Genomic DNA, 57232 nt, shown 5'->3' with positions numbered 1-57232 from the left:
AGGCGCTGCTCGCGAAGGGCCTCACGCCCGCCGACATCGTCAACGCGGTCAACGCGCAGAACCTCGTGCTGCCGACCGGCACCGCGAAGATGGGCCAGACCGAATACCGGATCGACACGAACGCGTCGGCCGACACGGTCGCGGACATCAACGGCCTGCCGGTCCAGACCGTCAACGGCGCGACGACCTACCTGCGCGAGGTCGCGTCGGTGCGCGACGGCTTCGCGCCGCAAACGAACGTCGTGCGCCAGAACGGCCAGCGCGGCGTGCTGATGTCGATCCTGAAGACCGGCGACGCGTCGACGCTGAAGGTCGTGTCGGACCTGAAGGCACTGCTGCCGAAGGTGATCCCGACGCTGCCCGAAGGACTCACGATCACGCCGCTGTTCGACCAGTCGGTGTTCGTCAACGCCGCCGTGCAGGGCGTGATCCACGAGGCGCTGATCGCCGCCGTGCTGACCGCGATGATGATCCTGCTGTTCCTCGGCAACTGGCGCAGCACGCTGATCATCGCGATCTCGATTCCGCTGTCGATCTTCACGTCGCTGATCGCACTCTCCGCGCTCGGCGAGACGATCAACATCATGACGCTCGGCGGCCTCGCACTCGCGGTCGGGATCCTGGTCGACGACGCGACCGTCACGATCGAGAACATCGAGCGGCACCTGCATCTCGGTACGAATCTGCACGACGCGATCCTCGAAGGCGCGGGCGAGATCGCGGTGCCCGCGTTCGTGTCGACGCTGTGCATCTGCATCGTGTTCGTGCCGATGTTCTTCCTGACGGGCGTCGCGCGCTTCCTGTTCGTGCCGCTCGCCGAAGCCGTGGTGTTCGCGATGCTCGCGTCCTACGTGCTGTCGCGCACGCTCGTGCCGACGCTGGCGATGCTGCTGTTCCGCCCGCAGCAGGCCACGAGCGGCCCCGATCATGCGACGTCGCGGTTCGCGCGCCTCCATCACGCGTTCAACGCCGCGTTCGAGCGGCTACGCGCGTGGTACATCGTGCTGCTCAGCATGCTGCTGGTGCGCCGCCGCTTCTACGCGACGTGCTTCCTCGGCTTCTGCGTGCTGTCGACCGGCCTCGTGTTCGTGCTCGGCCGCGACTTCTTCCCGAACGCCGATTCCGGCAACCTGCGGCTGCACATGCGCGCGCCGACCGGCTACCGGATCGAGGAGACCGCGCGCCTTGCCGACCAGGTCGAGCGCGTGATCCGCGAAACCGTGCCGGCGGACGAGCTCGGCGCGATCGTCGACAACCTCGGGCTGCCGGTGAGCGGCATCAACCTGTCGTACAGCAATGCCGGCACGATCGGCACGCTCGACGGCGAACTGATGATCGCGCTGAAGCCTGGCCACCGCGCGACCGCGCACTACGTGCAGACGCTGCGCACGCTGCTGCCGCAGCGCTTCCCGGGCGTCGAGTTCTTCTTCCAGCCGTCGGACATCATCACGCAGATCCTCAACTTCGGTCAGCCCGCCGCGATCGACGTGCAGGTGCTCGGCAACGATCTCGCGAGTAACATGGCTATCGCGAGCAGCCTGATGAAGAAGATCAGGCAAATCCCCGGCACCGTCGACGTGCACGTACTGCAGCGCAACGACGAACCGACCCTGGTGGCCGACATGGACCGTACGCGCATGCAGCAGCTCAGCCTCTCCGCGCAGAACGTCGCGCAGAACATGCTGATCTCGCTGTCCGGCAGTTCCCAGACGACCCCGTCGTTCTGGATCAATCCGCGCTCGGGCGTCCAGTACCCGCTGCAGATCCAGACCCCGCAATACAGCATCGCGTCGATCGACGACCTGCTCGGCACGCCGATTTCCGCGAGCGGGCGCACCGGCATGCCGCTGCAATTGCTCGGCAACCTCGTGCAGATCCATCCCGTCGCGAACCCGGCGGTGATCACGCACTACAACATCCGCCCGGCGATCGACCTGTACGTGAGCGTCGAGGGCCGCGACCTCGGCTCGGTCGCGGGCGCGATCGACCGCATCGTGTCCGACGCGCGCGCGACGCTGCCGCGCGGCACCGACCTGTCGGTGCGCGGCCAGGTCGAGACGATGCGCACGTCGTACCTCGGCCTCGGCGCGGGCGTCGCGATGGCGATCGTGCTCGTCTACCTGCTGATCGTCGTGAATTTCCAGTCGTGGCTCGATCCGCTGATCATCATCAGCGCGATGCCGGCCGCGCTCGCCGGCATCGCGTGGATGCTGTTCATCACCGGCACGCACCTGAGCGTGCCCGCGCTGACGGGCGCGATCATGACGGTGGGCGTCGCGACCGCCAACAGCATCCTGGTCGTGTCGTTCGCGCGCCAGCGCCTCGCGACCGGCGCGCCGCCGCTCACGGCCGCACTGGAGGCCGGCGCGACGCGGATCCGCCCGGTGCTGATGACGGCGCTCGCGATGATCATCGGGATGGTGCCGATGGCGCTCGGTCTCGGCGAAGGCGCCGAGCAGAACGCGCCGCTCGGCCGCGCGGTGATCGGCGGCCTGCTGTTCGCCACCGTTTCGACGCTGCTGTTCGTGCCGCTCGTGTTCGGCGGCGTGCATGCGCGGCTGGCCCGCCGGCGCGCGCGCCCGGCCGGACACTGACTTTCTAGCCTATCGACCCGGTCAATTCATGGAAGAGAAACATCACAGCTCCGTCGGCATCCAGGTGGACGAACACGGCATGCACCTGCCGACGCGCACGTCGGTGTCGCGGCGCGGGCGGGTCGTCCTGATCGTGATCGGCGTGCTGCTGGCCGCGGGCGCCGCGCGCACGATCGTCGTCAACGTGCTGAACCGGAATCACCTCGACGCGGTGGCCGAGCAGAACACGCGCCAGTACGTGAGCGTCGTGCATCCGGTCGACGCGGCCACCGGCGGCAAGCTGGCGCTGCCCGGCACGCTGCGCGGCTTCGTCGAAGCGCCGATCTACGCGCGTGCGAGCGGCTACGTGCTGCGCTGGCAGGCCGACATCGGCGCGCACGTGAAGCAGGGGCAGCTGCTCGCCGAACTCGACACGCCCGAGCTGAACCAGGAACTCGCGCAGGCCACCGCGCAGCGCCAGCAGGCGCAGGCCGCGCTCGCGCTCGCGAAGACGTCGTTCGACCGCGCGCAGCAGCTGCGCCAGCGCGATGCGGTGTCGCAGCAGGAACTCGACGACCGGCAAGGCGCGTTCAACCAGGGCACCGCGAACCTCGCGGCGGCCGATGCGAACATGCGCCGGCTCACCGAGCTGAAAGGCTTCCAGCGCATCGTCGCGCCGATCGACGGGATCGTCACGCAGCGCAACGTCGACGTCGGCGACCTCGTCAATTCCGGCAACGCGGGCCGCGCACTGTTCACGGTCGTGCAGGCCGACCGGCTGCGCCTGTACGTGCAGGTGCCGCAGGCTTATGCGCAGCAGGTGAAGGTCGGCCAGCGCGTGAGCGTCGCGCAGGCAGAACTGCCCGGCCAGACCTTCGACGGCACCATCACGCGCACGTCCCAGGCGATCGACGTCGCGACGCGCTCGCTGCAGATCGAGATCACGCTGCCGAACCCGGACGGGCGGCTGCTGCCCGGCGCATACGTGCAGGCGACCCTGCCGATGACGCCGGTCGGCCGCCTGCAGATTCCGGCCAACACGCTGCTGTTCCGGGCCGAAGGGCCGACGGTCGCGACCGTCGACGCGAACGGCCAGGTGCGCCTGAAGGCGGTGACGGTCGCGCGCACGATCGGGCAGACGCTCGAAGTCGACGGCCCGCTGACGCCGCACGACCGCCTCGTCGCGAACCCGAGCGATGCGCTCGCGAACGGCGACACCGTGATCGTGCAGGCGCCGCCGGTCGTGAAGCCGGCCTCCGCGGCCGCGGGAGCGCAGTCGTGAGCGCGCTGCGCGCCTGCCTGCCCCCCGCAGCGGTCGTGGCCGTCGTCGCGGTCGCGACGCTCGCCGGCTGTACGGTCGGCCCCGACTACCGGCGCCCCGCCGTCGAGACGCCCGCCGCGTGGCGGCTCGACCCGGCCGACGCTTACTGGCACCCGGCCGCGCCGGCCCGTGCGCCGCTCGACCCGGCGTGGTGGACCGCGTTCGGCGACGCGCAGCTCGACGCGCTCGAAACCGACGCGCTGCGCGACAACCAGAACCTGAAGGCCGTCGCCGCGCGCTACGACCAGGCGAAGGCGACGCTCGCATCGGTCGCGTCCGCGCAGTATCCGGCCGTCGGCCTGAACGCGAGCGGCCAGCGCTTCAAGATCTCCGCCGACCGGCCGCAGACCAACTACGCGACGAAGAGCATGTCGACCGTGCAGAACGACATCCAGGTCGCCGCGAGCGTCAGCTACGAACTCGACCTGTTCGGCCGCGTGCGGCGCAGCGTCGAATCCGCGCAGGCCAGCTCCGAGCAGGCGCGCGACGATTTCGCGAACGCGCGCCTGGTGCTGAGCGCCGATCTCGCATCGAGCTACTTCGCGCTGCGCGAACTCGACACCGAGATCGACGTCGTCAGGCGTTCGATCGACCTGCAGCAAAAGGCGCTCGACTACGTGAGCGCGCGCCACGACCTCGGCGCGGTGTCCGGCCTCGACCTGCTGCAGCAGCGCGCGCAACTCGACGCGACGCGCACGCAGGCGCAGTTGCTGATCCAGCAGCGCGCTCAGGTCGAGACGGCGATCGCGACGCTGGTCGGCACGCCGGCCCCCGCGTTCTCGCTGCCGCTGCGCGTGGCGCCGATCAACGCGCCCGCGCTGCCGACCGGGATGCCGAGCGACCTGCTGCAGCGCCGGCCCGACGTCGCATCGGCCGAGCGCGCGATGGCCGCGGCGAACGCGCAGATCGGCGTCGCGCGCGCCGCGTATTTCCCGCGCATCGCGCTGTCGCCGGACCTCGGCTGGGACGCGACGCGCTTCTCCGGCCTGTTCACCGTGCCGGCGCTGCTGTGGTCGATCGGCGCGTCGGTCAGCCAGCCGCTGTTCGAAGGCGGCAAGCTGAAGGCCGGCGTCGATTTCGCGCAGGCGGGCTACGTCGCCGCGCAGGCCAATTACCGGCAGACCGTGCTCACCGCGTTCCAGGAGGTGCAGAATGCGGTGACGGGCCTGTCGGTGCTGGCCGAGGCCGCGCAGCAGGCGTCGGCGGCCGTCGACGACGCGCGCAAGCTCGTGTCGCTCGCGCAGGACCGCTATGCGGGCGGCCTGACGCCGTTCATCGACGTGCTGACGGCCCAGCAGCAGTTGCTGACGAGCGAGCGCCAGGCCGTGCAGATCCAGGGCCAGCGCGCGGCGCTCGTGGTGTTTCTTGCGAAGGCGCTCGGCGGCGGCTGGGACGGCGCCACGCCGACCGACGTCGCGGCGGCCGGCCCGCAACCCGCCACGAGCGTCACTCCCTAACCCGGTTACGCGGACCCACCCATGAAAGTCCTGATCGTCGAAGACGAACCGAAAGTCGTCGAATACCTGAAGAGCGGCCTGAGCGAGGAAGGCTGGGTCGTCGACACCGCGCTCGACGGCGAAGACGGCGCGTGGAAGGCCGTCGAATTCGACTACGACGTGGTCGTGCTCGACGTGATGCTGCCGAAGCTCGACGGCTTCGGCGTGCTGCGCGCGTTGCGCGCGCAGAAGCAGACGCCCGTGATCATGCTGACCGCGCGCGACCGCGTCGACGATCGCGTGCGGGGCTTGCGCGGCGGCGCCGACGACTACCTGACCAAGCCCTTCTCGTTCCTCGAGCTGATCGAGCGGCTGCGCGCGCTGACGCGCCGCGCGCGCGTGCAGGAATCGACGCTGATCTCGATCGGCGACCTGCGCGTCGACCTGATCGGCCGGCGCGCGACCCGCGACGGCACACGCCTCGACCTGACCGCGCAGGAATTCCAGCTGCTCGGCGTGCTCGCGCGGCGCAGCGGCGAGGTGCTGTCGAAAACGACGATTGCCGAACTCGTGTGGGACGTGAACTTCGACAGCAACGCGAACGTCGTCGAGACGGCGATCAAGCGCCTGCGCGCGAAACTCGACGGCCCGTTCGCGGAGAAGCTGCTGCATACGATCCGCGGCATGGGCTACGTGCTCGAGGCGCGCGAGGACGGCGACGCGGAGCGGCACGCATGAAACGCTCGATCACCCTGCGCCTGTCGGCGATGTTCGGCATCGTGTCGCTGCTCGTGTTCACGCTGGTCGGCTGCGGGCTGTTCGTGATGATGGAGCGCCAGCTGCTCGCCGAACTGCGTGCGACGATCGACACGCGCGCGAAGGTCGCGCAGATGATCGTGTCGCACGCGACCACGGCCGCGCGCGGCCGCCTGATGCAGGAAAAGCTCGCCGACCTCGAACCGCCCGACGGGTCGACGCGCTACCAGGTCGACAGCCCCGACGCCGACTTCCGCTTCGGCCGTCCGGTCGACGGCGTGCCCGTCGGCGAACCGTTCGGCGCGTTCCAGCAGTACGCGCTGAACCACAGCAGCTACGACGTGATGACGAAGACCGTCCCGATCGCAGGCAGCGGCGAGCGCCCCGACCTGAAGCTGATCGTCGCGTCGTCGTGCGAGCGCACGCAGCGCATGCTGCGTCGTTTCGCGTGGACACTCGCTGCGCTGATCGCGATCGCCACCGTCATCACGCTGCTGCTGAGCCGCGCGGTCGCACGCTTCGGGCTCGCGCCGCTCGAACGGATGTCGCAGGACGCCGCGGCCATCGGCGCCACCGACCGCCGCCAGCGGCTGCACACCGACGCGCTGCCGACCGAGCTGCGCGATCTCGCCGCGTCGTTCAACGGCGCGCTCGAACGCATCCAGCAGACCTACGCGCGGCTCGAGGCGTTCAATGCGGACGTCGCGCACGAGCTGCGCACGCCGATCAGCATCCTGATCGGACAGACCCAGGTCGCGCTGACGAGCCGCGACCGCTCGGTCGACCGGATGCGCCAGACGCTGCAGTCGAACCTCGAGGAATTCGAACGGTTGCGCGTGATCATCAACGACATGCTGTTCCTGTCGCGCAGCGATCGCGGCGAACGCGCGACCGACCTGAAGCACGTGTCGCTCGCCGACGAAGTGCGCCGCATGCTCGACTTCCTCGAGATTCCGCTCGACGAAGCGCAGTTGCGCGCCGAACTGCACGGCGATGCGCGCGCGGCCGTCGACCCGTCGCTGTTCCGCCGCGCGATGACCAACCTGCTGATCAACGCGATCCAGCATTCGGCGCCTGGCGCGACGCTGAACGTGACGATCACGCCGCGCGATACGCTCGTCGACGTGTCGGTCGCCAACCCCGGCGAGCCGATCGACCCGGTGCAGCGCGCGCACGTGTTCGAGCGCTTCTACCGGCTCGAGGAAGCGCGCGCGAACAGCAAGGAGAATCACGGGCTCGGGCTGTCGATCGTCAAGGCCGTCGCGGAGATGCACGGCGGCAGCGTGTTCGTCGCATGCGCGGGCGGCGTCAATACGTTCGGCTTCTCGGTGTCGACGCAACCGGGAAGCAGCGGCCCGCTGCGCGCGGCCGACGCCGGCGACCCGCACGCGCTGCGGCCTGCGCACGCGCCGCGCGCGATGCATTGACGGCGGCCGCGCCTGTCGAAGTCCAGCCGCTTCCGATCGCCGCGTGCCCGCCACGGACGCGCCCGGGACGCGTCACGCGCGTGGCTTGCTGCCCTGCTCGCGCCACGCCCGCGGCGACATCGCGAACCGCTCGCGAAACACGCGACTGAAATGCGACATGTCGTTGAATCCCCAGCGCAACGCGATGTCGGACACGCGCAGCACCGCGCATTGCGGATTCACGAGATCCTGCGCGCACCGTTCGAGCCGCAGGTTCCATACGTAACGCATCAGCGACGTGTTCTCGGCCTCGAACAGCTTGTTGATGTACCGCGACGAAATCCCGATCGACCGCTCGATCATCAGCGGGTTCAGCTCCGGGTCGTGCAGGTGCTCGAGCAGATGCCGCTTCACACGCGTCAGCGTCAACGCCTTCATCCTCGACTGCGCGAGGTCGTTGCGCTGCATGCCCCCGAGCGTCATCGCGATCAGCGAGATCGCGGTATCCGACAACTGCCGCATCTCGTCCTCGGTCACGCTACCGATCTGCGACGACATCTGCTCGAGAAACGCGCGCATGACGCTGCCGACGCCCTCGCCGGTTTGCGTCGGGCTGGCCGTGCGGTGTTCCATCCCGACGACGAGCTGGTTCAGCGTCGTGCGGGGAATGCTGACGACGATCTCGCGCCACGACTGGCCGAACTGCAGGTGGTGCGGCCGTGTCGCGTCGTAGATCGCGAAATCCCCGGGGTGCAGCGTGACGATCTTGCCGTCCTGCTCGACCGATTGGCTGCCCTCGAGCATCAACACGCCGAAATACTTGTCCTCATACTCGCTGCGCGCCTGCCGATACCGCCGGATCACGGCCTGCTCGCTCGCGTGGATTTCCGAGATTCGCATCTTTTCGCATTTGCGCTGTCGCACCTGGCCGAAGAAATCGTCCTTCTGCACGGCCGCGATCTGCACGTCCGCGAACAGGCGCAGAATCGTCTCGCGCCAGAATTCGATACGCTGGCTGAGCGAGCCTTCGGTCGCCACCTCGATGGCCGAATTCGTCCGCTCATCCGGCGGGCTGTCGGACGCCGGGCCGGGCGCGTCGCCGCTTGCGGCGCGCGCGATAGGACGCATCGTCATGGTCGTGCCCCACATGGGTTAGCAAACACGCAGCCGGTAGCGTGCCCGTTCAAAAGCGCATTGTCCAATCGATCGCCGTGTACGCCGCGTTGCCGGTCGGACCGGCACGCGGCGCGGCGGCGATGCGCTACCGCTCCGGACATGTCATGCGAATGTCGTCTGCCGCCAGTCGGAAGACTGCTCATACGCATAGGCGCAGCGGTAGAGCGTCGCCTCGTCGAAGCGGCGCCCGACCAGTTGCAGCCCGATCGGCAGTTCGTCGGCCATCCCGCACGGCAGCGACATGGCCGGATGCCCGGACACGTCGAACGGCGCGGTATTCGCGAGCATCTCGAACGCCCGCGTCAGCGACTCGGACATCGCGCAACCGGGCTCCGGCAGTTTCGACGCGCGCATCGGTACGGTCGGCATCACCAATACGTCGTACGACTGCAGCGCCGCGTCGTAAGCCGATCGCAAGCGCCGCGCGAGGTTCTGGCACTTCGCGTAGTAGCGCCCGCGATACCGGCTCGTGAAATATTCGCCGAGCAGCATCGTCACCTTCACGGTATCCGGCAACTCGTCGGCGCGCTCGCGCCAGCCCGCGTGATGATCGATCATGCCGGTCACGTACAGGCCGCCCCAGTTGAAACCGTGACTGTTGCCCTTCATCATCTGCTGCGTCGCCCCCTCGGCCGCGATCGGCAGCCAGATCGCGGTGCCGGCCGCATGCAGCGGCACCGACACCTCTTCGACGCTCGCGCCCAGCTTGCGCAACCGGTGCGCGGCGACCAGCACGGCCTCGTCGACCACTTTCTCCGAATTCGCGAGCCCGAACGCCTCGCGCAGAATGCCGATCCGCAGGCCTGCGATGCCGTCGCGGATCCCTCCGAGATAGTCGGTGCGCGGCGGCAACGCCCGCTGGCGCGGATCAAGCCCGTCGTCGCCCGCGATGACATCAAGCAGCAGCGCGTTGTCGAGCACGGTGCTCGTCATCGGCCCCAGATGATCGACGGTCGCCTCGATCGGCATCGCGCCGGTGTAGGGCACGAGCCCGTGCGTCGGCTTCATCCCGTAGACGCCGCAATAGGCGGACGGGATCCTGACCGAACCGCCCTGGTCGCCGCCGAGCGCCATGTCGACCTCGCCGCTCGCGACCAGCGCGCCGCTGCCGGACGACGAGCCGCCGGACGAGTGCCCGGCCTTGCGCGGATTGTGCACCGGCCCCGACGCGCTCGTGTGCGAGCCGCCGGAAAAACAGTAGTACTCGCAGGTCGCCTTGCCGGCGATCGTGCCGCCGGCGTCGAGTACGCGCGTGACGACGGTCGCATCGATATCGGGCACGTAGCCCTCGAACGTGCTCGAGCCATTGCGCATCGGCACGCCGGCGACGCAGATGTTGTCTTTCACGGCCACCGTCTTGCCGCGCAGCTTGCCGTCGGCGGCGCCGTGGATCGTGCTCTTGCGCGCCCAGGCGCCGTACCGGTTCTCGTCGCCTTCCGGGCGGTAGCCGGGCGTGCGCGGATACGCGACGACGGGCAGATAGTCGGGCAGCGCGTCGATCGCGTCGTACGCGTCGAAGTTCGCCTGCAGCGCCTCGTCGTATTCGGCGAGTTGGCGGGAATCGACATGAAAGCCGAAACCGGCTGCAATGTCGGACAGTTGTTCGCGGGTCGGGCGTTTGATGGCCATCGACGTTCTCCAGTTCGGTAAGCGGCACCGCCGGCCCCCGGCGGTGCCGGCGGGATTCAGCGGGCGATGGCGACGGCGTCGCGCATGAGCCCCGTGCGCGGATGGCAGTTCACGTATTCGTAGACCTGATGCCTGGCGTCGAAGACGGAAACCTCGTGATACAGCCGCAGTTTCGACAGCCCGGTGACGACGCGGAAGAACGTGACGAAGATCCGCAGGTGCGTCGGATGGGATTCGGCCCAGCGCTCGAGGCGGTCGAGCGAGCGCCAGTGGCCGATGTTGTAGCTCTCGTCTAGCACGTTGCCGTCGAGATCGATCGAGCGCACGTAGCGATTGCTGTAGCAGCCGACGTCCGTGCCGTTGTCGCGCAGGAATTCCATTCCGCTGCGCAGCGTCGGCTCGATCTCCTCGAGATACAGTCGGCGCTCGTCGTGCTCGGCCGCACGCCAGTCCTGACCGGATCGAATCAGCGCGATGTTGTCGTGGGCCAGTACGACCACGCGGCCACCTCGGGCCGGATCGCCCTCGACGATGCGCAGCTCGCCGTCCGCGCGCATCCAGTCCGTCTGCGAGATCGGGAACCGGTCGCGCATCGATCCCCAGTAGCCGTGCTCCTCGATCTCGCCGCTGACGCCGTCCATGATCGCGCCGACGCCCGGGAAATCGCTCGTGAATGCGTAAAGCGTCTCGAACTGCTCGGCGCGCGGCGCGACGATTTCCCGGAAGTAGCCGATCCCGTCCGCGAGGCGCGCGTCGGAGGCCCACCATTCGACGAGTGCCGGCGACGCGATCCAGCGCGCATACGCGGCCGGATCGCGCCAGTAGCCGACGGCAATCAGGTTCTCGTAGCCCTGGTCGTCGGTGTGTTGCGTCAGATCGAAGTTGTTCGGCCCGTCCTGCGCACCGAAATCGGCGACGATCCGGCGCAACGCGGCCAGTGCCGTGGCGCGCTTGTCGGCGCCGCGATACTGCACGCCGAAATAGCCCATCACGACCTGGCTCAAGTCTTCGGCGGCCCGGGCGACGTACATCGGGAACGGCGGCTGGTAATCGTCGGCGACGCGGCGCGACAGCGTCCGCGGGCAGATCAGGTGTTTGTCGATGGCGGATTCCATGCGTGACCTCTCTGGAAAGGGAATCGGATGTCGAGGTTTCGACGTGGGGGACAAGGAGCGGCCTGCGCCGGGCGTATCCCGGCGCAGGCGGGTCGTCAGAAGATGTGCGCGTAACGCAGGCCGGCGAGCAGGCTGTTCTTCGGGCCGTTGCGCACGCTCAGGTCGGTGCCGAGCTGGATTTGCACCTGATCGGCCTTCGTCACGAATTTCGCCGCGGTGATCCGCATGCGCGTCGTGCGAAGCGCGTCGTTGTTGTCCGCGCCGCCGACGCTCGTTTCACCGCCCCAGAGCTGGGTGACGCCGATCCCGAGCGACGTGCCCGGATCGGGCATGTAACGCACCATCGCCTGTGCGCTGTAGCTCATCCGCTGATGCAGCGTCGTGCCGCTCGCGCCGTATGACGTGTTGTTGCCGTACCAGATCGCGTCGCCGACGAGATCGAGCGCCCACTGCGGCGAAAAGTGCTTGATGTAGGCCGCCTGGAAATCGAGCGACCAGCGGTTGGCGCCGAGATTGAGACCGCGGTTCTGGTCGTAACTCCCCGTGGGCGCGTAAACGTAGACCGTCGCGGCGACGACGTCCTTCGCGTCGTTCAGGCGGAATTTCAACGGCGCGGTCAGGATCACGTCGCCGACACCGTTCGTACTGCCAAGCGTGCCGGCGTTGCCGAAGCTGCTGACGTGACCGAACGGCAGCAACACCTGCGGATCGATCGTGAGCCTGTCGGTGAGCTGGAACACATGCAGCAGACGGGCGATGCCGACATTGGACTGCAGGTCGAAATCCGACGTCCGGTGGCCGTTCGCATAGTACGCGTTCGTCGCCGAATAGTTGTAGTACAGCACGCCGATCGTCGCGCCGACCGGATACTGCTCGTAGTCGCCGGGATCGACCTCGACCGCGCCCGCGTAATGCGATGCGACGACCATCAGCGACAAGCCGATCCAGCGCGCGATTCGCTTCAGTTTCATTCTGTTGCCGTTGTCCATCATGCTCCTCACCTGGATGCTCAGACACCGCCACGCTCGACGTACGACGAACGGGAACCGTTTCCGGACGATCAAATCGCGGGGTGCTGGCTGACTGTTGTTCCGCCGGTACTCGCGGGAGTGCCGGCGATTCGCGACATCGAACGGCCGTCGCTTGAGGGTGAGAATAGAAAGGCAAAATCCGCATTTCTGTTTTCCGGCGGAACAAGAAATTGGCTGTGGCGGACCTGTGCTGCCAGTGCCATACGGCGGTCGCAAAACGTGCGCGGGCGACCGCCGTCGCGAGCCGGGCGCCCCGTCGATGCCGCGAATCGCCGTGCATCCGATGCGCGCCGGCCCCTGCCGCGCGCGCGGGGCCGTCTCAGCATAGTTTCCGATCCGTGCCGGCAAAGAACCGCGCTTTTTCTCTTCTTACCCTGCTCGTCGAGCGTGGCCGACACCACGCCTTTGCACCCCGCCACGGCAGCCGCAACGCCACGGCGGCGGTCAACCCGAACCACCATAAGGAGCCCCACGATGAGCGCGACCCCTTCCGCGGAAACAGCCTCGACGCCCGGCGAACGTGCCTGGGCGCTGTTTCGCGTGATGAAAGAAAAGAACCTGATCCCCGACGGCTATATCGAAGGCCTGACCGAGCTGATGTCCACGACGTGGGATCCGGCCAACGGCGCGCGCATCGTCGCGCGTGCGTGGGTCGACCCGGCATTTCGCGAACTGCTGCTGAAGGACGGCACGGCCGCGTGTGCGCAGTTCGGCTACACCGGCCCGCAGGGCGAATACATCGTCGCGATCGAGGACACACCGACGCTGAAGAACGTGATCGTCTGCAGCCTGTGCTCATGCACGAACTGGCCGGTGCTCGGGTTGCCGCCCGAGTGGTACAAGGGCTTCGAATATCGTGCGCGGCTCGTCCGCGAAGGGCGCACGGTGCTGCGGGAACTCGGCACCGACCTGCCCGACGACGTCGTCGTGAAGGTCTGGGATACGACCGCCGAAAGCCGCTATCTCGTGCTGCCCGTACGGCCGGCAGGCAGCGAGCACATGACCGAGGAACAACTGCGCACGCTCGTCACGAAGGACGTGCTGATCGGCGTTGCGCTGCCGCGCGCGCACTGACGCGCCCCCCGTTTCGCTCTCGACCTTCATCTCGGAGATCACCTCATATGGACGGCTTTCACGACCTCGGCGGATTCCAGGGTTTCGGCCCGGTGCCGCACACGATCAACAGTTTCGGCTACAAGCCGGTCTTCAAGGAAGACTGGGAGCATCTCGCGTACAGCCTGATGTTCGTCGGCGTGGACCAACTGAAAAAATTCAGCGTCGACGAGGTACGTCACGCAGTCGAACGCATCGACGTGCGCCAGCACGTCGGCACGCGCTACTACGAGCGCTACGTGATCGCGACCGCAACCTTGCTCGTCGAAACCGGCGTGCTCACGCAGGACGAACTCGACCGCGCGCTCGGTTCGCATTTCCGGCTCGCGAACCCGCCGCGATCCGGCGGCCGGGCGGCGCCGCCCGACTCGACGCGGTTCGAGGTCGGCGATCGCGTCGTCGTGCGCGACGAATACGTCAGCGGCCACATCCGCGCGCCGGGCTACGTTCGCGGCAAGAAAGGCATCGTGCTGCACCGGACGACCGAATCGTGGCCATTCCCGGACGCGATCGGGCACGGCGACACCGGCGCCGCGCATCAGCCGACCTATCATGTCGAGTTCCGCGTGAAGGATCTGTGGGGCGACGCCGCCGACGACGGCTACGTCGTGGTCGACCTGTTCGAAGGCTACCTGGATCGCGCGTCCGGGCAGAACGCATGACGACGCCGGAACACCGGCGAGCGCCGGCCGCCGCGCCGCCGAGGATTCCGGTCACCGTGCTGTCCGGCTTCCTCGGCGCCGGGAAAACGACGTTGCTGAACCACATCCTGCGCAACCGCGCCGGCCTGAAGGTCGCCGTGATCGTCAACGACATGAGCGAAGTAAACGTCGACGCCGACGATGTGCGGCGCAACGTCGAGCTGCATCGCGGCGAGGACGAACTGGTCGAAATGAGCAACGGCTGCATCTGCTGCACGCTGCGTGCCGATCTGCTCGAGCAGATCAGCACGCTGGCGCGGCAGCGTCGCTTCGACTATCTGCTGATCGAGTCGACCGGCATCTCGGAGCCGATGCCGGTCGCGGAGACGTTCGCGTTTCTCGACCGCGACGGTTTCAGCCTCAGCGAGCTCGCGCGGCTGGACACGCTCGTCACGGTGGTCAACGGCGAGACGTTCGAGGACATGATCGCGTCGGCCGAACCGGTCACGCGCGACGCCACGCTTGCGGACGGCAGCGATTCCGGTCCGCCGCGCAAGCTGTCGGACCTGCTGATCGAACAAGTCGAATACGCGAACGTGATTCTCGTGAGCCGACTCGACCGGATCGGCCATGCGGGTTTCGACCGGCTGCGCGCCATTCTGGCGTCGCTGAATCCCTCTGCGCGAATCCTGCCGATGCAGCACGGCAAGGTCGATCCGTCAGACGTCCTGGATACGCGGCGCTTCGATCTCCCGGCGCTCGTCGAATCGCCGGGATGGATGCAACGCATGCAGGTCGACGAGCGCCCCTCGGAATCGGATGCGTACGGGATCGCATCGTGGACCTATCGCGAACGTGCGCCGTTTCATCCGGCGCGCCTGCTCGCGTTGCTGCGTCGCCCCTGGACCAACGGCCGACTGCTTCGCTGCAAGGGATATGTCTGGGTTGCGCACCGATATGCGGACATCGCCATGCTCGTGCAGACGGGCGGAGCGTTCCAGTGGGGTTACGTGGGGCGATGGTGGCGATTCGTTTCTCGGGCGGACTGGCCGCACGACGACTATCGTCGCGATGGCGTGCTGCAAAAATGGCAAGAGCCGACCGGTGATTGCCGGCAGGAAATCGTGTTCATCGGGCAGTCGATCGATCACGTCCGGTTGCGTCGCGAACTCGATGCGTGTCTGCTGACGGTCGAAGAAATCGACGCAGGCCCGGAGTCGTGGCTCCAGCTTCCGGAAGCCGACGCGTTCGACGCGCTCGCGACCACCGCCCGTCCGTGACGCGAGACTCGATGACTTCGGCCGCAACGCCAGCGTCCAGTGGCTTTCGGTCGCCGGTGAGCGCTGCGCCCGGTTCAGCGTGACGTGAATCCCGACAGCGCCGCCGAGGGCAGTTTTCTTCAATACGGACCTGCACGGCTTCTTTAGTCTCGATGCGACTTTGACATTCGCATGGAGGCAATCAATGAGCATGCTGGTTTCGATGGCCGCGTTCGCGCTGGCGTCGTCGATCACGCCCGGTCCCGTCAACATCGTCGCGCTCAGCGCGGGCGCACGCCACGGCCTCGGCGCGAGCCTGCGCTATGCGGCCGGCGCGACGCTCGGCTTCGTCGCGCTGTTCCTGCTGATCGGCCTCGGGCTGCACGCGGTGATCGCGCGCTGGCCGATGCTGACCACCGCCGCCCAGTGGTCGGGGATCGCGTTCCTGCTTTACCTCGCGCTGCGGCTCGCGCTCGACGACGGCCGGCTGTCGGCCGATCCGGACGATCCGGCTGCGCCGAACGTCGCCGGCCCGTCGGCGGCGGCCGGCGCGGCGATGCAATGGCTGAATCCGAAGGCGTGGCTCGCGTGCGTGGCTGCGATGGGCGCATATGCGGCCGACGGCGAGCCCGCGCAAGTGTGGCAATTCGCGGCGTTGTATCTGGTGATCTGCTTTGCGTCGATCGCGTGCTGGGCGTATGCGGGTGCGTCGCTGCGGCACCGGCTCGCGAATGCGCGGCGGATGCGGCTGTTCAACCGCGCGATGGCGCTGCTGCTCGCGGGCAGCGCGCTTTATCTGCTCGACGTTTAGTGCCGTTGTTTCGGTGTGTGGTCGCGGCGCCGGCACCGCCGCACGGTTCGCCGGTCAGCTCGCGGCGCTTCGATACTGCCCCGGCGTGGCGGCCGCGATGCGCCGGAATGCGCGCTGGAAATGCGCCTGGTCCGCGAAGCCCGCATCGAGCGCGACGTCGGCGATCGGCCGGCCGCGGCGCAACTCGGCCCGCCCGTACTGCACGCGGCGGTCGATCAGGAACGCATGCGGCGTCATCCCGTAGCGGGCGTTGAACGCGCGGATCAGGTAGGACGGCGACAAGTCGGCGGCCGCGCAGATCGCATCGAGCGAGACGGCCTGACGGCAATGCGCGGCGATGTAGTCGGCCGCGCGCGCGAGCTTCGCGTTGTCGGCCCCGCGCCGGGCTGCGTCGGGCAGCTCGCGATCGAGCGCGCCGTGCAGCCGTGTGAAGAACTCGACCGCCGCGCTCTCCTTGCCGAGCGGATCGACACCGGGCGCCACGAGCGTGCGGTAAAAGCCGCCGAACCGTGCGAACAGGTCGCGCCGTTCCGTCAATTTCGGCGAAAAGCCGTGAAAATCGCGGTTCGGGTCGCGCCCGAGCGAATGCTGCAGGCGGGTGAGCCACGGCACGTCCACGTAAACCATCCGGTACGCCCATGCGTCGGGGCCGTACGGATTGCACGCATGCACCTGCTCCGGATCGATGATCACGAGCACGCCGCGCCCGACGTGCTCCTTCGTCGCGCCGTTCAGGTAGGTGCTCGTGCCGCCGACGATCGCGCCGAGCGAAAACGTGTCGTGCGTGTGCTTCGCGTAGCAGATCGTCCGACCGTCGTCGACGGTGCGCGCCTCGATGAACGGCAGCGCGGCGTCGCGCCAGAACGGCGACGGCATGGCGAGGGGGTTGGCGGAACGGCTCACGCGACAGGCTCCCGGATTGGACGGCGAACGCACACCGTACAAGACTGCGCGGCGCGATGCAACCGCGACCCGACGCTTCGCGGCCGGATCGCCTAAGCTTTGAATTCGGCCGCCGCGGCACGCCCGGCGGGTTCCGTTCCCTCTTCCAACCGATACACTCATGCACATCGATCTGACAGGCAAGACCGCGGTCGTCACCGCTTCCACCGCCGGCATCGGGCTGGCGATCGCCGAAGGGCTTGCGCAGGCGGGCGCGCGCGTCGTCGTCAACGGACGCAGCGACAAGTCGGTCGACGCCGCGCTCGCGCAGCTGCGCAGCGCCGTACCCGGCGCGGACCTCGACGGCGTCGCGGCCGACCTGTCCGACGCCGCCGGCGTCGCGCGCATCACGCAGCACACGCCGGAGGCCGACATCCTCGTCAACAACGCGGGCATTTACGGGCTGAAGGCGTTCTTCGACATCGACGACGACGAATGGGCCCACTACTTCCAGATGAACGTGATGTCGGGCGTGCGTCTCGCGCGGCACTACCTGAAGGGGATGCTCGCGCGGAACACGGGCCGCATCGTGTTCATTTCGTCGGAGTCGGGGCTGAACATCCCGGTCGACATGATTCACTACGGGTTCACGAAAACCGCGCAGCTCGCGATCGCGCGCGGCCTCGCGAAACTCGCGGCCGGGACGCGCGTGACGGTCAATTCGGTGCTGCCGGGGCCGACGATGTCGGAAGGCGTGCGGGCGCTGCTGAAGGAAACGGCCGACGCCACGGGCCGCAGCATCGACGACGTCGCGGTGGATTTCGTGCGCAGCGAGCGCGCGAGCTCGATCATCCAGCGGCCGGCGACGACGGAGGAAGTCGCGAATCTCGTTGTGTACGTGTGCTCGCCGCAGGCCTCGGCGACGACGGGCGCGGCGTTGCGCGTCGATGGCGGCGTGGTCGACACGATAGCGTGACGACTGCGTGACACGCTCGCGCGGCGCATGGCGGCCGCGCGACGCGCTAGCGCGAGGCGGCCTTGTCCGATTGAAGCGTGCCCTTGCGATCGGCGTCCATGCAGGTATCGAAGCCGTGTTGCGTGACCGCACCGGCCTTGTCGAACACGACGAAGAAAGCCCGGTGATCGTTGTCGTGCTCGATGAAGTAGTTGTAGCAGACGCCGCTGCCGTTGCGGACCATCCACACGCTGCGCGGGTTGCCGCCGGCGCGGACGACGTCGGCGCGCGTCGCGCCGTGCCGCGACGCGGCCCTCGCCAGCGGCGTGCGCGAATACGAGAACGGCAGCCACGAGTCGAACCACGCGCAACCGTGCAGCATCAGGCAGCTGGCGGCCAGGGACAGCGTCGCTGCGGGGCGGGACATCGGAATCAATCGCATGCTTGGTGAAATCTGCTGCGCCATGCCGGCGTGATCGAAAGCCCCATGCTACTCGACCTTTGGGTCCGGATCGAAAAGAAATGTAGAGACTTGTGTCCGATGCGCTGCCCGACGCAGTCCGGCGCGTGCCCGATCGTCACGAATCGTGGCCGTGCCGGGCGCGTTCGCGCGCCCGCCTTCTGACGTCGATGCGTCGGAGCGGCGCGACGGGCGGCGTCGTCAAGCAATCCATTCCGCCCACAGCATCGTCAGCACCGTCATCAGCGCGGGGCCGACGAACAGCCCGATCAGCCCGAACGTCTCGGCCCCGCCGAGGATGCCGAACAACACGAGCAGGAACGGCAGGCGGGTCGAGCTGCCGATCAGCACCGGCCGCACGAAATGCTCGGCGACGAACACGACCACGAAGCCGAGCACCAGCACCACGACGGCCCACGCGGTCGCGCCCTGCACGAACAGCCAGAGCGCCGCGCCGCAGAACACGATCGGCGCGCAGAACGGCAGCATCGCGGCGACGGCCGTGACGAGGCCGAGCAGCGCGGCGTGCGGAACCCCGGCGAGCGCATACGCGACGCCGAGAATGGCGCCCTCGCCCAGCCCGACGACGACCAGCCCGGTCACCGTGCCGTACACGGCCGAGACCATCCGTTCGATCAGGTCCGCGCCGCCGCGGCCGAACGCGCGCCGCGCGCCCTGCAGCAACGCGCCGGACAGCTTGTGGCCGGCCCGCATGATCACGAACAGCGTGACCAGCATGAAGCCGAACTCGAACAGCGCATGCGCGAGCTTCGTGCCGAACTGCCGGCCGAACGCGATGAACTTCTCGCCGCTCGCGCCATGCATCGCGCTGCCCGCGTGCAGCGGATGACCGAGATTGGCCTGCCACCACTCGGTGACCTGCGCGGCACCGTACGGCAACCGGCCGACGACGTCCGGAAGCGGAATGCCGTTGTCCTGGATCGAATGCAGCCAGAGGCGCAGGTCGTGCGCCTGCGAGATCGCCTGCGCGAGCGCGATCGCGACCGGCAGCACGACCAGCAGCGACACGCCGGCGGTAATCACGGTCGCGATCAGGGTCGGCCTGTCGCGAAACCAGCGGTGGGATTCGAAGCGTTTCAGCAGCGGCCACAACGCGATCGCGATCACGCAGGCCCACGCGATGGCGGGCAGGAAATCGCGGATCACCCACAGCGCGAGCACCAGCAGCGCCGCATACAGCACGGCGCGGGCGATCTGCTGGGCACGCGGCCGCGTGGCGGAATCCTGGGAAGGCGAGACATGTGCGCGCATGGCACCTCGGTCGAAATGAAAAAATGGCGGTCGTGCAGGCCGCGAGCCTGTACGAACCGCCATTCTATCCATCGACGCCGCAACGGCATGCGCACGCACTGCCAAGCATCGTCAAATGCGTGCCGCGAACGCCGCACCGCCGCGCGGTGCAACGCGTGCTCAGGCCGCCTTGTCGGCGACGCGGTAGCGTTCGAGCCAGTGCGCGTACGGCGCGGGCAGCGTCCACGACGGCCGCTCGACCCCGAGCTGCCTGGCCGCGTAGTACGGCCAGTGCGGATCGGCAAGATGCGCGCGGCCGACCATCACGAGATCGAGCTGCTGCTCGGCGACGACGCGCTCGGCCAGTTGCGGCGTATCGATCCCCCAGGCGGACGACACCGGCAAGCCGGCCTCGCGGCGCACGCGTTCCGCGATCGGCGCGAGGAACGCCGGGCCCCACGGAATGCGCGCGTCGGGCGTCGAGAAGCCGACCGACACGCTCAGCATGTCGAGGCCTTCCTGCTTCATCCGCTGCGTGAGCGCGATCGATTCGGCGAGCGTTGCTTCATCGCGCCCGTCGTATTCGATCACGCCGAGACGCGCGGTCAGCGGCAGGTGCTCCGGCCAGACCTGGCGGACGGCCTTGAGCGTGTCGACGAGGAAACGGCCGCGGTTTTCCGCCGAACCGCCGTACTCGTCGTCGCGCTGGTTCGAATGCACGGAGAAGAAGCTCTGGCCGAGGTAGCCGTGCGCGAAGTGCAGTTCGAGCCATTCGAAGCCGAGGTCGCGGGCGCGCTTCGCCGACGCGACGAAGTCGGCCTGCACGCGGGCGATGTCGTCGTGCGTCATCGCGCGCGGCGTCTTCGGCAGGTGCGCGCCGAACGGCACCGCCGACGGTGCGATGGTCTGCCAGCCGCGCGGATCGCCGTCGGCGATGTGGTCGTCGCCTTCCCACGGACGGTTCGCGCTCGCCTTGCGGCCCGCATGCGCGATCTGGATGCCGGGCACCGCGCCGGCCGCCTTGATCGCCGCGACCGACGGCGCAAACGCCGCGGCCTGCGCATCGGTCCACAGCCCGGCACAGCCCGGCGTGATGCGGCCTTCCGGCGACACGGCCGTCGCCTCCGCGATCACGAGGCCCGCGCCGCCGCGCGCGATACCGGCCAGATGCACGTGATGCCAGTCGTTGACGACGCCGTCTTCGGCGACGTACTGGCACATCGGCGGCACCGCGATGCGGTTGCGCAGCGTGACATCCTTGAGTTTGAACGGTTCGAACAGGGCAGACATCCACCACTCCTTTGCTTGGTTCTGCGAAACGACTGGATGAGCCGCCGCGCGGTGCGCACGGCGGAAAGATGCGAGCCGTCGCCGGGACGGTCGCGCCCGACGACGGAAACCATCCGGCGCCGGTCATGCCGGCGCCAGGCTCGGCTTACTGACGGCCGAGCTTCGCGAGCAGCGCCTCGGCTGCCGGCTCCGACGACGCGGGGTTCTGCCCCGTGATCAGCAGCCCGTCGGTGACGACATGCGGCGCCCAGTCGGCGCTGCGCTCGAACTGCGCACCGTTGGTCTTCAGCATGTCCTCGACGAGGAACGGCACCACTTCCGTCAGCTCGACGGCCGCTTCCTCGCTGTTGGTGAAGCCCGTCACACGCTTGCCGCGCACGACCGACTCGCCGGTCTTCGGGTCCTTCACGTGGCGCAGCACGCCCGGCGCGTGGCACACGGCCGCGACCGGCTTGCCGGCCGCCAGCGCGCGCTCGATCAGGCCGATCGAATGCAGGTCCTCGGCGAGATCCCACAGCGGGCCATGCCCGCCCGGATAGAACACCGCGTCGTAATCGTCGACCGACACCTCGGCCAGCTTGCGCGTGGCAGCGAGTTCGGCCTTGGCCGCCGGATCCGCGTCGAAGCGGCGCGTCGCGTCGGTCTGCGCGGACGGATCGCTGCTTTTCGGATCGAGCGGCGGCTGGCCGCCCTGCGGCGACGCGAGCGTCAACTCGACGCCCGCATCCTTGAACGTGTAATACGGCGCGGCCAGTTCCTCGAGCCAGAAGCCGGTTTTCTTGCCGGTGTCGCCGAGCGTGTCGTGCGAGGTCAGGACAACCAGAATCTTCATGATCGGACACTCCTTAGAAATGGGGGAACGGGGCCGCGTCGCGGCGGCGGCGACGGCGCGCCTGCGGGTTAGGCCGCTGGCGCGCGTCAACGTGCCGGCTCCGTACCAAAAATATTGCCAGGCCTAATAGACCAGTCGTCTAGAAATGGCTCGAAAAAAAGCGACGGCATCACCTGCGCGCCCAGCCAGCATCGCAGCGCGATATGGCATTTTCGCGACGTCGCATTCATGAGCCTGGATGATAGCGTCGAATTAGACCGGTCGTCTAGAAACCCGCCATTCGGCCCTGCCGCCGTCATGGCTTTTGCGACGGAGCGCGTGCCGCAACGTCCGTTGCGGAGCGCGCCCCGCTCCCCGGTTCGCGCCGCGTCGGCTACCCGTGCAGCGGCCCGTCCGTATCGCCGGCGTCGATCACCGGCGTCTCGAGCCGATGGCCGCGAACGCCGTCCGTGAGCAACGCCAGCATCAGGTCCGCGAGCGCACGCCCGGTCGCATGTCCGGTCGGCTGCACCACCGCCGTCACGCGATGCGGATGCGCGACGTCCGGCGGCACGCCGTCGTAGACGATCAGCGACATGTCCCGCCCAAGCTGCAAGCCGCCGTCGATCAGCGCCCGGAACGCGCCGCCGCCCACGATGTTGTTGTCGACCAGCAGCGCGGTCGGCCGTTCGGCCCGGGTGAGCAGCGCCTGCACGCCCTGCTGCCCGCCCTCGCGCGTAAACGGACACTCGACGAGCAGTGCCGGATCGGGCGCGATACCGGCCTCGCGCAGCGCCGCAAGATACCCGGCGCGACGCTGCATCGCGAAATTGAGCGACAGCGGCGCACTGATCATCGCGATACGGCGATGACCGAAGCCGATCAGGCGCCGCACCGCATCGCGCGCGCCGGCCTCGTTGTCGAAATCGAACCACGCGTAGGGCTCGGCGGCTTGCGTGCGGCCGTACGCGACGTACGGAAACGCTTGCGAACGCAGGTACGCGAGGCGCGGATCGTCGACCAGCGTGCGCGCGACGATCAGCCCGTCGACGAGCTTGCCGTCGACGAGCCGGCGATACGTGTCCAGTTCGGCGTTCGGCCGCGCGGCCGCGATGATGAAGTCGAGATTGCGCTCTGCGAGCCGTTCGGTGATGCCCGCGACGACCTCGCCGAAGCGCGGATCGCCGAGATCTCCCGCGCCGAACGGGTACACGATGCCGATCGCATCCGAGCGCCCCGTCGCCAGCCGGCGCGCGGTCGGATCCGCGACATAGCCAAGGTCGCGCGCGGCCTTCATCACGCGCTCGCGGGTCGCCTCGCTCACGTCGTCATAGCCGTTCAGCGCCCGACTGACCGTCGTGCGCGACAGCCCGAGCGCATCCGACAGTGCCTTCAGATTCACCTTCACGTCGCTCCTCGCGTTGTGCATGCCATTCGGCCGCGCCGCTCGCGCAGCAATTATTGCCGAATGGTAGTTATTACCGTCAAATATTTATCTTTTGACGTCCAAACCGGTTTGAATTAGCATCCAAACCGGTTTGGATATCGATATCCCGTCAGCAGTTCCTTCTCACCGTCAACGGAAACTACGCCTACATGACTTACTTTCCTTTTTGCCGCGCGACCGCGGCCAAACGTTTGCTGTTCGCTGGCGCGGCACTGGCCGCCTTCGCGTCCGCGTCGTGCGTCGCCCATGCGCAGAGCACCGGCGCCCCCGCGCCCACGCCGCATACGCAGCAGGCCTATGACCCCGAAGGCAACTTCACGATGCGCTGGACCCGCGCGGACATCCGCCAGATCGTCGCGCAGTCGCACACGGCCGGCGCCGACAAGAACTCGCTGCCGCAGGCGCTGACGATGCCGGACATCCCGCAGGATTTCCCGCTGATCAACTCGAACGTGTGGGTCTGGGATACCTGGCCGCTCGCCGACCTGCGCGCGAACCAGCTCAGCTACAAGGGCTGGGAGGTGATCTTCTCGCTCACGGCCGACCCGCATGCCGGCTACACGTTCGACGATCGTCACGTCCACGCGCGCATCGGCTTCTTCTACCGCCGCGCCGGCATTCCCGCGTCGCAGCGGCCCGCGAACGGCGGCTGGACCTGGGGCGGCCACCTGTTCCCGGACGGGGCGAGCGTCAAGGTGTTCGGCACGTCGCCGATGACCAACAACGCCGAATGGTCGGGCTCCGCGCGCCTCACGCAGGGCGACAACGTCAGCCTCTACTACACCGCGACGTCGTTCAACCGCTCGGCGCCCGGCGGCGCCGACATCACGCCGCCGCAGGCGATCATCACGCGCGCCGACGGTCATATCCATGCCGACGACAAGCACGTGTGGTTCAGCGGCTTCGACGATCACAAGGCGCTGCTGCAGCCGGACGGCAACTACTACCAGACCGGCCAGCAGAACACCTACTTCTCGTTCCGCGATCCGTTCGTGTTCACCGACCCCGCGCATCCGGGCAAGACCTACATGGTGTTCGAAGGCAACACGGGCGGCCAGCGCGGCGCCCGGACCTGCACCGAGGCCGACCTCGGCTACGCGCCGAACGATCCGTACCGCGAAGACCTCAACGCCGTGATGAACTCGGGCGCAGTGTATCAAAAGGCCAACGTCGGCCTGGCGGTCGCGACGAACCCGCAACTGACCGAATGGAAGTTCCTGCCGCCGATCCTGTCGGCGAACTGCGTCGACGACCAGACCGAGCGCCCGCAGATCTATCTGAAGGACGGCAAGTACTACCTGTTCACGATCAGCCACCGCACGACGATGGCCGCGGGCGTCGACGGGCCGGACGGCGTCTACGGCTTCGTCGGCAACGGCATCCGCAGCGACTTCCTGCCGCTGAACGGCGGCAGCGGCCTCGTGCTCGGCAACCCGACCGACTTCTCCGCACCGGCCGGCGCGCCGTATTCGCAGGACCCGAACCAGAACCCGCGCGAATTCCAGTCGTATTCGCACTTCGTGATGCCGGGCGGGCTCGTCGAGTCGTTCATCGATGCGATCGGCCCGCGTCGCGGCGGCACGCTCGCGCCGACGGTGAAGGTCAACATCAACGGCACGTCGACGGCGGTCGACCGCACGTACGGACGTGGCGGCCTCGGCGGTTACGGCGACATCCCGGCGAACCTGCCGGCGACGGGCGCCGGTCACTGACGGCGACGCGGGCACCCGTCCGTAACGAGTCCGTAAAGGGCTCGCTACGAACGCGGCGGGCACCGCCCGCGTCGAGGCGGCGCACGTCATGCGTGTCGCGTGCGCGCCGCCTCCCTCCTTCGCAGAATCGCGCATGGCGCCGTCGCAAGCGGCATGCGCGTTCCTTTCCCGCTTCGCGCGCCGAAGCACGGAACCCCGCATGAAATCGACGTTTTTTCGCTTTTCCCGCCGGATCGCCCGGCTGCTGTTCGCGTGTGCGGCAAGCGCGGCCTGCACGCACGCCACCGCCGCGCCCTGCGGCACGCCGCCCGGGGACGGCACGCCGCAATGGCGACCGGCCGTGCATTACACGCCGCAACGCAACTGGATGAACGATCCGAACGGCCTCGTGTACGAGAACGGCCGCTATCACCTGTTCTACCAATACAACCCGCTCGGCCACGACTGGGGCAACATGTCGTGGGGCCATGCGACCAGCACCGACCTTGTCCACTGGCGCGAGCACCCGGTCGCGATGCGCGCGAACGCGACGGAGGAAATCTTCTCCGGCTCGATCGTCGCCGACACGCACAATACGTCCGGCCTCGGCGCGGCGGGCGAGACGCCGCTGGTTGCGCTTTACACGAGCGTCTACAAGGACGGCTCGGGTCACGCAGCCGGCACGCAGGCGCAGTCGCTCGCGTACAGCCTCGACCACGGCGCGACCTGGCGGCCCTACGCGCGCAATCCGGTGCTCACGCTCGATCCGGAATCGAAGCAGTTCCGCGACCCGAAGGTGTCGTGGTACGCGCCGGGACGCTACTGGCTGATGACGACCGTCGTCGCCGATGCGCAGGTCGTGAAGCTCTACCGTTCCGACGACCTGATTCACTGGTCGTTCCTGAGCGATTTCACGCTGCCGGACGTGCCGCATGCGGGCGCGTTGTGGGAAATGCCCGACCTCGTGCCGCTGCCCGTCGACGACGATCCGCGGCACATCAAGTGGGTCATGATCGTCAACGTCAACCCGTGGTCGATCGCCGGCGGTTCCGGCGCGATGTATTTCGTCGGCGACTTCGACGGCCGCACGTTCGTCCCCGACCGGGTCGCACCGGCCGGCTCCGATCCAGCACGATTCCGCTGGGTCGATCACGGCGCCGACTTCTATGCGGCCGGCACGTTCTCCGGCGCGCCGGGCGCGCGCCCTGTCGCGATTGCATGGATGAGCAACTGGGACTACGCGGCGAAAGCGCCGACGGCGCCCTGGCGCGGCGCGACGACGGTGCCGCGCGAACTCGCGTTGAAGACGATCGGCGGTGAACCGACGCTCATCGTGACGCCGGCAGCCGCGTTCGACGCGTGGGCCGACGGGCGGCCCGCCGTGCATGAAGGCAACCTGAGCGTCGAGTCCGCCACGCGCGCGCTGTCGGACACCACGCGCGGCACCGTCCAGCGCATCACGGTGACGATCGCGCCGCGGCGCGCGGCCCGCGCGGGTTTGATCGTGCGGGGCTCCGCGGATGGCTCGATCGGCACCCGGATCGTGTACGACACGGCGAAGCGCACGCTGACGCTCGATCGCTCGCGCTCGGGCGACACGGATTTCGCGGGCACGTTCAGCCGCGAGCACATCGTCGATCTGCCGCTCGAGCACGGGCAACTGCGGCTCGAAATCGTCGTCGATCGCGGTTCGGTCGAGGTGTTCGCGAACGGCGGCCGCGTCGCGCTGACGGACCTGATCTTCCCGCCGCCCGATGCGGACCGCGTCGCCGTGTTCGCCGAGCACGGGAGCGCGACGTTCTCGGGGTTGACGGTCACACAGCTCCACGGACGCGATCAGGCCGGCGACGTCCGTGACGCCTGTGCATCACGCTAGCGATGCGGTTGCACGGCGGGGCTGCACAGCCCGACCTCGCGTCAGGCCGTGCAGCCCCGCCGGTTCCACGCTCAAAGCAAGCCCATCCCGCCCGACGCGATGATTTCCGCGCCGACGATGAACGCCGACTCGGGCGCGCTCAGGTGCAGCACTGTCGACGCGATTTCATCCGGCGTGCCGAACCGGCCGATCGGGACGAGCCCCCTGATCTTGTCGGCCGTCTCGTCGAGCGTCGCCGCATCGAGGCCGAGCTTGCCGTACAGCGGCGTCTGGACCGGCCCGGGGCTCACCACGTTCACCCGCACGCCGTGCGGCAGCAGTTCCGTCGACAGCGTCTTCGCGAACGAATTGACGGCCGCCTTGCTCGCCGCATACACGGACGACCCCGGCATCCCGATGTGCGCGTTGATCGAGCCGTTGATCACGATCGACGCGCCGCGGTTCAGCAGCGGGACGAGCGCCTGGATCTGGAAATACGCGCCCTTCACGTTCGTGTCGAACACGAGGTCCCACAACGCCTCGTCGATATCCGCGAACGGTGCGAGTTTGGCGACGCCCGCGTTGATGAACACGGCGTCGAGGCGCGCACCGGCGGCCGCGATCGCGTCCGCCAGCGCCCGCGCCGACGCGACGCTGCCGGCCTCGTTGCGGATCGCGAGCGCGCCGTCGTCGAGCGACTCGCGCGCGGCGGCAAGCGTCTGCTCGTCGCGGCCGGTGATGACGACCCGCGCGCCTTCGGCCGCGAATGCCCGTGCGGCCGCCAGGCCGATGCCGCTGTTGCCGCCCGTGACGAGGACCGTTTTTCCTTCGAAGCGTTGCATGATGTTCTCCTTGAACCGGTGAGTTGACCGTGAACACAGGATGCGCGCGGCGCCCGGCCTTGCCGTACGACCGGCGCGGCAGACACGTGCGAAATCTTCGAACGTGTTTGCCCCGGCCGTCAGGCGCGTGCCGGCCCGGCGCGCTCAGCCCGACACGTCGATCCCGTCGAGCAGGCGCTGCGCGAGCCGCGGTTCGCGCAGTTGCTCCAGCCACCATTGCAGCGCGCGGCCGTCGCGGTCGCCGCGCCACGCGACGTACAGCACGTTCGGCTCGCGCGGATCAGCCGTTTCCTTCTCGACCAGCTCGCCGCGCGCCAGCAGCGACGTGACCCGCCGGCGCGGCACCCAGCCGACGCCGAGCCCGTCGCGCTGCGCGAGGATCTTCGCGCGCATCGACGGCACCGCGAGCACCGCCTGTCCGCCGAGCAGCCCGTACACGCGGCCGACGGCCTGCCGCGACGAGTCGGCGACGACGACCGCGCGATGCGCGCCGATCGCGTCCCGGGTCAGCCGCACGCCCGCCGACGCCAGCGGATGGCGCGGCGCGACGGCGAACACCCACTCCATCGCGCCGAGTTCGAACCATTTGAAGCCCGGAATCGCCGGCGGCTCGTTGGTCGCGCCGACGACCAGATCCGCGCGACCATCGCGCAGCGCTTCCCAGGTGCCGCCGAGCACTTCGTGCGTGAAACGCAGCGACACGCCCGAATCGAGCGCATCGAATGCGCGGACGACCGGCAGCAGCGTATCGAATTCCAGCACCTCGTCGCTGACGATCCACAGCCGGTCCTCCCAGCCGCTCGCGACCTGCCGCACGCGCTGCGTGAGCCGCGCGACGTCCAGCGCGAGGCGCGATGCCTCGTCGGTCAGCAGCTGGCCGGCCGGCGTGAGCTGCAGCCGGTAGCCGCGGCGGTCGAACAGCAGCGCGTCGAAGCGTGTTTCGAGCTGCCGCGCGGCGTGCGACACGGTCGACGGCGCCTTGCCGAGCCGTGCGGCCGCCCGCGACAGGCTGCCGGTGGCGCGGATCGCATCGAGCAGCGCGAGTTCGTCTTCGGACAGCATGAGCGCACTCCGGTCGGGGGGTCTGGTGGATCGTAAGGCAGCGGCGGGCGCCAACGCAATCGAATGGCACTGCCGGCAGCGGGCGGATGCCGTGCCGGCCGGGGCACCGCAGCGCGCCGTGCCATTTGCCGCATCCGGCGCGCGTTGCGTGCCAGGTGCCGCCTTTCCCTGCCCCCTCGACGCCACGCGCGTGCCCTGGCCGAGCGATGCCGCCCGCGCATGCGCGAACGCCGATCCGGCCATGAACTTCCGGTATGCTGATCGACGTCATATTTCCGCATTCGAGGTAACCACTACGATGGACATCGCGATCCGCATCGAAGGCCGTCACGACCTGACCGGGCAGATCTTCCGGCAGTTGCGCACCGCGATCGTCGACGGGCGGCTCGAAGGCGGCGCCCGGCTGCCGTCGACGCGCGATCTCGCGAAGCAGCTCGGCGTGTCGCGCAAGACGACGCTCGACGCGTTCGAACGTCTCGTCGCCGAGGGTTACCTGAACACGCGCGCGGGCGACGGCACGTTCGTCGCCGGCGGCCTGGCGCGGGTTCCGCACGCGGCGGCGGCCGCGACGCCGTCGCTCGTCGAGGACGCGCCGCCCGTCCATGCCGTCGACGCACGCGCGCTGTGGGACGAGTTGCCCGACGCGCTCGCGATGCCCACCCCGCCGGACACGCCCGCGTTCGACTTCCGCGGCGGCGTGACCGACAAGGCACTGTTTCCGTTCGACGCATGGCGCCGCTGCCTGCATCACGCGCTGCGCCAGCAGGCGCGCGGCCCCGGCCAGTACCATGCGCCGGCCGGCGATCCACAGCTGCGCGGCGCGATCGCGCGCTACGTCGCGTTCAGCCGCGCGGTCGCGTGCGGCTGGGACGACGTGCTCGTCACGCAAGGCGCGCAACAGGCGCTCGACCTGATCGCACGCGTGGTCGTGCGGCCCGGCGACGTCGTCGCGGTCGAGAATCCCGGTTATCCGCCGGCGCGCGCGGCGTTCGCGTCGCTCGGCGCGACGGTGATCGGCGTGCCGGTCGATGCGCACGGCCTCGTCACCGGGCGGCTGCCCGACGACGCGCGCCTCGTCTACGTGACACCGTCGCACCAGTTCCCGCTCGGGATGCCGATGACGCTGGAGCGGCGCGTCGCGCTGCTCGAATGGGCGCAGCGCCGCCGCGCGGTGATCATCGAGGACGACTACGACGGCGAGTTCCGCTTCGAAGGCCGGCCGGTGGAATCGCTGAAGAGCCTCGACCGCACGGGTCTGGTCGCGTACGTCGGCACCTTCTCGAAGACGATCTTTCCTGAACTGCGGATCGGCTACGCGATTCCGCCGCGCGCGCTGCGCGGCGCGCTCGCCAAGGCGAAGCAGATCGTCGACTGGCACACCTGCACGCTGACGCAGGCGGCGCTCGCGCGCTTCATGCTCGAAGGCGATTTCGCGCGGCACCTGCGGCGCGTGCAGAAACACTACGACGCGCGCCGCAAGATGCTGCTCGCGCATCTGCGCGGCGGCCTCGCGCCGTGGTTCGACACGATCGTGCCGACCGCCGGCATCCACCTCGCCGCGCACCTGAAACCGGGGCTCGACGAAGCCGCGCTGGTCCGCGCGGCGCGTGAGCACGACATCGGCCTGTACGGGATCACCGCGTTCCACGTCGGCTCGGCGGCCCGCGCGGGGCTGCTGTTCGGCTATGGCGGGATCGACGCGCTGCGCATCGACACCGCGCTCGCGAAGCTGGCCGCGCTGCTGGATTCAGGCCGGGTCGGCGGACCGCCACTGGTTACCTGAATTTTCCAGGAATTGGCCATTCAAGCAGGCCAGTGGCACGCTTAAAGTGGGTCCTGTCGCGCCACCGGGCGCATCCAACCGAACAGGACCTGCCATGCAACCGCGTCTGAACTTCTATACCGCCAGCCCGAACGCCATCAAGGTGATGCGCAACGCCGAGGAATTCCTCGCGAAAAGCTCGATCGAGAAGCCGCTCGCCGAACTCGTCCGGCTGCGCGCGTCGCAGATCAACGGCTGTGCGTTCTGCGTCGACATGCACACCACCGACGCACGCAACGGCGGCGAAACCGATCGCCGCCTGGCGACGGTCGTCGTCTGGCGCGAAACGCCGTTCTTCACCGAGCGCGAACGTGCGGCGCTCGAATGGACCGAAGCGCTGACGCTGGTCGCCGACAACCACGTGCCCGATGCCGTGTGGGAAGCCGTGAAGCCCCATTTCAGCGACACGGAGTTGTTCGAGCTGTCGATGCTGATCGCGACGATCAACACGTGGAACCGCTTCGCGATCGCGTTCCGCAAGATGCCCGAGTAAGGGGAGACGACGATGATGCGCTCCAGCCCCACGCTCCGCCGCGCGATGCTGTGCACGTCGCTCGCGCTCGGCGCCGCGTTGCCGGCCGCCGCCCGCGCGCACGATACCGGCGACAGCGTGCACGCGATCATGCAACAGGCCGTGCCCGAAGCGCCCGGCAAGCTCGCCGTCGTCGCGACCGTCGACTATGCGCCCGGTCAGGCATCCGAAGCGCACAAGCACCTCGGCTCGGTGTTCGCGGTCGTGTCGAAAGGCGAAGTGCTGTCGCAGGTGAACGACGGCCCGGTGCGCCGCTATCGCACCGGCGAAGGCTGGTACGAGCCGCCCGGTTCGCGCCACCAGATGTCGCGCAACGCGAGCGCGACCGAGCCCGCGCAAATTGTCGTGTTCGGGCTGACGGGCGAGCATGTGCCGCTGAAGTCGCCGATCGATCAGTGATTTAGGAGGCCGTGCCGCGTCGGGCGCGCCGCCGTGCTGCACGGCCGGCGTCCCGCCCCGTGCCGCGCGACTTCCTCGCAGGTATCGGGCTCGGCCGTTTCGCTTGCCGTTTCGCTTGCCGTTTCGCTTGCCGTTTCGCCAGCCGTTTCACCCACGGTTCGACCAACATTTCACCCGTCGATCACCCGCCAGTTCCCGCGTCTTCCCCATTAGCCGCTCCCTACACTTCACCGCCGGCGCACGCCCGTTCCCTACCCTCAGCCCCGCCCGTCCGCCCCGCCATTCGCCACTCGCCTGATCGCGATCAACGCGGGCGAAAACCCTGCCTTGAAATTAACTAACTCATCAATTAGCGTCGATTTCATGAACGCGAAATCCACCGTTGCCAGGCCGCGCGGGCGCCGCCCGTCGGTGGACGACTTCGACCTGCGCGACCACATGCTCGACGTCGCGATGCAGCTGTTCGCCGAGCGCGGCATCGCCGCGACGACGGTCGCGCAGATCGCTGCGGCCGCCGGCGTCACGTCGGCGATGGTTCACTACTACTTCACGAATCGCGAGCAGTTGCTCGACGCGATCGTCGAGGAGCGGCTCGCGCAGGTCATCGCGTTCGTGTGGCGGCCGACCGCGCCGCACATCGAAAACGATCCGTTCGCGCTCGTCGCCGAGCTCGTCGACCGCTTCTTCGACGTCACGCATCGCATGCCCTGGCTGCCGTCGATCTGGCTGCGCGAGATCGTCCACGAGGGCGGGCTGCTGCGCGAGCGGATGATCCGGCGCATTCCGCTCGAGCATGTCGGGCGGTTTGCCGAGCGCATCCGCGTCGCGCAGCAGGCCGGCACGCTGAACCCCGCGCTCGAACCCGCGTTCCTGTTCCATTCGATCATCGCGCTGGTGATGCTGCCGCTCGCCACCGCGAAGCTGTGGCAGAGCGCGCGCGGCCTGCCGCCGATCGATCGCGACGTGCTGCAGCGCCACGTCCGCGCGCTGCTCGGTTCCGGCATGCAACCGCCCGCCGCGGCGCCGGATCCCGACGCGCATTCGCGACGGAGGCCGTCGTGAACGCGGCCCGCCCGCTGCAGTTCGCGCTGGCCGCCGCCGTCGCGTTGCTCGCCGGTTGCGGACGGCCGGCGAACGACGTCGCGACCTTTCAGGGCTATGTCGAAGGCGAGTTCGTATACCTGTCGTCGTCGCAGGCGGGCACGCTGACGCAGCTGTCGGTCGAACGCGGCCAGGCCGTCGCGGCCGGCGCGCCGGTGTTCTCGCTCGAAGCCGTCAACGAAACGGCCGCGCTGCGGCAGGCGCAACACCAGCTCGAGGCCGCGCGCGCGCAGCTTGCCGACCTGCAGACCGGCAAGCGCCCGCAGGAAGTCGCGGTCACGCGGGCCCAGCTCGCGCAGGCCGCGGCACAGGCCGCGCGGGCCGCCGCGCAATTCGCGCGCGACGAACGCCAGTACGCGGCCGGCGGCCTGTCGAAGCAGCAGCTCGACGATTCGCGCACGTCCGCGCAAACCACCGCCGCACAGGTGCGCGAGTTGCAGAACCAGGTCGACGTCGCGCGCCTGCCGGGCCGCGCGCAGCAGGTGGCGGCCCAGGCCGCGCAGGTCGATGCCGCGCAGGCGGCCGTCACCGAAGCGCAATGGAAACTCGACCAGAAGCGCGTCGCCGCGCCCGCCGCCGGGCGCGTGTACGACACGCTGTACCGCGTCGGCGAATGGGTGCAGGCCGGCAATCCGGTCGTGCAGATGCTGCCGCCGCAGAACCTGAAAGTGCGGTTCTTCGTGCCGGAGGCCGCCGTCGCATCGATCGCGCCGGGGCGCACGGTCGCGATCCGCTGCGACGGCTGCCCGGCCGACGTCCCCGCGCGCGTCACCTACGTGTCGCGCGCGGCCGAGTACACGCCGCCCGTGATCTACAGCAACGAGAGCCGGACCAAACTCGTGTTCATGGTCGAGGCGCGCCCCGCCGTCGCCGACGCGCCGAAGCTGCACCCGGGCCAGCCCGTCGCCGTGAGGATGCGATGAACGCACCGCCCGCCCCGTATGCGATCGACGTCGACCGCCTGAACAAGCGCTTCGGCGACAAGCACGTCGTGAAGGACGTCTCGCTGCGCGTCGCGCGCGGGGAGATCTTCGGCTTTCTCGGGCCGAACGGCAGCGGCAAGACGACGTCGATCCGCATGATGTGCGGCCTGCTCACGCCCGACTCGGGCAGCGGCACCTGTCTCGGCTACGACATCGTGCGCGACAGCGCGCAGATCAAGCGCCGCGTCGGCTACATGACGCAGCGCTTCTCGTACTGGGAAGACCTGTCGATCCGCGAGAACCTCGATTTCGTCGCACGCGTGTACGGGATGCCCGATCGTCAGGCGGCTGTCGCGCGCGCGCTCGACGGGCTCGGTCTCGCGAGCCGCGCGGACCAGCTCACGGGCGCGTTGTCGGGCGGCTGGAAACAGCGCCTCGCGCTCGCCGCTTGCATGCTGCACGAGCCGGAGCTGCTGCTGCTCGACGAACCGACCGCCGGCGTCGATCCGGCCGCGCGCCGCGACTTCTGGGAAGAGCTGCACCGGCTGGCCGCGCAAGGCATCTCGGTACTCGTCAGCACGCACTACATGGACGAGGCCGAGCGCTGTCACAAGCTCGCGTACATCGCGTCCGGCGAACTGCTCGCGCAGGGCACGGCCGCGGAAATCGTCGCGTCGCAGCACCTGTCGACGCGCACGGTCACCGGCGGGCACCTGGCGGAACTGTCCGCGCGCCTGCGCACGATGCCGGGCGTCGACCAGACGGTCGTGTTCGGCTCGACGCTGCACGTGAGCGGCCGCGATCGAGCGCTGCTCGACGCGACGCTCGCGCAGGTCGCGGCGCAGCCCGGCGCGCAGGAGAACGGTCACGCGCAGCTGCAGGTCTCGCCGATCGACACCGGGCTCGAAGACGTCTTCATCTACATGATGGGCCGCGCATCCGGGCCGCCCGGCGGAGCGGCGACATGAGCACGTGGACGGGCCTGCGCGACGCGTTCTCGGTCGCGCGCTGGTGGAGCATCGTGCTGAAGGAATTCCTGCAGCTGCGCCGCGACCGCGTGACGTTCGCGATGATCGTCGGCGTGCCGATCATCCAGCTCGCGCTGTTCGGCTTCGCGATCAACACCGATCCGAAGCACCTGCCGACCGCGGTGATCGTCGCCGACTCGAGCCCGTTCGCGCGCAGCTTCATCGCCGCGATGCGCAATTCCGCGTATTTCGACATCGTCGCGACGCTGCCCGACGAAGCGGCCGGCCGGCATGCGCTCGCACGCGGCGACGTGCAGTTCGTGCTGAGCGTGCCGGCCGACTTCTCGAAGCGGCTGCTGCGCGGCGAGCGCCCGTCGCTGCTCGTCGAGGCGGACGCGACCGACCCCGTCGCGACCGCATCGGCGCTCGGCGCGCTGCCGGGCCTCGTGCAACCCGTCGCCGACAAGGACCTGACGGGCCCGCTCGCGCACCTGAACGGCCGCCCGGCCGCGTTCGACATCGTGCTGCACCGCCTGTACAACCCGGAAGGCATCACGCAGTACAACGTCGTGCCGGGCCTGATGGGCGTGATCCTGACGATGACGATGGTGATGATGACGGGCCTCGCGATCACGCGCGAACGCGAGCGCGGCACGATGGAGAACCTGCTGGCGACGCCCGTGCGGCCGCTGGAGGTGATGACGGGCAAGATCGTCCCGTACGTGTTCATCGGGCTGATCCAGGTGTCGATCATCCTCGTGGCCGCGCGCTTCGTGTTCCACGTGCCGTTCGTCGGCGGCATGGTCGCGATCTACCTGTCCGCGCTGCTCTTCATCGCCGCGAACCTGACGGTCGGCATCACGCTGTCGTCGCTCGCGCAGAACCAGTTGCAGGCGATGCAGCTCGCGGTGTTCTACTTCCTGCCGAACATCCTGCTGTCGGGCTTCATGTTTCCGTTCGCCGGGATGCCGAAGTGGGCGCAGTTCATCGGCAACCTGCTGCCGCTCACCTACTTCAACCGCCTGGTGCGCGGCATCCTGCTGAAAGGCAACGGCTGGGCCGACCTGTGGCCGTCCGTGTGGCCCGTCGCGCTGTTTACGCTGGTCGTGATGGGCGTCGCGCTGCGCTTCTACCGGCGCACGCTCGACTAGGAGCCGCACGATGAAACCGGCTTCGCGTCGCGCCCGTCCCGCCGCCCGCCGCAGCGCATGGGCAGCCGTTGCGCTGCTCGTCGCCGGTTGCACGGTCGGGCCGGATTTCCGCACGCCCGACGCGCCGGCCACACGGCAATACACGCGCGATGACCCGCCGGTCACGACGGCCGCCGCCGGCGGCCCGGCCGGCGACGCGCAGACGTTCGCATCGGCCGCGCACACGCCGCAACAGTGGTGGACCGCGTTCGGCTCGGCACCGCTGAACCGGCTCGTCGATACCGCGTGGCACAACAGCCCGACGCTCGCCGAGGCCCGCGCGCGGCTCGACGAAGCGCGACAGAACCACGCGGCCGAAGCCGGCGCGACGATGCTGCCGCGCGTCGATGCGAACCTGTCCGCCACGCGCGAGAAGGTCGACATCACTGCATTCGGGCTGCCCGCCAACGTGCCGAATCCCGGGCCGTTCACGCTGTACGACGCGTCGGTGAGCGTGTCGTACGCGCTCGACGTGTTCGGCGGCAACCGGCGCGCGCTCGAGGCGTTGCGCGCCCAGGTCGACTATCAGGCGTACCTGCTCGACGCCGCACGCCTGACGCTCGCGGGCAACGTCGTCGCGACTGCGATCCTGCGCGCGTCGCTCGCGCAGCAGATCGCGCTCACGCGGCAGCTCGTCGACGCGCAAGCCCGGCAGTTGCGGATCGTCGACGCACGCTTCGCGGCGGGCGGCGTATCGCAGGCCGACGTGCATGCGCAGCGCACGCTGCTCGCGCAGACGCAGGCTTCGCTGCCGCCGCTCGCGGCCCGCTACGCGCAGGCCGGCCACCGGCTCGCGATCCTGCTGGGCGCGCCGCCGTCCGGTGCCGGGCTGCCCGACCTCGCGCTCGACGCGCTCACGCTGCCGCGCACGCTGCCGGTCGCACTGCCGTCGACGCTCGCGCGCGAACGCCCCGATATCCGCGCGGCGGAGGCCGTGTTGCACCAGGCGAGCGCGAACGTCGGCGTGGCGACCGCGAACCTGTATCCGCGTTTTTCGATTTCGGCGGGGATCGGTTCGGAACGCACGCGCATCGCGGATATCGTGAGCGGGCTGAATGTGTGGAATGTCGGCCTCGGCCTGACGCAGCCGCTCTTTCATGGCGGCGAGCTGCACGCGAGGAAGCGCGCGGCCGAAGCCGCGTACGACGCCGCGTTCGCGAGCTATCGGGAAACCGTGCTGCTGGCGCTCCAGCAGGTCGCCGACGCGATGCGCGCGGTCGAACACGATGCGACGGCGCTGCAAGCGCGGGACACGGCCGCACGGGAAGCGGCGGCAGGCAACGCGATCGCCGGCGACCGTTACGCGGCGGGCGGGATCAGCGCGTTCGCGCTGCTCGACGCCCAGCGGCAGGCATTGCAGACCGCGCTCGACCGCACGCGCGCGCAGGCCGACCGGCTGGCCGACACGGCGGCGCTGTTCCAGGCGCTGGCGGGGAACTGGATGGATGATGCGGCGCGGTGATCGACACGACGGCGTCGGCGCCGACCGGGCATTGCCGGCCTGCACGTCATGCACCGCATGAGCGGCACACTTGTCGGGCTCGACAGCCGTCGCCGCGCGCTTCCATTCGACGACCATCCATGACCGAACCCGCATACGCGCAACGCGTGCCGCAAATGGAAAAACCGGCCCGAAGGCCGGTTTTCGTACCGCAAGCCGTAAGCGGCGCTCGCGCGCCGCGCGGCATCAGAAGCGGTGGATCAGGCCGACGCCGGCCGCGATCTGGTTCTGCTTCGAACCTGCGCCCACGCCGTCGCCGATCGACGTCGTTGCATTGACGATGCCGCCGGTCAGGCCGCTGATCGTGTTGCCGGTAGCGTGCTGATACGCTTCAACCGCGTACAGGCCCGTGCGCTTCGACAGGCTGTAGTACTGCGACAGCGTGACCTGATGGTACTTGGCCGAGCTCGAGATGCCGTTCGACTGGGTCGCACGCGTGTACGAGTAGCCTGCCGCGAAGTCCCACTGCGGCGCTGCCTTCCAGTGCAGCACTGCGCCCGCCGTGTTGAAGATCGCCGTATTGTGGAATGCCGACAGGTTGCCCGGGATGTACTGGACGTTCGAGTACGACACCGAGATGTCCCACGCCGGCGTGAACTGGTAACCGGCCGTCACGGCGACACGTTGCTGCGACTGTGCCGTCTTGTAGCCGCCGTTGATCGACGACACGGCCTGCTCCGCACCGTTGCCGCTCGAATCCAGACCGTTTTGCGCGGTCGAGTTCGCGCCCCACACGCCGCCGCCGAGCGTCGCGTTGTTGATGCGCTGATAGCCAACCGCGATGCCTGCCGGGCCGTTCAGGTACTGGACCGCCGCGCTCCAGGTCGAGCCGCGGTTGAAGCTGCCTGCCACGCCGCCGAGCGAGTACGAACCGCCGACCGTGAAGCCGTAGAACTTCGGCGACATGTAGACGAGCGAGTTGTTCGCGCGGTAGCTGGTGTCGAGCGAGTCGATATCGCCCGGGTGCGCGCCGTAGTAACCGGTCAGCCAGGTCGTCGGGCTATACGGCGACAGCAGCGTGTAGTACGCGGTGTACTGGCGGCCGGCCGTCAGCGTACCGTACGTCGCGTTGGTCAGACCAACCCACGCCTGACGCGTGAAGATGCCGTTCGTCCATTGCGACGAGCCGTTGTTCGCGTTGAAGCCGGCTTCCAACTGGAAAATCGCCTTCGTGCCGCCGCCGAGGTCTTCGCTGCCCTTCAGGCCGAAGCGGCTGCCTGCCCAAATGCCGGTGGCCATCTGCACCTTCGAGTGACCGCCCGAAACCGCGCTGGTGGCCGACGAGTTGTTCTGCCAGGCGATAGCGTTATCGACGATACCGTACAGGGTCACGCTGCTCTGGGCGTGGGCTGCGGTAGCGGCTGCGAGACCCGCTGCCGTCATGGCGAAAGCGACGCGCTTTTTCATTGATTCTCCGTCCTCAAAGAATGATTTCTTTTCTGGTGTGGTTTTATGACTGACACATGTGCGAGTACATGCCGGTGCGATTCTGACGGATTACCAATCGTTTCCCAACATGTGCGGTCGGTCATCGTATGATCGACGCAACGCGGGGGTTCACCAAACGGTTACATAACACCTGAAAACGCTTACGCAGCGGGCCTTTCCGACATTTCCCGGTGAAAACCCTAGCTTTACATTTTTACTGGTGCATCGCGACCGTCCAATGTCGTCAGACGCCCTCGGCAACAACCTTCTTACGAATGCGCGAGCGCGGCTGACGCCGCGATTCACGCCGCCGCGCAGGATCGCTGACATTCATGACACCCACGTTTCGGGAAGCGAAATCGTGAAAACGTTTCAGTCCGCGTGCGGACCATCGGACGGGAGACGTGAGCGGCCCGGCGAACGCGGGCCGAGGGGCGATGCCGATGCAGGTCGCGCCACGCGCCGGCATCGTTCAGCGCGATTCAGCGCGCGGACGGCTGCGCGATCCGCGCGTTCACCGCGTCGACGAGCGCGGTGATCCGCGCACGGATCGCGGCGTTCGAACCGACGAGCGCGAGCGACGACGCCATGATCCGGTAGATCCGCTTGCGCGGCACCTTCGCCGGCGTCGCCGGATCGAGCCACGCATCGTGGCCGGCCAGCAGTTCGAGCGTTTCGAGGCCGATCATGATCGGCCACAGGCACGCGAGCCGCAGCCGCACGAAGCGGCGCGGAATCGCGAGCGTGTAGCGGCACGCGTCGCGATACTGGTCGAGCGTCACGCGCAGCAGGTCGACCAGCACGCCGCGCGCGCGCGCCGACGCATCGGGTGTCATCAGGTCGGCGACGCCGACGCCGTATGCGGCCAGCACGTCCTCCGGCAGATAGCAGCGGCCGATCCGCAGATCCTTCGCGCAGTCGCGCAGGATGTTGGTCATCTGCAGCGCCTTGCCGAAACGGATGCCCTTCTCGCGCATGTCCGGCACGTCCCAGCCGCGCGCGGCGCGCGTGTGCGCGCCGGTCATGTCGGTCCAGAATTCGCCGACGCAGCCGGCGACCAGGTACGTGTAGCGATCGAGCTCGGCACGGTTCGGCAGCGACGCGACGCGGCCCGACTGTTCGTCGGGGAACGTGCGCAGGTCGAATTCCATCCCCGACGTCAGCGTCGCGACGACCTTGCGGATCGATGCGCAGTCCGCATCCGGCTGCGCGCGCAGCAGCGCGAGCATCGGCTGCATCGAGCCGAGCAGCACGTGTTCGTGCGAATCCGTCTGCATCCGCGTCACGTCCTCGAGCGAGCGCGACAGCGCCGCGCCGTCGCCGAGCCGCTCGACTTCGTTCCGCAGGTCGGTCAGCAGCGCCGCGCGGCGATCCGGCGCGACCAGCGCCGTGTCGGCGATCGTGTCGGCCGCGCGCGCGAGCAGGTAGGCCAGGCCGACCGGGTCGCGCATGCCGTCGGGCAGCACGCGCAGCGTCAGGTAGAAGGAGCGGGAAACGTTCTTCAGCAGGTCGCCGAGCAGGTAGGCGGGATCGGTATGCGTCGTCATGGGTCGGTAAAAATCGGCCGGCGCGGGCCCCGGACGCACGCGGGCGCCGGGCGCCCGCGCCGGCCCGCGAGTCGCCGCATCGCCGTGCGCGGGCGGGTGTCGGCCCGGCGCGGCGATGCAAAAGTCCCGCAAGTTTAGTGCATCCGGCGACCACGCTCGCGATCCGTCCGACGAAGTGGGCGCGTGACCGCCGAACCGCGTCGGCGCGACGATCGCGGCGCCGGCTGGCGGCGACGGGCGGATCGCACCGTCTCGACCGCGACGTGTTCCCGCAATTCTCGCGCCTGACGCGACAACAAAACAGAAAGGCGCAAGTAATACATATGTAATGATCCGGTGCGACGATCGCGTCCCGTTCGCTCACGCGGCCCCGCATCGCCGGACCGCTTGCCCTTTCACCGACTTCCGTTCCGAAGGTTCATCGACATGCTCTTCCCGCGCCCGACCGCCCTGCGCTGCATCCCGTTCGCCTGTGCCGCCGCCGTCCTGCTTGCCGCCTGCGGCGGCGACGACGTCTCGGCGTCCGATTCCGCCCGGCCGATCTCCGCGAAGGTCCAGGTGGTCGGCCATCGCGGCGCGAGCGCGCTGCGCCCCGAGCACACGCTCGCGTCGTACCGCAAGGCGATCGAGGACGGCGCGGACGTGATCGAGCCCGACCTCGTCGCGACCCGCGACGGCGTGCTCGTCGCGCGCCACGAGAACGAGATCTCCGGCACGACGAACGTGTCGACGCTGCCGCAGTTCGCGAGCCGCAAGGCGACCAGGACGATCGACGGCACGCAGCTGACCGGCTGGTTCACCGAGGACTTCACGCTCGCCGAGCTCAAGACGCTGCGTGCCCGCGAGCGCATTCCGCAGGTGCGCCCGGCGAACACCGCGTACAACGACCAGTTCGAGATTCCGACCTTCGACGAGATCGTCGCGCTCGCGAAACAGATGTCCGCGCAGACCGGCCGCACGATCCACCTGTATCCGGAAACCAAGCACCCGACCTACTTCCAGTCGATCGGCCTGCCGCTCGAGGACCGTCTCGTCGACGCGCTGCAGAAGGATCCGTACACGGCGCGCACGGCGACCGTCTACATCCAGTCGTTCAAGGTCGCGAACCTGAAGGCGATCCGCAACCGGATCAAGTCGAGCCAGCCGAACTGGAAGCTCGTGCAGTTGATGGACGAAGCCGGCCAGCGTCCGTACGACTTCGTGAAAGCGAACGACAAGCGCACCTACGGCGACCTGTCGACGCGCGACGGGATGCGCGAGATCGCGTCCTATGCGAACGGCGTCGGCCCGTACAAGACGTCGATCATCGCGGTGGCCGCGGACGGCACGCTGCAGCAGCCGACGTCGTACGTGCGTGACGCGCACGCAGCCGGCCTCGTCGTGCATCCGTATACGTTCCGTCCGGAGAACAACTTCCTGCCCGCGTCGCTGAAGGACGGCGGTACACCGGCCACGCGCAACACCGCGGGCTCGGTGCGCGAGATCCAGGCCTACCTGCGCGCGGGCATCGACGGCTTCTTCACCGACGATCCGGCCGTCGGCCGCACGGCCGTCGATACGTTCAAGCGTTGAGCGCGCTGAACGTGCCGCATACGATGAGCCGCTGAACATCCGGCAACCGGGCGCGGCGCATCGCGTACCGCACGCCGGTTGCCGCGCCGTGGTCAGATCACGCGGAAGTGGTGCGTGCCGTCCCGCTTCAGCTGGTCGACCAGCCCGTATTCCCAGTCGAGATACGCCTGCATCGCGGCGGCCGCGTTGTCGGTGCCTTCGTACGGGCGCCGGTAGCGATCGACGCGCGGCGACGCGAGGCGTGTCTCGCCGTGCTCGAGCGGCAACCCCGCGTCGATCCATGCGGCCGTGCCGCCGGTCAGCACCGAGATCGCCGCGGAAGCCGGCAGCAAGGCGCGCGCGTCGTCCGCCGCGAACCGCGCGAGCAGGCTCGATCCGCACGTGAACACATAGCGCCGCGCCGGCGGAATCGCGGCGAGCGCGTCGCGCAACTGCGCGCGCACGACGAACCACGCGCCGGGGATATGGCGCTTCACGTAGTTCGCGCTGGCCGTCACGTCGACGATCGCGAGCTCGCCAGCGGCCGCCTCCTTCAGCCAGCCCGCGAGCGTCGCGGGCGACACCTCGCTCACCTGCGGCGTCGCGGGCACGTCGCGCGGCGGCTGGCCGCGCTCGGTGAACGCCGCCGTGCCGGCCGGCTCGAGCACCCGCACGTCCCAGCCCATCTGCGCGAGCCACGACGCGGTCATGTCCGCGCGCACGCCGTCGTCGTCGGCGAGCACGATCCGCGCGCCGCGCACGGCCGCGTGATGGTCGGTCTCCTGCACGAGCTGGCCGCCCGGCGTGCCCAGGAAGCCCGGCAGATGGCCGGCCTCGTATTCCTCCGGCGTGCGCACGTCGAAGCGGTACAGCGTGCGGCCCGGTTCGTCGAGCGCGGCGAGCTCCGCGAGCGCGATGCGCGGCACGCCCGCGCGCTCGGCCACCGCGCGCGCGGCGCGGCGTGCTTCCTCACGCTGCGCGGGTGCGATCTCGTCCGGAAAGCGTCGCGCGGCGCCGTGCTCGAGCGTCTGGCCGGCGAGCGTCCAGCCGATCGTGCCGTTGCGCAGTGCCGCGACCGGGTTCGGCACCCCCGCGTTGACGAGCGACTGCGTGCCGATGATGCTGCGCGTGCGGCCCGCGCAGTTCACCACCACCTGCGTTGCCGGATTCGGCGCGAGCGCGCGCACGCGCAGCACGAGTTCCGCGCCCGGCACGCTCGTCGACGTCGGGATGTTCATCGTCTGGTATTCGTCGAAGCGGCGCGCGTCGACGATCACGACGTCGGCCTTTTCATCGATCAGCGCCCGCACCTCCTGCGCGGACAGCGACGGCGTATGGCGCTCGGCCTCGACCCATTCGCCGAACGACTTGCTCGGCACGTTCACGTCGATGAACAGTTCGCCGCCCGCGGCGAGCCAGCCCGCGAGGCCGCCGTCGAGCAGCCGCACGTCGGTATAGCCGAGCTGCGCGAGTTTCTCGGCCGCGCGCGGCGCGAGATCCTCGCCGCCGGCTTCGCCGAACACGACGATCGGCGTGTCGCGGCGCGGAATGCGCGTCCATGCGTCGAGTTCGAGCTTCGACAGCGGAAAGTTGGCGGCCCACAGCGGGTGGCCCTGCGCGTAGGGATCTTCCTCGCGCACGTCGATCAGCGCGATTTCGTCGCGGGCCAGCAGGCGCGCGCGTACGTCCTGGTACGACGCGACGGGGAAACGGGGAGTGGAATCAACGGATTGCGTCACGATGTCTCTGTCGGATTCTGTTGGAGTCGGTGAAGAAAGCACACGGAAAACGGATGCAGCTCGATGCCCGCGGGCGCGCCCTCGCAACGGGGCGCCCGCGACTTGCGGCGTCACGCGTCCGGTCACGCATTCGAATAGCCGGACACGAACGGCTTCACGGTGCCGTCGTCGAGGAACACCGCACGTTCGACCTGGCCGATGTTCGCGCCGTACACGTGGATGCTGATCGACACCTGGTCGTCGAACGCGTTGGTCACGCGATGGACGTCGCCGATGCGCGGCGACACGGCCTCGACGTCGCCCGGCTGCAGCCGTACCGCGTCGCCCGCCGGCACCGGCCTGCCGGCCGCGTCGAGCCGGTACGGTTGCGAAAACTCGCCGCCGCGCAGCATCCCGATCAGACCCCACACCGTGTGGTTGTGGATCGGCGTCGTCTGGCCGGGCCCCCACACGAAGCTGACGACGGAAAACCGCGCGCCGGGATCGAGATGCAGCAGGTACTGGCGGTAACGCTCGGGATCGGGCTGCGCGAACGCGTCGGGCAGCCAGTCGTCGTGCGCGACGAGCGCGGCCAGCAGCGCGCCGCCCTCGTCGAGGATGCGCGCCTCGTTCGCGCCGGACGCGAGCAGCGCGCCCAGCCCGTCGACGAACGGACGCAGCGGCGTCTGCTGCAACGAAAGCGTACTCATCGGCTGCCTCCTCGAATATGATGCCGAATATGATGGATCGTCATGATGCACCCGAAATACCATGCAGAACAAACATGAAAATTAGCGATATCGATGCTTTTGCAGCGGTCGTTCGCGGCCAGACGCTGAGCCAGGCCGCGGCCGAGCTCGGCATGACGCAGCCCGCGATCACGCGGCGCGTGCAGAACCTCGAGGAGGCGCTCGGCGTCACGCTGCTCGACCGCAACACGAAGCCGCCGCGCCCGACCGACATCGGCCTGCAGGTGTTCGAGCAGTGCCGCGCGATCCTGCGCGAAGTCGACGCGCTGCGCGAACTGACGGCCGGCCAGCGGCCGCCCGCCGGCGAATTCCGCGTCGGCCTCACGCAAGGGCTCGGCGAGCTGATGCTGCCCGGCCTGATCGCGCAGCTCGCCGCGCAATGGCCGGCGCTCGCCACGCAGGTCACGACCGCGTGGGGCGGCATGCTCGTCGAACGCGTCGCGCACCGCGAACTCGACGCCGCGCTGGTGTTTCTGGCCCGCGAGATGGTGCTGCCGCCGCAGGTCGAAGGCGAGCGGCTGCTGGCCACGCGGCTCGTCGCGGTCGGCCGCAAGGGCGACTGGCCGCGCCGCAGCTACCGGCTCGCCGACTGCCATGCGCGCGGCTGGGTGCTCAATCCCGACGGCTGCGGCTTTCGTGCGGGGCTGCGCCGCGCGCTCGACGCGCAGGGGCTGCCGATGCCGGTCACGCTCGACGCCTACGGCCGCGACCTGCAATTGCAGAGCGTCGCGAACGGCTTCGGGATCGGGCTGATGCCGCTGCCGCTCGTCGAAGGCAGCCCGCTGCGCGACGCGGTCGACATCGTCCCGCTCGCCGATTTCAAGCCGCAGATCGATCTGTGGCTGCTGCACCGGCAGGACGCCGCGCGCTTCAAGGCGCCGCTCCTGGCCGTGGCCGCGCATGCGCGCACCGCGTTTGCGCTGCCGGCGGATGCGGCCGGGCACGACGAAGCCGCTTGACCACGCGCGACGGCGCCTGCGCGGCGGCGTTGCGTTTGCGTTTGCGTTTGCGTCGGCCTTTGCGTTGGCCTTTGCGCCCACCATCCCGCCGCCCCGCTCACGCATCGCTGTTGCGCCCGGATGCCGGCGCGTCGCGTGACGTTCCGCCCGCTTCCGCGTTCGCGGCAGCGCGTCGCGCCGCCGCGTCGAGCACGGCCCGTCCGGCGGCCACCGCGATCGCATCGTCCTGCGGCGTATGCACGCGGCTGCACAGCACGTCGCGATAGTGGCGTTCGAGCGGATTGTGGCGGCTCAGCCCGTGATTGCCCGACAGCTTCAACGCATGCTCGACCGTGCGGATCGCCTGTTCCGTCACGGTCCGCTTGACGAGGCCGCTCGTCGTCACCGTCGGCGGGTCGCCCGCATCGGTGCGCGCGATGTGCTCGTCGAGCAGCACGCGGTTCGCATGCAGCCACCCCTCGATCTCGCCGACGGCCTCCTGCACGCGCGGCAGCGTCGCGAGCGGCGCACCGAGCCCGCTCGGCGCGCGCGTCGTCGCGAAATCGAGCAGCCAGTCGCGCGACGCGCGGGCGACCGCGTCGTAGAGGCTGCCGAGCAGCGCGACCATCCAGGCCTGCTGGTCGGCCTGCGCATCGACATCCGCATGACTCGCGGCCGACACGGCCCACGCATCGGGCGCGCGCACGTCCACCGCATGATCCGCGGGCAGCCGCACGTCGTCGAACACCACCTCGTGACTGCCCGATGCGCGCAGGCCCAGGTGATTCCAGCTTTCGATCACGCGGATGCGCGCATCGACTTCCGTGTCGCGCTCGCGCCGCACGAGGAACACGCCGACGCGCGGCTCGGGTTCGTCCGTGCGGGCCCACACGGCCAGCCAGCGCAGCGCAGGAATGCCGGTGCTGTACAGCTTGTGGCCGGACAGCCGCCAGCCGTCGCCGTCGCGACGCGCGATCGTTTCGGGCAGGCCGCCGCGCGACGGCGAACCGAGCGCCGGCTCGACGCGCAGCGCGTTGATCAGCGCGCCGTCGGCAACCGCGCTGTCGAACACCGCACGCCGCAGGCGCGCGGGCCAGCGGTTGTCCGCGCGGCCGAGCGCGCGATGCTGCAGATAGGTCATCGTCAGCACCAGCGCGGTCGCCGGATCGGCGCGCGCGACCGCGGCCACGATCCGGCTCGCCTGCGCGAGCGTCGCGCCCGCGCCGCCGTGCTCGCGCGGCACGACCTGCGCGATCAGCCCGGCGCGATGCAGCCGCGCGAAATTCTCGTGCGGGAAACGGCCGTCGACGTCGTTGCGGGCGGCGTCAGCCGCGAGTTCGGGCGCGAGACGCGCGAGCAGCGCGGTAACGCGCGCATCGTCGGCAGGCAGGTGGCGCAGCGACGACTGGGACGACTGCGGCGATAGCTGCGATAGCGGCGAGGAAGCGGCAAGGCTGGCGGACATCGGTACGGATTCCCTCGGTGACTGGGTAACGGGATAAAACGTCGTGGCGAAGATCGCTCGGCGAATGGCGGCGGTGGCTCGTGGAGACGGCGGCGATCGGCGCTGGATTCGCCGGGGGCGCGTGGCGTGGATCCGAGGTGCTCGCGCACGCATCCGCCGCACACCTCTGCCTTCGACCCGAGCCGCTGCTTCCGAACCCGATGCCGATCCGGCTCCCGTCGTGTTGATCCGGCGCGCAAGCCCCGCTCGACACGCAGCCGGCGCCCCGTCCGGCCCGATCGTGAGCCCATAGCGTATGCGCAACGCACACGCGCCCAAACCATGCAAATCTGATATTCAATTCGGGATTGATTATTTCCGTTCCGCATGATCCCGGCGGTAATCTGCGCTCCATTCCCGCCCGGCCGGCCCTCGCTGGCCGCGCCGGGCCGTCCTTGCATCGGAGACCCAGATGAGCGTCGAATTCATCGGCATGATCCAGAGCCAGAAGCAGTCGGAAATCCATCCGCCTGCCGGCCCCGTCGTCGACCCCGACTACGTGCGCGACTTCGCCCGCGCCCACGAAACGGCCGGCTTCGACCGGATCCTCGTCCCGCACCACTCGACCGGCCCGTCGGCGACGCTGACGATCGCGTTCGCCGCCGCGGCGACCGAGCGCATCCACTTCATGCTCGCGCATCGCCCCGGCTTCACCGCGCCGACGCTCGCCGCGCGGCAGATCGCGACGCTCGACCAGTTCAGCCGCGGCCGGCTCGCCGTGCACTTCATCTCCGGCGGCTCGGACAGCGAGCAGCAGCGCGACGGCGATTTCCTCGACCACGACGCACGCTACGCGCGCACCGACGAATACCTCGGCATCCTGCGCCGCATCTGGACCGACACGCAGCCGTTCGATCACGACGGCGCGCACTACCGCTTCACGCAGGGTTTTTCGGAAGTGAAGCCGTTCCAGAAGCCGCACGTGCCGATCTACTTCGGCGGCGCCTCGGAAGCGGCGCTGGAAGTCGCCGGGAAGCACGCGGACGTCTATGCGCTGTGGGGCGAATCGCTCGACCAGGTGCGCGACCTGACGACGCGCGTGCGCGCCGAAGCCGCGAAGCACGGCCGGCAGGTGCGCTTCTCCGTGTCGTTCCGGCCGATCCTCGCGGCGACCGAAGACGAAGCCTGGGCGCGCGCGCACCGGATCCTCGACGAAACCCGCCGGCTGCGCGAAGCGGCCGGCCTCGCCACCGGCGGCCCGCAGCAGAGCGAAGGCGCGCGGCGCCTGCTCGCCGCGGCCGAACGCGGCGCGCGCGTCGACAAGCGGCTGTGGACCGAGATCGCGAAGCTCACCGGCGCGCGCTCGAATTCGACCGCGCTGGTCGGCACGCCCGAACAGGTCGCCGACGCGCTGCTCGACTACTACGACCTCGGCGTGACGACGTTCCTGATTCGCGGCTTCGATCCGCTCGAAGACGCGATCGACTACGGCCGCGAACTGATTCCGCGCGTGCGCAGCGCCGTCGCGGCACGCGACGCGGCGCGCCGCGCGGCCTGACGCACGGGGAGATGCCGACCATGTCCGCCGTCCTGTCTTCGTCCTCGCCCGTGCGCACCGCGTCGGGCCTCGTCCTCGCCGACACGCCGCGCCAGCATTTCTGGTTCGATCCGCCCGCGCCGCGCTTCGACGTCGCCGCCGAGCGCCGCCACCGGCAGGAGCGGCTCGCGGCCGCGTTCCGCCTGTTCGCGCGCTTCGGCTTCGCGTCGGGCCTCGCCGGCCACATCACCGCGCGCGACCCGGAACTGCCCGACCACTTCTGGGTGAATCCGCTCGGCGTGCATTTCTCGCAGATCAAGGTGTCGGACCTGCTGCTCGTCAATTCGCGCGGCGAAACCGCGATCGGCAACCGGCCGCTGAACAAGGCCGCGTTCGCGATCCACGCGGCGATTCACGACGCGCATCCGCACCTCGTCGCGGCCGCGCATACGCATTCGACCTACGGCAAGGCGTGGTCGACGCTCGGCCGCCCGCTCGACCCGCTGACGCAGGACGCGTGCGTGTTCTACGAGGACCACGCGCTGTTCGACGACTTCACCGGGATGGTCGTCGATACGAGCGAAGGCGCGCGGATCGCGGATGCGCTCGCGAAGCCCGACGGCACCACGCACAAGGGCGTGATCCTGAAGAACCACGGCATCCTGACGGCCGGCCCGACGGTCGAGGCCGCCGCGTGGTGGTACATCGCGCTCGACAACGCCGCGCACACGCAGCTGCTGGCCGAAGCGGCCGGCACGCCGCAACCGATCGATCATGCGACCGCGCGACACACGCACGGCCAGATCGGCGGCCCCGACGGCGCATTGCACGCGTTCGACAGCCTGTTCGCGCGCGTCGTCGCCGACGAACCCGACCTGCTCGACTGAGCGCCCGCCGCACGACCGGAACCGGAGACCACACCATGACCAAAACCACCGCACCCGCGCCGACCGGCGCCCATGACGACAAGCGCCGCCGGCTGCTGCGCGCGGCCGGGGCCGCCGCGCTCGCCGCACCGGCGATCACGCTCGGCCGCAAGGCCTGGTCGGCGCCGCCGCTGAAGAAGCTCACGTTCGCGTGGAACCAGAACGCGTTCTGCCTGACGCCGATCGTCGTCGCGCAGGAGAACGGCTTCTTCGAGAAGAACGGGCTGAAGGTCGAACTGATCAACTACAGCGGATCGACCGACCAGCTGCTCGAATCGATCGCGACCGGCAAGGCCGATGCCGCGGTCGGGATGATCCACCGCTGGCTGAAGCCGCTCGAAGCCGGCTTCGACGTGAAGATCATCGGCAGCTCGCACGGCGGCTGCGTGCGGCTGCTCGGGTCGAAGACCGCGGGCGTGACGACCCTGCAGGCGCTGAAGGGCAAGACGGTCGGCGTCAGCGATCTCGCGGCGCCCGGCAAGCATTTCTTCTCTATCCTGCTCGCGAAGAACGGCATCGATCCCGAACGCGACATCACGTGGCGGCAGTATCCGGCCGACCTGCTCGGCGTCGCGGTCGACAAGGGCGAGATCCAGGCCATCGCCGACGGCGACCCGAACCTCTATCTGCTCGAGAAGCGCAGCAACGGCGCGTACACCGAACTCGCGACGAACCTGTCCGGCGAATATGCGCGCAAGGTGTGCTGCGTGATCGGCGCGCGCGGCGACCTCGTGCGCAACGACCGGCCGGCGGCCGCCGCACTCGCGCGCTCGATCGTGCAGGCCACCGAGTACACGCACGACAACCCGAACGAAGCCGCGAAGGCATTCGCGAAGTATTCACCGAAGATCAACCCCGACGACCTGCGCAAGCTGTACGCGACGCTGACCTACTCGCACCATCCGACCAACGTCGACCTGCAGCAGGAAATCGCGTTCTACGCGGACGACTTCCGCCGCATCAGCGTGCTGAAGAAGAGCACCGACCCGCAGCGCTTCGCGCAGCAGGTCTATGCGAACGTGCTGGGGTGACGCGATGTCGACGATCGAACACGCGTCCGCCGCGCGCACCGCGTCCACCTCGGGCAATGCCGCCACCGCGGCGGCGCCCGCGACTGCCGCGTCCCGTCCCGCGTGCACGGCCTGCGACGCGACGCTCGCGGCCGAAGCCCGCCGGGCACGCAGCTGGCCGACCGGCGTCGTCGCGGCGCTCGCGTGGGCCGCGCTCGGCGCGGTGACCTACGTGTGGCCGAACCGCGTCGTCGGTTTCACCGACTGGGCGTACACCGACACGTTCGGCATCGCCGCGTGGGCGATCGGCGCGCTGCTGCTGGCCGCCGCGACGCTCGGCCATCGCGTGCCGGCCACGCGTGCGCGGCTCGCCCGCGTGCGCCCGGCCGGCCCGTGGCTCGTCGCGCTGCCGCTCGTGCTCGCCGTGTGGGAAGTCGTCACGGCCAAGACCGGCTGGCTGCCGACGCCGTTCTTCGCGCCGCCGCAGGCGCTGATCGAGGTCTACGCCGACGACTGGCCGCGCCTTGCCGGCAGCGCCGGCAACACGCTGAAGCTGCTTTCCCTCGGGTTTGCGTACGGCGTCGCGGTCGGGTTCGCGGTCGGCGTATCGATCGGCTGGTCGCGCCGCATCGGCTACTGGGTGCATCCGGTGCTGCGCGTGCTCGGCCCCGTGCCGGCCACCGCGCTGCTGCCGCTCACGTTCTACTTCTTCCCGACGAGCTATTCGGCCGCCGCGTTCCTGATCGCGCTGTCGACCGGCTTCCCGGTCGCGGTGCTGACGTGGTCGGGCGTCGCGAGCGTAAACCGGCAGTACTACGACGTCGCGCGCACGCTCGGCGCGAACGCGCGCTTCCTCGTGTTGCGCGTCGCGATTCCGGCCGCGCTGCCGCACGTGTTCGTCGGCATCTTCATGGGGCTGAGCGCGTCGTTCACGGTGCTGGTCGTCGCCGAGATGATGGGCGTCAAGTCGGGGCTCGGCTGGTACCTGAGCTGGGCGCAGGGCTGGGCATCGTACGTGAACATGTATGCGGCGCTGATCGTGATGGCGCTGCTGTTTTCCGGGCTGATCGCGCTGCTGTTCGCGGTGCGCGACCGTGTGCTCGCGTGGCAGAAAGGAACCGTCAAATGGTAAGCGCCGCCGTTCTCGAATCGTCCGTTGCCACGCCGCCCGCCGCGCTCGACGCCACGGCGCCGCGCGGCGCGCGCATCGACATCCGCCGCGTGAGCCATGCGTTCGACGGCCCCGGCGGCCCGCTGCCGGTGCTCGACGACGTCACGCTGTCGGTCGCGGCCGGCGAATTCGTCGCGCTGCTCGGCCCGAGCGGCTGCGGAAAATCGACGCTGCTGCGGCTCGTCGCGGGCCTCGACGCCGCACGGCAAGGCACGATCGCGCAGGACGGCACGCCGATCGAGCGGCCCGATCCGTCGCGCATCGTCGTGTTCCAGGATCCGACGCTCTACCCGTGGCGCCGCGTGCGCGCGAACGTCGCGCTCGGCCTCGAAGCGCGCGGCGTGGCCCGCACGTCGCAGCATCGCGTCGACGATGCGCTCGCGCGCGTCGGGTTGCAGGAATTCTCGAACGTGTTTCCGCATCAGCTGTCGGGCGGGATGGCGCAGCGTGTCGCGCTCGCCCGCGCGCTCGTCAACGATCCACGCCTGCTGATCCTCGACGAACCGCTCGGCAAGCTCGATTCATTGACGCGGCTGACGATGCAGGCCGAGTTGACCGCGCTGTGGCAACGCGACGGGTTCTCCGCGCTGCTCGTCACGCACGATGTCGAGGAAGCGCTGTTTCTCGCGCAGCGCGTGATCGTGTTCGGGCCGCGGCCCGCACGCATCGTCGCGGAACTGCGTGTCGACCTGCCGTATCCGCGCCATCGCGGCGACCCGCGTCTCGCCGAACTGCGTCACGAAGCGCTGCGGCATCTCGGACTCGATGCGAGCTGGTAGATGCGCAGTGCCTTTCGCAGGATGGCCGGTGCGCGGCAAGGGCCGCGCCGATGAACGCGCCGCCGTTCGCCGACTGGGCACTCCTGTTCCTGCAACTGCTGTATCGCGCACAGATCGCGTTGGCCCGGGTGCTGCATGCGATCGGCCTGACCGGCAATGCCGACGGACAGGCCGCGTGGCCCTGGGCACACCGCATCGCGCTCGAAACGCTGCGCATCGACGCGGGGCTCACGCGACAGCTTGCATTCGCCGTCGCAATGACCACGCTCGCCGCGGCGCTCGGCTGCATCGCACTCGTGTCGCGCAAGTGGCGGGCGGCAGCGGCGATCGCCGCGCTGGCCGTCGCGTGGTTCGCGCCGTGGCCGCCGGCGTCGCTGTGGCTCGCGCCGGCGGCGCCCACGAGTTTCCAGCGCAGTCCCGCCGCGTTTTCCGTCGTGAACCTGATGCGCGGCGCGCATCTGTATGCGCAGCATTGCGCAGCCTGTCACGGCGCGGACGGCCGCGGCGAGGGCCCGCTCGCGGCGAGCCTCGCGCATTGGCCGCCGACCTTCGCGGGCGCACTGCTTGCCCGCCGGCTCGACGGCGAACTGTATTGGCGCATGCGCCACGGTACGCGCGACGCGCGCGGCGCGGCTTCGATGCCGGGCTTTGCCGCGACGCTCGGCCCGGCGGACACCTGGGCCGTGCTCGATTACCTGAAAGCGCTGTCGGCCGGCAGCGGCGCGCAGGCGGAAGGGGCGTGGCCCGTGCCCGTTCCGCTGCCGGCGCTCGACGTGCGCTGCGGCAGCGCCGCGCCGCAACCGCTCGAGCGCTGGCGCGAAGGCCAGCGTGTGCGCATCGTCGCGCTCGCGCCGGGCGGCACGCCGCCTCGGGAAGACCCGCGCTGGCAGACGCTGCTCGTCACCGCCGGCGATCCGTCCACGCCGCCACCGCCGGTCGGCACGCGCGCGAACTGCGTCGCATCGACGCCCGATGCATGGCAAGCGTTCGCGACGATTGCCGGCGTGCCGCCCGCTGCGTTCGGCGGCACGCAACTGCTTGCCGACCGGCGCGGCTGGCTGCGGGCGCGCGCGTTGCCGGGCAGCGCGGGCTGGTCGGCCGACGACTTGCTGTGCCGCTCCGATGCCGCGGCGCGAGCGCCGGCCGACGCCGCGAACGTCGATCCGCTGACCGCGCTGCTGCTGCGCGTGGACGCTGAACCCGTACGCGACGTGCAGGCCGGGCTCCCGCATTGAATCCCTGAACCGTTTTCCCGACGAACCGAACTTCACGATGAATCCGACCCGACGCCACTTCCTCGCGCAAGCGAGCGCCCTCGCCGCCGCCACCCTCGCCGCCGCGCCGGCCACGCTGCATGCGCAATCGGACGCGCGGCCGCTGCTGCGTGCCGGCGACCAGAAAGGCGGCCTGCGCGCGCTGCTCGAAGCGGCCGGCGAACTGAACGGCCTCGCGTACGACATCGCATGGACCGAATTCCCGGCCGCCGCCCCCCTGGCCGAAGCGCTGAACGCGGCGGCCGTCGACTGCGGGCCGATCGGCGACGCGCCGGTGATCTTCGCGCTCGCCTCGGGCGCCCGCATCAAGGTGATCGGCGCGAACCGGTCCGACCCGTACGGCACCGCCGTGCTCGTGCGGCCCGACGCGACGCTGAAGGACGCCGCAGACCTGAAAGGCAAGCGCATCGGCACCACGCGCGGCTCGATCGGCCATTTCGTCACGTTGAAGGCGCTCGACGCGGCCGGCCTGCCGTCCGACGCCGTCTCGTTCCGCTTCCTGCCGCCGGCCGACACGATGCTTGCGCTCGCAACCGGTTCGATCGATGCGTGGGCGACGTGGGAACCCTATACGGCCCTCGCGGAAACGAGCGGCCGCGCGCGCGTGCTCGTCAACGGCCGCGGCCTGTGGTCGGGCTTCAGCTACATCGCGGCGACCGACGCGGCGATCGCGTCGAAGCGAGAGGTGCTGCACGACTTCCTGCAACGGGTGGTGCGCGCGCAGGTCTGGTCGTACCGGCACGTCGACGCGTATTCCGCGGCACTCGCGCGCATCATCGGCATCCCGCCGGCGGCGGCGAAGCTGCAGTTCGAGCGCCGCAACACGCGCTGGCAGCCGATCGACGCGACGGTGATCGCCGGGCAGCAGCGCACGGCCGACTTCTACCTGAAGGCCGGGCTGCTGCGCCAGCCGCTCGACGTGCGCACGACCTTCGACCTCGGCTTTCCGCTGGCGTGACCGGTCGCGGCCGTGCGGCGGCCGGCCACCGCCCAAACGGCTTTCGCACGATCTGGCACAATCGCGATTCGACCATCCTGCCCATGTCAGCCAGCGTCATGCCAGCCATCTCCGAACTCTTTGTCTACCCGATCAAATCCTGCGCCGGCATCGTGCTGTCGCGCGCGCAACTGCTCGAAACGGGCCTCGCGTACGATCGCCACTGGCTGATCACCACCCCGGACGGGATGATGATCACGCAGCGCACGCACCCGCGCCTCGCGCTGATCCGCACCGCGCTCGAGCACGACGCGCTCGTGCTGAACGCGCCGGGCATGCCCGAGATCCGCACGCCGCTCGACGGCGACGCGACGCCGGCCACGCCGAAGATGGCCGCGACCGTCTGGCGCGACACCGTCGACGCGATCGACACGGGCGCCGCGACAGCCGCATGGCTCACCGAATTCCTCGGCACGCCGCTGAAGCTCGCGCGCTTCGGCGCGGATGCGCGCCGCGGCTGCAACCGCAAATGGACCGGCGACATCGACACGCACACGCAGTTCGCGGACGGCTATCCGCTGCTCGTGATCGGCCAGTCGTCGCTCGACGACCTGAACGCGAAGCTCGTCGCGAAAGGCGCGCCGGCGATTCCGATGAACCGCTTCCGCCCGAACATCGTCGTGTCGGATCTCGATGCGTACGAAGAGGATTTCGTCGAGCATCTCGACGCCGAAGGCGACACACCCGTGCGGCTGCGCCTCGTGAAGCTGTGCACGCGTTGCCCGATGCCGACGATCGACCAGGTGACCGGCGCGCCGAACCCGGCGTGGCCGCACGAGCCGACCGACACGATGCAGACGTATCGCGCGAATCCGAACTACGACGACGCGCTGACCTTCGGCATCAATGCGATCGTGGTCGAAGGCGCGGGAGCCTGGCTGGAGGTCGGGCAATCGCTCGAGGCGGAGATCGGATTCGGCGATTGAGCGACTGAGCGGGGCGGCGGACGGCGCGTCGTATGCATCGCCGCCGAGGGCGATGCGTCGAAGACATCCGCCGCGACGTTGCCGGCGCGCCCACCTCCCTCCCTCGGAGATGCCGCTCGCCGCCATTCGCTCACATTCGCCGCGATTCTCCGCGACCAAGCGAACCAGCCCTTCTACTGCGCCGCCGCCGGCACCGTCGGCAACATCACCGTCACGATCAACCCGCCTCCCGCCGCATCGGCCAGCGTCACGCTGCCCTGATGCACGCGCGCGATCTCGCGCACGATCGACAGCCCGAGCCCCGTGCCTTCGACCGTCTGCGTCTTGCTGCCGCGATGGAAACGCTCGAACACCGCGTCGCGTTCGCCGGCCGGAATGCCCGGCCCGTTGTCGATCACGTCGAGCCGCGCATGGTCGCCATCGCGCGACACGCGCACCGTGATCACCGCGCGGTCGCCCGAATAACGAATCGCGTTGTCGATCAGGTTGCCGATCAATTCGCCGAGCAGGTCCGGTTGGCCGAGCACGTCGACATCCGCCTCGTGCTCGAAGCCGAGATCGATGTCGCGCGCGCGCGCGACCGGCGACCAGTCGAGCGTCACGCTGCGCGCGAGCCGGTGAAGCGCGACCGGCTGGTGCGCGACCGCCTGGCCGCTGTCCGAATCGAGCCGCGACAGCGACAGCAGCTGCTGGACGATCTTCACGGCCTGCCGCACCGCGCCGTTCACGCGCCGCAGATGCACGTTCACGCGCGGCTGCTCGTCCGGCCGCAACGCCAGCTCGACGCCGGCCTGCACCGCCGCGAGCGGGGTCTTCAGCTGATGGGCCGCGTCCGCGAAGAAACGCCGCCGCGCGACCTGCATCCGCTGCGTGCGGCCGATGTACTGGTTGATCGACTCGACGAGCGGCGCGAGTTCGCTCGGCATGCCGCCGGTATCGAGCGGCGTCGGATCGCCGTCGCTGCGCGCGGCGACCGTCGCCGACAGCCGGTTCAGCGGCCGCAGCCCGCGCCCGACGCCGAGCCACACGATCCCGAGCGCGAGCACGACGAGCAGCCCCTCCTGCAGCAGCGAGCCCATCAGGATCTCGCGCGCGAGCGCCTGGCGCGCCTCGATCGTCTCGCCGACCATCACCCACACGATGCGCGTCTGCGCGGTCGGCACGTCGTGCACCGGCACGCGCAGCGCGGCCATGCGCAACTGCTCGCCGCGATAGACGACGTTGTAGTAGCGCGTGACGAACAGCGTGCCGTCGCCCTGCGGCAGCGGCAGGTCCGGATAGCCGGTGATCGTGCGGCCGTTGTCCTCGCGGATCAGGTAATAGATCTTGCCGCCGTCGCCCGACTCGAACATTTCGAGCGCGAGATACGGCAGGTCGACCTCGATCTCGCCCTCGTTGAACCGCACGCCTTCGCGGATCGACTTCAGCGACGACGACAGCGTGCGGTCGAACGCGACGTGCGCGGCGCTCATCGCGCGCTGGTACGTGAGCCACGAGTCGAGCGCGAGCAGCCCGAGCAGCGGCAGCAGCAGCCACAGCGCGACCTGCGCGCGCAGGTTCGGGCGTGTCACCATGCTGCCCGCCGGGCTGCACCGACCAGCGTGGCGGAAAACGCGTGCGGCCTCGCTCCGCGCCCGTGCAGCCGGCCGGCTTTGCCAGGCCGGCCGCGGATGGCTGGCGCGCCCGCGGCAAGCAGCGAACGTGCCGATCCCGCGCAGCGCTTTGGCGCGTACCGCGGCCCCATGCAAAGAAGGCAAGCCCGGCGGTGATTCATCCGGCCGCCTTCGCTTCGAGCAAGTATCCGAGGCCGCGCAGCGTGACGATCGCGACACCGGTGTTCTCCAGTTTCTTGCGCAGCCGGTACACGTAGATCTCGATCGCATCCGCGTTGACCGACTCGTCGAGCCCGAAGATCTTCTCCGACAGCGTCTCCTTGTTGATCGCGCGGCCGTTGCGCAGGACCAGCACCTCCAGCACCGAGCGCTCGC

Annotated in this window: 49 protein-coding genes (2 of these 49 cut by a window edge); 30 read left to right on the top strand and 19 right to left on the bottom strand. The window is 69.3% G+C overall.

Going from position 1 to position 57232, the window contains the following annotated elements; genetic code table 11:
- The 5 genes in view from DIE04_RS00995 to DIE04_RS00975 are tightly spaced (at most 28 nt apart) and all read left to right on the top strand, a layout consistent with a single transcriptional unit that may run on beyond the window.
- On the top strand, positions 1-2594 hold the 3' portion of the coding sequence (locus tag DIE04_RS00995; RefSeq protein ID WP_124519637.1) for an efflux RND transporter permease subunit. Its footprint begins 574 nt before the window's first position; 2594 of the gene's 3168 nt are visible here — the last part of the coding sequence; the start codon falls outside the window, past its left edge; it ends in the stop codon at positions 2592-2594.
- 28 nt (positions 2595-2622) lie between these two features.
- The gene (locus DIE04_RS00990; RefSeq protein ID WP_124519522.1) at positions 2623-3855 is read left to right on the top strand and encodes an efflux RND transporter periplasmic adaptor subunit; all 1233 of its coding nucleotides are present in this window, start codon (positions 2623-2625) and stop codon (positions 3853-3855) included.
- Positions 3856-3860: 5 nt separating this feature from the next.
- Entirely contained in the window at positions 3861-5351 is a 1491-nt protein-coding gene (locus tag DIE04_RS00985; RefSeq protein ID WP_124519905.1) for an efflux transporter outer membrane subunit, read from the top strand.
- A gap of 21 nt (positions 5352-5372) precedes the next feature.
- Positions 5373-6068, top strand: coding sequence for a heavy metal response regulator transcription factor (locus DIE04_RS00980; RefSeq protein WP_044843022.1), 696 nt, complete (start codon positions 5373-5375; stop codon positions 6066-6068).
- Positions 6065-7513: a heavy metal sensor histidine kinase gene (locus DIE04_RS00975; protein WP_124519639.1), complete on the top strand. Its 1449-nt coding sequence runs from the start codon at positions 6065-6067 to the stop codon at positions 7511-7513. The genes DIE04_RS00980 and DIE04_RS00975 overlap by 4 nt, the downstream gene beginning before the upstream one ends.
- 72 nt (positions 7514-7585) lie before the next feature.
- Here the strand turns inward: DIE04_RS00975 and DIE04_RS00970 are convergent, their stop codons facing one another.
- The 4 genes from DIE04_RS00970 to DIE04_RS00955 all read right to left on the bottom strand — a co-directional run bounded on the left by DIE04_RS00970 (position 7586) and on the right by DIE04_RS00955 (position 12404).
- Positions 7586-8626: a helix-turn-helix domain-containing protein gene (locus tag DIE04_RS00970; RefSeq protein ID WP_044843148.1), complete on the bottom strand. Its 1041-nt coding sequence runs from the start codon at positions 8624-8626 to the stop codon at positions 7586-7588.
- 144 nt (positions 8627-8770) lie between these two features.
- Entirely contained in the window at positions 8771-10297 is a 1527-nt protein-coding gene (locus DIE04_RS00965; protein WP_124519641.1) for an amidase, read from the bottom strand.
- 56 nt (positions 10298-10353) lie between these two features.
- A complete protein-coding gene (locus DIE04_RS00960; RefSeq protein WP_124519525.1) occupies positions 10354-11412 on the bottom strand; it encodes a phenylacetaldoxime dehydratase family protein in 1059 nt (352 codons plus the stop codon).
- 95 nt (positions 11413-11507) lie between these two features.
- The gene (locus DIE04_RS00955) at positions 11508-12404 is read right to left on the bottom strand and encodes a transporter (RefSeq protein WP_124519644.1); all 897 of its coding nucleotides are present in this window, start codon (positions 12402-12404) and stop codon (positions 11508-11510) included.
- Positions 12405-12917: 513 nt separating this feature from the next.
- Here DIE04_RS00955 and nthA point away from each other — a divergent pair.
- The 4 genes from nthA (at position 12918) to DIE04_RS00935 (ending at position 16267) form a co-directional block, all read left to right on the top strand.
- Positions 12918-13517, top strand: a complete 600-nt coding sequence (gene nthA, locus DIE04_RS00950; RefSeq protein ID WP_124519526.1) for a nitrile hydratase subunit alpha — start codon at positions 12918-12920, stop codon at positions 13515-13517.
- A 47-nt stretch (positions 13518-13564) separates the two neighbouring features.
- On the top strand, positions 13565-14218 hold the full coding sequence (gene nthB / locus DIE04_RS00945) for a nitrile hydratase subunit beta (protein WP_124519646.1): 654 nt from the start codon (positions 13565-13567) through the stop codon (positions 14216-14218).
- Positions 14215-15477, top strand: a complete 1263-nt coding sequence (locus DIE04_RS00940; RefSeq protein WP_124570035.1) for a GTP-binding protein — start codon at positions 14215-14217, stop codon at positions 15475-15477. Before nthB ends, DIE04_RS00940 begins: the two co-directional genes overlap by 4 nt.
- Positions 15478-15661: 184 nt before the next feature.
- On the top strand, positions 15662-16267 hold the full coding sequence (locus DIE04_RS00935) for a LysE family translocator (protein ID WP_124519529.1): 606 nt from the start codon (positions 15662-15664) through the stop codon (positions 16265-16267).
- Between the two features lie 54 nt (positions 16268-16321).
- Here the strand turns inward: DIE04_RS00935 and DIE04_RS00930 are convergent, their stop codons facing one another.
- The gene (locus DIE04_RS00930; RefSeq protein ID WP_185500283.1) at positions 16322-17170 is read right to left on the bottom strand and encodes an AraC family transcriptional regulator; all 849 of its coding nucleotides are present in this window, start codon (positions 17168-17170) and stop codon (positions 16322-16324) included.
- A 160-nt stretch (positions 17171-17330) separates the two neighbouring features.
- On the opposite strand from DIE04_RS00930, the gene DIE04_RS00925 reads away from it, so the two are divergent.
- Complete coding sequence (locus tag DIE04_RS00925) at positions 17331-18125, top strand: SDR family NAD(P)-dependent oxidoreductase (protein ID WP_124484914.1); 795 nt, start codon at positions 17331-17333, stop codon at positions 18123-18125.
- A gap of 46 nt (positions 18126-18171) precedes the next feature.
- Here DIE04_RS00925 and DIE04_RS00920 read toward each other — a convergent pair whose 3' ends face one another.
- From DIE04_RS00920 to DIE04_RS00900, 5 genes are all read right to left on the bottom strand, one after another.
- Complete coding sequence (locus DIE04_RS00920) at positions 18172-18546, bottom strand: hypothetical protein (protein WP_044843011.1); 375 nt, start codon at positions 18544-18546, stop codon at positions 18172-18174.
- A 219-nt stretch (positions 18547-18765) separates the two neighbouring features.
- Positions 18766-19836, bottom strand: coding sequence for an AI-2E family transporter (locus tag DIE04_RS00915; RefSeq protein WP_124519532.1), 1071 nt, complete (start codon positions 19834-19836; stop codon positions 18766-18768).
- Between the two features lie 159 nt (positions 19837-19995).
- On the bottom strand, positions 19996-21105 hold the full coding sequence (locus tag DIE04_RS00910) for an NADH:flavin oxidoreductase/NADH oxidase (RefSeq protein ID WP_044843009.1): 1110 nt from the start codon (positions 21103-21105) through the stop codon (positions 19996-19998).
- A gap of 145 nt (positions 21106-21250) precedes the next feature.
- On the bottom strand, positions 21251-21937 hold the full coding sequence (locus tag DIE04_RS00905) for a type 1 glutamine amidotransferase domain-containing protein (RefSeq protein ID WP_044843008.1): 687 nt from the start codon (positions 21935-21937) through the stop codon (positions 21251-21253).
- Positions 21938-22310: 373 nt separating this feature from the next.
- On the bottom strand, positions 22311-23345 hold the full coding sequence (locus DIE04_RS00900) for a substrate-binding domain-containing protein (protein ID WP_124484916.1): 1035 nt from the start codon (positions 23343-23345) through the stop codon (positions 22311-22313).
- Positions 23346-23512: 167 nt separating this feature from the next.
- Here DIE04_RS00900 and DIE04_RS00895 point away from each other — a divergent pair, with 167 nt between their 5' ends.
- A complete protein-coding gene (locus DIE04_RS00895) occupies positions 23513-25075 on the top strand; it encodes a glycoside hydrolase family 68 protein (RefSeq protein WP_124519533.1) in 1563 nt (520 codons plus the stop codon).
- 199 nt (positions 25076-25274) lie between these two features.
- Positions 25275-26930 carry a glycoside hydrolase family 32 protein gene (locus tag DIE04_RS00890; protein WP_124519535.1) on the top strand — a complete coding sequence of 552 codons (1656 nt, stop codon included), beginning with the start codon at positions 25275-25277 and terminating at the stop codon, positions 26928-26930.
- A 71-nt stretch (positions 26931-27001) separates the two neighbouring features.
- Here the strand turns inward: DIE04_RS00890 and DIE04_RS00885 are convergent, their stop codons facing one another.
- Both DIE04_RS00885 and DIE04_RS00880 read right to left on the bottom strand, forming a co-directional pair.
- Positions 27002-27751: an SDR family oxidoreductase gene (locus DIE04_RS00885; protein WP_124519537.1), complete on the bottom strand. Its 750-nt coding sequence runs from the start codon at positions 27749-27751 to the stop codon at positions 27002-27004.
- 144 nt (positions 27752-27895) lie between these two features.
- A complete protein-coding gene (locus DIE04_RS00880) occupies positions 27896-28813 on the bottom strand; it encodes a LysR family transcriptional regulator (RefSeq protein ID WP_124519539.1) in 918 nt (305 codons plus the stop codon).
- 298 nt (positions 28814-29111) lie between these two features.
- Between DIE04_RS00880 and DIE04_RS00875 the strand changes: the two genes are divergently transcribed.
- The 8 genes from DIE04_RS00875 (at position 29112) to DIE04_RS00840 (ending at position 37210) form a co-directional block, all read left to right on the top strand.
- On the top strand, positions 29112-30596 hold the full coding sequence (locus DIE04_RS00875; protein ID WP_124519541.1) for a PLP-dependent aminotransferase family protein: 1485 nt from the start codon (positions 29112-29114) through the stop codon (positions 30594-30596).
- Positions 30597-30690: 94 nt separating this feature from the next.
- Positions 30691-31128, top strand: a complete 438-nt coding sequence (locus tag DIE04_RS00870) for a carboxymuconolactone decarboxylase family protein (protein ID WP_044843002.1) — start codon at positions 30691-30693, stop codon at positions 31126-31128.
- Between the two features lie 12 nt (positions 31129-31140).
- Positions 31141-31566, top strand: a complete 426-nt coding sequence (locus tag DIE04_RS00865; protein ID WP_124484922.1) for a cupin domain-containing protein — start codon at positions 31141-31143, stop codon at positions 31564-31566.
- Between the two features lie 363 nt (positions 31567-31929).
- Positions 31930-32628 carry a TetR/AcrR family transcriptional regulator gene (locus DIE04_RS00860; protein WP_124519544.1) on the top strand — a complete coding sequence of 233 codons (699 nt, stop codon included), beginning with the start codon at positions 31930-31932 and terminating at the stop codon, positions 32626-32628.
- The gene (locus DIE04_RS00855; protein ID WP_124484924.1) at positions 32625-33590 is read left to right on the top strand and encodes an HlyD family secretion protein; all 966 of its coding nucleotides are present in this window, start codon (positions 32625-32627) and stop codon (positions 33588-33590) included. Before DIE04_RS00860 ends, DIE04_RS00855 begins: the two co-directional genes overlap by 4 nt.
- Positions 33587-34558, top strand: a complete 972-nt coding sequence (locus DIE04_RS00850; protein WP_124484925.1) for an ABC transporter ATP-binding protein — start codon at positions 33587-33589, stop codon at positions 34556-34558. The genes DIE04_RS00855 and DIE04_RS00850 overlap by 4 nt, the downstream gene beginning before the upstream one ends.
- Positions 34555-35709 carry an ABC transporter permease gene (locus tag DIE04_RS00845; protein ID WP_044842997.1) on the top strand — a complete coding sequence of 385 codons (1155 nt, stop codon included), beginning with the start codon at positions 34555-34557 and terminating at the stop codon, positions 35707-35709. Before DIE04_RS00850 ends, DIE04_RS00845 begins: the two co-directional genes overlap by 4 nt.
- A gap of 10 nt (positions 35710-35719) precedes the next feature.
- On the top strand, positions 35720-37210 hold the full coding sequence (locus DIE04_RS00840; protein WP_124519546.1) for an efflux transporter outer membrane subunit: 1491 nt from the start codon (positions 35720-35722) through the stop codon (positions 37208-37210).
- 225 nt (positions 37211-37435) lie between these two features.
- Here DIE04_RS00840 and DIE04_RS00835 read toward each other — a convergent pair whose 3' ends face one another.
- A complete protein-coding gene (locus tag DIE04_RS00835) occupies positions 37436-38656 on the bottom strand; it encodes a porin (protein ID WP_044842995.1) in 1221 nt (406 codons plus the stop codon).
- A gap of 503 nt (positions 38657-39159) precedes the next feature.
- Positions 39160-40224, bottom strand: coding sequence for a phytoene/squalene synthase family protein (locus DIE04_RS00825; protein ID WP_124484928.1), 1065 nt, complete (start codon positions 40222-40224; stop codon positions 39160-39162).
- Between the two features lie 426 nt (positions 40225-40650).
- Here DIE04_RS00825 and DIE04_RS00820 point away from each other — a divergent pair, with 426 nt between their 5' ends.
- A complete protein-coding gene (locus tag DIE04_RS00820) occupies positions 40651-41796 on the top strand; it encodes a glycerophosphodiester phosphodiesterase (protein WP_124572897.1) in 1146 nt (381 codons plus the stop codon).
- Positions 41797-41888: 92 nt separating this feature from the next.
- On the opposite strand, the gene DIE04_RS00815 is transcribed toward DIE04_RS00820, so the two are convergent.
- Positions 41889-43514 (bottom strand): rhodanese-related sulfurtransferase, encoded by a 1626-nt coding sequence (locus tag DIE04_RS00815; RefSeq protein WP_124519549.1) that lies wholly within the window; start codon positions 43512-43514, stop codon positions 41889-41891.
- Between the two features lie 122 nt (positions 43515-43636).
- Entirely contained in the window at positions 43637-44203 is a 567-nt protein-coding gene (locus DIE04_RS00810) for a cysteine dioxygenase (RefSeq protein WP_124519551.1), read from the bottom strand.
- Positions 44204-44277: 74 nt separating this feature from the next.
- Between DIE04_RS00810 and DIE04_RS00805 the strand changes: the two genes are divergently transcribed.
- The gene (locus DIE04_RS00805) at positions 44278-45201 is read left to right on the top strand and encodes a LysR family transcriptional regulator (protein WP_124519553.1); all 924 of its coding nucleotides are present in this window, start codon (positions 44278-44280) and stop codon (positions 45199-45201) included.
- A 97-nt stretch (positions 45202-45298) separates the two neighbouring features.
- Here DIE04_RS00805 and DIE04_RS00800 read toward each other — a convergent pair whose 3' ends face one another.
- The gene (locus tag DIE04_RS00800; protein ID WP_124519555.1) at positions 45299-46645 is read right to left on the bottom strand and encodes an acyl-CoA dehydrogenase family protein; all 1347 of its coding nucleotides are present in this window, start codon (positions 46643-46645) and stop codon (positions 45299-45301) included.
- Positions 46646-47096: 451 nt separating this feature from the next.
- Here DIE04_RS00800 and DIE04_RS00795 point away from each other — a divergent pair, with 451 nt between their 5' ends.
- The 8 genes from DIE04_RS00795 (at position 47097) to DIE04_RS00760 (ending at position 55244) form a co-directional block, all read left to right on the top strand.
- On the top strand, positions 47097-48182 hold the full coding sequence (locus tag DIE04_RS00795) for an LLM class flavin-dependent oxidoreductase (RefSeq protein ID WP_044842988.1): 1086 nt from the start codon (positions 47097-47099) through the stop codon (positions 48180-48182).
- A 20-nt stretch (positions 48183-48202) separates the two neighbouring features.
- Positions 48203-49048, top strand: a complete 846-nt coding sequence (locus tag DIE04_RS00790) for a class II aldolase/adducin family protein (protein WP_124484933.1) — start codon at positions 48203-48205, stop codon at positions 49046-49048.
- A 35-nt stretch (positions 49049-49083) separates the two neighbouring features.
- On the top strand, positions 49084-50118 hold the full coding sequence (locus tag DIE04_RS00785) for an ABC transporter substrate-binding protein (RefSeq protein ID WP_124519557.1): 1035 nt from the start codon (positions 49084-49086) through the stop codon (positions 50116-50118).
- Between the two features lie 4 nt (positions 50119-50122).
- Positions 50123-51229, top strand: a complete 1107-nt coding sequence (locus tag DIE04_RS00780; RefSeq protein ID WP_124519558.1) for an ABC transporter permease — start codon at positions 50123-50125, stop codon at positions 51227-51229.
- Positions 51223-52047, top strand: a complete 825-nt coding sequence (locus DIE04_RS00775) for an ABC transporter ATP-binding protein (protein ID WP_124484935.1) — start codon at positions 51223-51225, stop codon at positions 52045-52047. Before DIE04_RS00780 ends, DIE04_RS00775 begins: the two co-directional genes overlap by 7 nt.
- 50 nt (positions 52048-52097) lie before the next feature.
- Entirely contained in the window at positions 52098-53282 is a 1185-nt protein-coding gene (locus DIE04_RS00770) for a cytochrome c (protein ID WP_124519559.1), read from the top strand.
- 37 nt (positions 53283-53319) lie between these two features.
- Positions 53320-54279, top strand: coding sequence for an ABC transporter substrate-binding protein (locus DIE04_RS00765; protein ID WP_124519560.1), 960 nt, complete (start codon positions 53320-53322; stop codon positions 54277-54279).
- A gap of 98 nt (positions 54280-54377) precedes the next feature.
- The gene (locus DIE04_RS00760; protein WP_124519562.1) at positions 54378-55244 is read left to right on the top strand and encodes an MOSC domain-containing protein; all 867 of its coding nucleotides are present in this window, start codon (positions 54378-54380) and stop codon (positions 55242-55244) included.
- Positions 55245-55417: 173 nt separating this feature from the next.
- On the opposite strand, the gene DIE04_RS00755 is transcribed toward DIE04_RS00760, so the two are convergent.
- Together DIE04_RS00755 and DIE04_RS00750 are read right to left on the bottom strand one after the other, a co-directional pair.
- Complete coding sequence (locus DIE04_RS00755; RefSeq protein ID WP_124519563.1) at positions 55418-56818, bottom strand: sensor histidine kinase; 1401 nt, start codon at positions 56816-56818, stop codon at positions 55418-55420.
- Positions 56819-57014: 196 nt separating this feature from the next.
- Positions 57015-57232, bottom strand: the end of a protein-coding gene (locus DIE04_RS00750) for a response regulator (RefSeq protein ID WP_124519565.1). The gene runs 457 nt beyond the window's last position; the window shows 218 of its 675 coding nt (coding positions 458-675); its start codon lies beyond the right edge, outside the window; it ends in the stop codon at positions 57015-57017.

Source organism: Burkholderia sp. Bp8994, assembly GCF_003853805.1.
In the GTDB taxonomy this organism is placed as follows: Bacteria; Pseudomonadota; Gammaproteobacteria; order Burkholderiales; family Burkholderiaceae; genus Burkholderia.
This window is presented reverse-complemented; position numbering and strand designations above follow the sequence as displayed.

Excerpts from the sequence above, each read along its gene's own strand:
- DIE04_RS00970 (WP_044843148.1), bottom strand. The coding sequence starts at position 8,626 with ATGACGATGCGTCCTATCGCGCGCGCCGCAAGCGGCGACGCGCCCGGC.
- DIE04_RS00925 (WP_124484914.1), top strand. The coding sequence starts at position 17,331 with ATGCACATCGATCTGACAGGCAAGACCGCGGTCGTCACCGCTTCCACC.
- DIE04_RS00800 (WP_124519555.1), bottom strand. The coding sequence starts at position 46,645 with ATGTCCGCCAGCCTTGCCGCTTCCTCGCCGCTATCGCAGCTATCGCCG.
- DIE04_RS00755 (WP_124519563.1), bottom strand. The coding sequence starts at position 56,818 with ATGGTGACACGCCCGAACCTGCGCGCGCAGGTCGCGCTGTGGCTGCTG.
- DIE04_RS00845 (WP_044842997.1), top strand. The coding sequence starts at position 34,555 with ATGAGCACGTGGACGGGCCTGCGCGACGCGTTCTCGGTCGCGCGCTGG.
- DIE04_RS00920 (WP_044843011.1), bottom strand. The coding sequence starts at position 18,546 with ATGCGATTGATTCCGATGTCCCGCCCCGCAGCGACGCTGTCCCTGGCC.
- DIE04_RS00775 (WP_124484935.1), top strand. The coding sequence starts at position 51,223 with ATGGTAAGCGCCGCCGTTCTCGAATCGTCCGTTGCCACGCCGCCCGCC.
- DIE04_RS00885 (WP_124519537.1), bottom strand. The coding sequence starts at position 27,751 with ATGCAACGCTTCGAAGGAAAAACGGTCCTCGTCACGGGCGGCAACAGC.
- DIE04_RS00905 (WP_044843008.1), bottom strand. The coding sequence starts at position 21,937 with ATGAAGATTCTGGTTGTCCTGACCTCGCACGACACGCTCGGCGACACC.
- nthA (WP_124519526.1), top strand. The coding sequence starts at position 12,918 with ATGAGCGCGACCCCTTCCGCGGAAACAGCCTCGACGCCCGGCGAACGT.
- DIE04_RS00850 (WP_124484925.1), top strand. The coding sequence starts at position 33,587 with ATGAACGCACCGCCCGCCCCGTATGCGATCGACGTCGACCGCCTGAAC.
- nthB (WP_124519646.1), top strand. The coding sequence starts at position 13,565 with ATGGACGGCTTTCACGACCTCGGCGGATTCCAGGGTTTCGGCCCGGTG.
- DIE04_RS00770 (WP_124519559.1), top strand. The coding sequence starts at position 52,098 with ATGAACGCGCCGCCGTTCGCCGACTGGGCACTCCTGTTCCTGCAACTG.
- DIE04_RS00940 (WP_124570035.1), top strand. The coding sequence starts at position 14,215 with ATGACGACGCCGGAACACCGGCGAGCGCCGGCCGCCGCGCCGCCGAGG.
- DIE04_RS00895 (WP_124519533.1), top strand. The coding sequence starts at position 23,513 with ATGACTTACTTTCCTTTTTGCCGCGCGACCGCGGCCAAACGTTTGCTG.
- DIE04_RS00890 (WP_124519535.1), top strand. The coding sequence starts at position 25,275 with ATGAAATCGACGTTTTTTCGCTTTTCCCGCCGGATCGCCCGGCTGCTG.
- DIE04_RS00810 (WP_124519551.1), bottom strand. The coding sequence starts at position 44,203 with ATGAGTACGCTTTCGTTGCAGCAGACGCCGCTGCGTCCGTTCGTCGAC.
- DIE04_RS00955 (WP_124519644.1), bottom strand. The coding sequence starts at position 12,404 with ATGATGGACAACGGCAACAGAATGAAACTGAAGCGAATCGCGCGCTGG.
- DIE04_RS00835 (WP_044842995.1), bottom strand. The coding sequence starts at position 38,656 with ATGAAAAAGCGCGTCGCTTTCGCCATGACGGCAGCGGGTCTCGCAGCC.
- DIE04_RS00935 (WP_124519529.1), top strand. The coding sequence starts at position 15,662 with ATGAGCATGCTGGTTTCGATGGCCGCGTTCGCGCTGGCGTCGTCGATC.
- DIE04_RS00980 (WP_044843022.1), top strand. The coding sequence starts at position 5,373 with ATGAAAGTCCTGATCGTCGAAGACGAACCGAAAGTCGTCGAATACCTG.
- DIE04_RS00760 (WP_124519562.1), top strand. The coding sequence starts at position 54,378 with ATGCCAGCCATCTCCGAACTCTTTGTCTACCCGATCAAATCCTGCGCC.
- DIE04_RS00915 (WP_124519532.1), bottom strand. The coding sequence starts at position 19,836 with ATGCGCGCACATGTCTCGCCTTCCCAGGATTCCGCCACGCGGCCGCGT.
- DIE04_RS00860 (WP_124519544.1), top strand. The coding sequence starts at position 31,930 with ATGAACGCGAAATCCACCGTTGCCAGGCCGCGCGGGCGCCGCCCGTCG.
- DIE04_RS00875 (WP_124519541.1), top strand. The coding sequence starts at position 29,112 with ATGGACATCGCGATCCGCATCGAAGGCCGTCACGACCTGACCGGGCAG.
- DIE04_RS00765 (WP_124519560.1), top strand. The coding sequence starts at position 53,320 with ATGAATCCGACCCGACGCCACTTCCTCGCGCAAGCGAGCGCCCTCGCC.
- DIE04_RS00825 (WP_124484928.1), bottom strand. The coding sequence starts at position 40,224 with ATGACGACGCATACCGATCCCGCCTACCTGCTCGGCGACCTGCTGAAG.
- DIE04_RS00990 (WP_124519522.1), top strand. The coding sequence starts at position 2,623 with ATGGAAGAGAAACATCACAGCTCCGTCGGCATCCAGGTGGACGAACAC.
- DIE04_RS00805 (WP_124519553.1), top strand. The coding sequence starts at position 44,278 with ATGAAAATTAGCGATATCGATGCTTTTGCAGCGGTCGTTCGCGGCCAG.
- DIE04_RS00840 (WP_124519546.1), top strand. The coding sequence starts at position 35,720 with ATGAAACCGGCTTCGCGTCGCGCCCGTCCCGCCGCCCGCCGCAGCGCA.
- DIE04_RS00960 (WP_124519525.1), bottom strand. The coding sequence starts at position 11,412 with ATGGAATCCGCCATCGACAAACACCTGATCTGCCCGCGGACGCTGTCG.
- DIE04_RS00870 (WP_044843002.1), top strand. The coding sequence starts at position 30,691 with ATGCAACCGCGTCTGAACTTCTATACCGCCAGCCCGAACGCCATCAAG.
- DIE04_RS00910 (WP_044843009.1), bottom strand. The coding sequence starts at position 21,105 with ATGTCTGCCCTGTTCGAACCGTTCAAACTCAAGGATGTCACGCTGCGC.
- DIE04_RS00975 (WP_124519639.1), top strand. The coding sequence starts at position 6,065 with ATGAAACGCTCGATCACCCTGCGCCTGTCGGCGATGTTCGGCATCGTG.
- DIE04_RS00790 (WP_124484933.1), top strand. The coding sequence starts at position 48,203 with ATGTCCGCCGTCCTGTCTTCGTCCTCGCCCGTGCGCACCGCGTCGGGC.
- DIE04_RS00880 (WP_124519539.1), bottom strand. The coding sequence starts at position 28,813 with ATGCTGTCCGAAGACGAACTCGCGCTGCTCGATGCGATCCGCGCCACC.
- DIE04_RS00900 (WP_124484916.1), bottom strand. The coding sequence starts at position 23,345 with ATGCACAACGCGAGGAGCGACGTGAAGGTGAATCTGAAGGCACTGTCG.
- DIE04_RS00865 (WP_124484922.1), top strand. The coding sequence starts at position 31,141 with ATGATGCGCTCCAGCCCCACGCTCCGCCGCGCGATGCTGTGCACGTCG.
- DIE04_RS00820 (WP_124572897.1), top strand. The coding sequence starts at position 40,651 with ATGCTCTTCCCGCGCCCGACCGCCCTGCGCTGCATCCCGTTCGCCTGT.
- DIE04_RS00780 (WP_124519558.1), top strand. The coding sequence starts at position 50,123 with ATGTCGACGATCGAACACGCGTCCGCCGCGCGCACCGCGTCCACCTCG.
- DIE04_RS00785 (WP_124519557.1), top strand. The coding sequence starts at position 49,084 with ATGACCAAAACCACCGCACCCGCGCCGACCGGCGCCCATGACGACAAG.
- DIE04_RS00795 (WP_044842988.1), top strand. The coding sequence starts at position 47,097 with ATGAGCGTCGAATTCATCGGCATGATCCAGAGCCAGAAGCAGTCGGAA.
- DIE04_RS00965 (WP_124519641.1), bottom strand. The coding sequence starts at position 10,297 with ATGGCCATCAAACGCCCGACCCGCGAACAACTGTCCGACATTGCAGCC.